The organism is Clostridium sp. KNHs216 (genome assembly GCF_006714885.1).
GTDB lineage: Bacteria > Bacillota > Clostridia > Oscillospirales > Acutalibacteraceae > Caproiciproducens.
In genome coordinates this window covers 3,052,057-3,109,727 of the sequence record NZ_VFMF01000001.1, presented here as the reverse complement: position 1 = coordinate 3,109,727, position 57,671 = coordinate 3,052,057, and the positions used below count along the sequence as shown (strand labels likewise).

The window sequence follows — 57,671 nt, the reverse complement described above, 5'->3', positions numbered from 1 at the left end:
ATATTTCAACACACCGGTCTATAACCTGATGGGCGGTTCCTGCAGAAAAAAAATGAAAGTGTATTCCTGGATCGGCGGAGACCGGCCCAGCGATGTTGCCAAGGCAGCCAAAGAAAGGCAGGAACAGGGCTTTTCCGCTGTTAAAATGAACGCTACCGAGGAGCTTCAATATATTGATTGCTATGAAAAAGTAGATAAAGTATTGGAAAGAGTGGCCGAAATCCGCAGGGTAACCGGAAAATATTTCGGCATAGCTCTTGATTTTCACGGCCGCGTACATAAGCCTATGGCAAAGATTCTGGCTAAAAAGCTGGAAGAATTTGATTTGATGTTTATTGAGGAGCCTGTACTGTGCGACAATATGGAAAGTTTTGCGGATATAGCTAGATGCTGTAATATTCCTATTGCCACAGGGGAAAGGCTTTTCTCCAGATGGGATTTCAAAAGGCTTTTGCAGCAGGGATATGTCGATATTATACAGCCTGATCTTTCCCACGCCGGGGGTATTACAGAAGTCAAAAAAATAGCGGCTATGGCGGAAGCCTACGATGTGGCGCTGGCCCCTCATTGCCCTCTTGGCCCCGTTGCTCTGGCCTCCTGCCTGCAGATAGACGCGACCTGTTACAATGCGGTCATTCAGGAACAAAGTATGGGTATCCATTATAATGTGGGCAGCAGTGTCTTAGAATATGTCCGGAACAAAGAAGACTTCCGGTTTATCGACGGATGTATTCCGCTCCTTTCTGCCCCCGGACTCGGTGTCGAAGTCAACAAAGACCTTGTCATCCAGGAAAATCAAACACCCCATTCCTGGAAAAACCCGGTTTGGCGGCATGAAGACGGTTCTATTGCGGAATGGTAACAATATCCATCTTCCGGTATCAAACTGAATAACCCGTTTCCAACACCCCTAATTTTAGTCCAGCCCCAGAAGGGCATAATACCGGCTGGCATCTCACGAGGCGCTTGAAAAGCCCGACATAAAGACTGCCGTCCAACCCTGATTGTAACTATTCGATTAGGCAGGTTGAAACCTTCATGGGCTTTCTCGTAACAAGCAAAAAGAAAAGCCAGGGATTCATGCTCTCTCTGATAAAGAGAGACGGAATCCCTGGCTTTTCTTTTGATATTATTTTACAGTTTGCCACCCGTCAAAGCTAAAAAGTTGTTTCCATAGGGAATATTCTTTAGGAACAAAGGTCAATGATTGCCTGTGTGAAAATTTTCGCTCCCATGATCAGTTCCTCAATGACTGCATATTCGTCTGCGCCATGCATACGGTTATCCGTTTCCGGCATGGAGCATCCAAAGCCGACGCCGTTTTTCAGGCGGTGTGCGTAAGTTCCCCCGCCAATTGCCAAGCATTCTCCCCTTCTGCCCGAATACTGCTCGTAGCACTTCAGCAGCGTCTGAATAAAAGGCGTATCCTTTGGAACATGGTGAGCCGGCGAAACACCCTTATCGTCCGGAGTCAAGCCGTGAGCCCTTGCTTTCTCACAAAAGACATCTTTCAAATTTTCATTGGTGGCGCAGACCGGAGTTCGGCCGTCGAAATAGCCTTTCAGTCCTGTAAGTTCATATTCAAACAAGTTCAGACTCATCGTCAGAGGGCCGGAGATCTCATCTTCCATGGCTACTCCGGGAGCTTTTCCAAGCCAGTCACCATGCGGGAAAAGCTGATTTACGGCGCAAAGCTTTTCAAATCCTTCCGATTTTGCAAATGGAATTCCGACTAATAAATCGATGAGCCCGGTAATGGCGTTATTTCCGTCTCCCGGCGAAGAAGCATGCGCACAGGCTCCATGTGCTTCCACGACAATCTTTCCGTTATTCTCCTTCGATTCAAACGAAACGCCGGTTCTGGCAGCAGCCGCGGCGGTGTAGGCGGAAAACTCCTGCGCAGGAAGCCCTTCCACCACAGCCTCGGCAGTGTCAGGAACCACATTGCTCTTCACGCCGCCGTGAACGGAAAGGATGCGCGGCAACGCAAGGTCTTCTTTCCAACCGGCCTTCACCCAGATGCTGTAACGTCCTTTTTCAATATTAACCACAGGGAACGCGGCATCCGGCGAAAAAGTCATGGGTGCTTCCGGTTCCTGTTCATAATAATGGGTAATGTCCGCGCTGCCGCATTCCTCATCGGTGCCGAGAACCAGGCGGGCGTTCTTCTTCAGCGGAACATTCAGGTCACGAACCGCTTTTAATGCGTACAGCGCAGCGATCGCCGGGCCTTTGTCATCCGCGGAACCTCTGCCGTATAATCTGCCGTCTTTTACAAGCGGCTCAAACGGCTGCGTCACCGTCCAGCCGTTTCCTGCGGGAACAACATCCAGGTGGGCCAGAATATCAAGCTGCCTTGGAAGGTCATTCAAATCGACAGCCGCCACATAGTTATCAACATTTTTTACTGAAAATCCCATGTCTTTCGCAATTTGCACGGCTGCGGCAAGCGCCTTTGCCGGATACTCCCCAAAAGGCATTCCTTCTTTGGGCTCCCCTTTTTCGCTCGGGATTCGAATCAGCGTACTCATATCGCGAAGCATCTCTTCCCGATGCGCCTCAAAATACTGTTCTATTGTTTTCTGATCCGTCATGATATGGCCTCCTATGTAATTTCAGCTCTGTGCTACAAATTTTTAAAAGAAACAGTGTCAGAAGGATTTTATAATATTTTCCTCCAGCGATTCGATCACCGCGCTTGCCAGCTTTACGGCGTTCTGTAAATCGGACAAAGCCGCAATGCCGTAATGCGTATGGATATAACGTACCGGAATCCCCATCACGATTACCGGAACTCCTGCGTTGGACAAATGAATCGGTGCTCCGTTGGTGGAGCCGCCTGTGCGGACCGATTCCTGCACCGGAATCCCAAGTTTTCTGCCCAAATCCAGAACATAACGCTGATAGCGGGGGTTAGTGATCATACGGGCATCAATATGACGAAGCATAGGCCCTTTTTTGATCGCCGTCTGAGTCATGTACTCCTCGGTAAACGTATCGTCCGCCGGGCATCCCTCAAAAACGATGGCAATGTCGGGATGGATGGTGTTGCTGGTTACATAAGCACCGCGCGTACCGACTTCTTCCTGAACGGCGAAGCCCGCGGTTACGTCCACATTCAGGTTTTTCCCCTGCAGCGTACGCATGGTCTCCAAAATGGCCGCACAGCCCAGACGGCAGTCAAAGGCTTTCCCAATCAGCAGGTCTTTCTGTTTCCTATATTCAAAATCAACATCCGGAACTACCGGTTCCCCAATGCGGATCTTAAAGTCGTTGACAGCTTCTTCCCGGGAAGTCGCACCAATGTCAATCACCATATTGGACACGTTAGCCGGTGCATTGCGCTCCGCTTCACTCATAAAATGCGGGGGCTTACTGGCAATAATACCGGGAATATAGTTCCCCTCCGCGTTGCGCACACGCACCTTATGCGCCGGAATGTTATTCGCGACCCAACCGCCGAGAGTAATAAACACCAGCGTTCCGTTCGGCTTAACCGCCTGCACCATAAACGATACTTCATCCGTATGGGCATCCAGTTGAACGACCGGACGACCGCCCCGGTTGCCTGCGCGTTTCAGATACAGGTTCCGCAGGGAATCTTCTGAAAAATCCCCCAGGCCTTCCCCTTGTTTACGCAGAACCTTTAATACATCGTCTTCAAATCCGGAAGCACCGTTCGCATTGGAAACCTCCCGGATCAATTGGAGTAATCTTTCCTCATTCAAAATAAATCCTCTTTTCTTCCTATAAAAATGATAATACAGCATTTCCATTTGATTCTGCAACACTGAAATGGAATTGCTACAGTGTTTCTATTTTTCAAAAATTCCTTTTTTAATAAGACTGCCGCTTTTCATCATGATAGCACCGCCGGCCATAACGGTATCAATATTCAGCCGGTCGTCGAGCAAAATCAGGTCGGCATCGTACCCTTCCGCAAGGAGGCCCTTTCGATCGGCAAGCCCAAGCGCCTTCGCAACGGTAGCCGTGCCGGTCAGTATCGCCTGAGAAAGCGGAACCCCGCAATCCTGTACAAGCGACTTCACGGTACGGTGGAGAGTTGTAATCTGCCCCACACCCATCCCGACGATTTCTTTATTCTCATTCCACTTCGGCATACTGCCGTTGGAATCCGTACTGAGCGTAATGCGTTCGGCAGGGGCCTGCTCAAAAGCTTTTACGATCATTTGAGCCGATTTCCTGCTTTCTTCCTCGGCGGTAAAATCGATATATCCGCCTAAATTGGCAAACCGCACCGCGTCGTCAAATACTCTTCCTACGTGAGTCGGGCGGAATATTTGAATCGGGATGTCTTCGGTTTCCAAAATATCAAATAATAAACCCAGTTTACGCTTCCCGGTGCCCACATGAATGTGAACCAGACCCGGTTTTCTGGAAAGAAGCCCGCCAAGCCTTGCTTCTGACGCAAGCCGAATCAAATCCTGCTTACACAGATTTGACGAACGGTGATCAGAAATCGCAATTTTAACGCCGATTACTTCCTCAATATACGCAATATCCTTTTTCACGGAACCGGTCAAAGTCGGGGAAGGATATTCATATGCTCCGGTCAGACAGTAGGCGGTTAACCCCTCGCTGCGCAGTGCCTTTGTTTTCGCCACCACATTTTCGACGCTGCGGGTGATCGAATCGGTTCCCAGCAAGCCGACCAGCGTGGTAACGCCGCCGCGAATACAGTCAGAAAGCTGAATTTCCGGTACGCGGCTGGAAAAACCGTCTTCTCCCCCGCCCCCCGTGATATGGACATGCTGATCAATATACCCCGGTATCGCTGTCTTGCCGTCCCCGTCAAGGACTTCAAGGTTCGCAAGCGCAGGTTCCAGTTTGCGGCCTATCGCCTGTATTTTGCCGCCCGCGATGAACACGTCTGCAACTTCGTTCGGATGATTCAAATTAACTCTTACATTTTTTATAAGCAGCATTGATACTCCAGTCTTCCACGCCGGATGGGGTGTGGCTGCCACATTTTACGTGTGTGGCCCACAATGATTATGAGAATGCCGGTTTTCGGCAGCTTATTCCAGATTATTCTTTTCATTAAAACAAGTTTAAGGTATAATCATTCATATGAACAAGTATGAAATGGGGGGCAGACAATGCCGGACGATTCTTTTCAGAAAATTAATAAAAATTATCATAACCTGACCAGAAAACAAAGGGAAATTCTGGACATACTTCTGTCCAATCCGGAGGATGTCTGCTATATCTCCCTGAAAGACCTCAGCCAACGCAGCAGCGTTTCCGAAGTGACCATCCTCCGCATGTGTAAGCGGCTCGGATTTGAAAACTTTATTGAACTGAAAAAAGCGTTTCGTTCGCATACGGAACGTCTGGTGAAAAATTTTATGGAAACCAGTTATTTTTCATTGGATCTTCCCGTGGTGGAACGCGGAAATCAAGAAATGGTCATACAGCAGATTATCAATAACGCACGCACGCAAAGCGCCGAATTTTATGATACAGTGCCGACAGAGCATATTTTAAAAACCGCACGGCTGATTCTTCAGGCCAAAACGGTACTGATTTGCGGGCAGGGCGTTTCGAGCGTCGTCTCCGAGTATTTTTACCGCCGAATTTCTCCTCTGATTCCCAACGCGATTCTGGTTCATCCGGAGGACCTGGACAATGTTCAGGCAAACCTGGTCAAGCTTCACCCCGGCGACCATGTGATTGCCATCTCGTTTCCCCGCTATTACGACGCGATGCGGAACATTGTGCAGTATGCAGAATATCGGGGTGCGGGCGTTACTTCGATTACAGACAATCTGGAGTCCCCCGTGGTAACCCAGAACAGCATTAATTATTTGTGCGATACCGCTACCAGAGTTTTTTATAACTCCTATTCACTGCCGATTGAACTGGTCAATTTAATTGCTTCCGGAATTGTGCTGGAAATGGGCGAAGCTTACGACAAGCTGGTTTCCGACGCGCATGAAGTCATTCACTTTATCAACGAATCCAGTTCTGAGAAAAATTCTTAAGGGCACACAAGGCCTGGGTATCTGACCAAAAAGCTCGTAAAACTGCGGGTGGTCCTTCGCTTCGGAATTTCCGAAGCCCAAGGAACCTACCCGCTTTTTGTTTGATATGAATCCGAATTATTCGGTCTCACCATCATATCTATAACATGCAACCCAATGGTCTTTTTCCACTTCCCGGAACACAGGACTCGACTGTTTGCAAATATCCATCGCGTATTTGCAGCGCGAACAAAATTTGCATCCATTCGGAATATTGACCGGGTTCGGTACAGTCCCTTCCAGTACAACACCGCTGCGATTTCTTTCTGCCCTTGGGTCAGGCAGGGGAATTGCTGAAAGAAGCGCCTGCGTATAGGGATGCATCGGTTTATCAAACATCGTTTCGCTTGCGGTCAATTCCACCAGACTGCCAAGGTACATGACACCGATTCGGTTGCTGATATATTTTACCATTGAAATATCATGCGCTATAAACAGGTAGGTCAGACCCAGTTCATTCTGCAATTTCTTCAGCAGGTTGACAACCTGTGCCTGAATGGAAACATCCAGCGCGGAAATCGGTTCGTCGGCCACAACGAATTCAGGATGGATGGCGAGAGCCCTGGCAATGCCGATACGCTGCCGCTGGCCGCCTGAAAACTCGTGCGGAAAACGGCCGATATGTTCTTTCTGAAGTCCTACCATCTCCATCAGCTGTATGACCGTTTTTTCACGCTCTTCCCTGCTCAGCGGGGTTTCCTGTGAATCCAGTCCTTCCGCAACAATGTCAACAACTTTCATGCGCTGGTCCAGAGAAGCATACGGATCCTGAAAAATCATCTGCATTTTACCGCAGCATTCTTTCGATTCCTCATTGGAAAGCGGTCCGCTGATTTTCTTTCCGTCATACAATATTTCACCGTCCGTTGGGTGATATAACCGCATAATGGTTCTGCCCAGCGTGGATTTCCCGCAGCCGGATTCCCCAACCAGGCCGAGTGTTTCTCCTTTATAAATCTGAAAGGAAACATTATCCACCGCTTTTAAAGTCTGTTTATTTCCAACCTGAAAGTATTTTTTAAGATTCTTCACTTCCAGCAATACTTCACTCATCACGGCTCTCCTTTCCGTTCGTATTCTCTGCCTGTTTTTTCACAAGGGGATGCTGCAGCCAGCAGGCAGAGCGGTGCGTAGAGGAAATCTGCGTGTATTCCGGCTGATACTGCTGACAGACCTTCCGCGCTTTTTCACAGCGCGGCGCAAACGGGCAGCCTTTCGGAGGGTCAATCAAGTCCGGTGGGGTACCGGGGATTGTTTTCAGTTCACTGGCGGTTTCATGAATTTTGGGAATGGAAGCAATCAAGCCGAGCGTATAAGGATGCTGCGCATGGTAGAATATTTCATCCACCAAGCCGCTCTCCACAATTTTGCCGCCGTACATAACCGCGACTTTATTCGCAATACTGGCAACCACGCCAAGATTGTGCGTAATCAGGATAATCGAGGTGTTTACCCTGCTTTGCAGCGACTTCATCAGATCAAGAATCTGAGCCTGAATCGTAACATCCAGCGCAGTTGTGGGTTCGTCTGCGACCAAAACTTTCGGGTTGCAGGCAAGTGCGATCGCAATCACCACACGCTGACGCATTCCGCCGGAAAGCTGATGCGGATACTGGCTGAATCGCTTTTCCGGGAAGGAAATTCCGACCAATCCCAGAAGCTCCAGCGCTCTTTCCTTCATTTGCTGGGAACTCATTTTCTTATGTTCACTTAATATTTCAATAATTTGTTTTCCGATTGTCATGGTTGGGTTCAGGGAAGTCATCGGATCCTGAAAAATCATCGAAATTTCCGAACCGTTCAGCTTTCTCATCTGGCGATCGTTTAAATTGGTAATATCTTTCCCGTCAAATGTTACCTGGCCGGCAACTCTGCCGGTTTTCGGCAACAGCTTCATGATCCCCTTCACCATCATGCTTTTTCCGGAGCCGGATTCCCCAACGATAGCCAACGTATCCTTTGGCTCCAGAGAAAGACTGACACCGCGAACAGCTTTCACGGTTCCGTTTTGCGTTAATAAGTTTATTTCTAAATTCTCAACTTCTAATAAACTACTCATTTTTCAGCCTCTTTTCTGCACTAAACACGCATTCTCGGATCGAATGCGTCACGGAGACCATCCCCCAGGATGCTGAAACACACCATAATCAAAACAATGATGACGGCGGGAATCAGCAGCAGGTATAACTGGCTGTTGATGACCTGAAAACCGCTGTTAATCAAAACACCCAGAGACGCTTTCGGTTCCTGAAGACCAATTCCGATAAAGCTGAGGAAAGCTTCCGTAAAAATAGCGGAGGGAATCGTAAACATCGTATTGATTACGATAACCCCAATCGTGTTGGGGATCAGATGCTTCAGAATAATCCGTTTATTGGAGGTACCGAGGATTCGGGCGGCAAGAATAAATTCCTGATCTTTCAGTTTCAGAATTTCCGCACGGACTAACCGGGCCATGTTCACCCAGCCGGAAATAGACATGGCAATAATCAGAGTTCCGATACCCGCGGGCATGACCATCATCAATAAGATAACAATGATTAAATTCGGAATTCCGATCAGCACTTCAATGATACGCTGCATAACGGAGTCCACTTTTCCGCCGAGCAAAGCGGAAATCGAACCGTAAGTTACGCCAACCACCAAATCGAGCGTTGCGGCAACAAACGCAATCAAAAGGGAAACGCGGGTACCGTACCACACGCGCGCCCATTGATCGCGGCCGAATTTATCCGTACCAAACCAGTGCTCTGCATTCGGCGCCTGAAGGATTGCATTATAATTCGTATCGTAGTAATTATTTTTCGTAAGTACCTGCCCTAAAAAGGCAAGAGCGACCAAAACAAGAAGAATCACCAGGGCGATCACCGACCCCCTGTTCTGCTTCAGACGAATCCAGCCGTCCTGAAAGGCCGACCTCGTTGGCCGTGATATTTTTTCCCGGTCACCCTCGTCCATTTCAGCAGGAGCCATCAAGTCTTCCGTAAGTTCTATGTTCTGCAATTGTATCACTCCTTTGACGGCGCGAGCCGGATTCTTGGGTCAATGACGCAGTATAGGATATCAACCAGAAGGATAACAACCACGTAAAATGCACTGTAAAAAAGCGTGAGCCCCAGTATTGTGGAATAATCGTTTGCTTTAATGGTATCCACAAACAGACTGCCAATACCCGGAACACTGTAAATGCTTTCCACAGCAAGAGAGCCGGTCAGGATATTGACGGTTATGGAACCAAGAATTGTAATGACAGGCAGCAGGGAATTCCGAAGTGCGTGGCGCAGAAGAATCTTTACCGGGCTGAGCCCCTTTGCTTTCGCCATTAAAATATAATCCTGCTGCAAAACCGTGAGCATTTCCGTACGTATAAAACGGGCGATCTGCGCAATGACGCCGAAGGACAGCGCAAGGGAAGGCAGGATGGAGCAGGCATAGCTCTCCCAGTAGGCAACCGGAAGCAGTCCCCATTTCAGTCCGAAAAAATATTGAAGCAAAGCCGCTACAACAAAGTTCGGGACGGAAATCCCCAGCACAGAGATGACCATCGTTAAATAGTCCATAGAAGTATTATGCCGGTAAGCAGCCACAATGCCAAGAATCAGTCCGATTACAAGGCCGACAAGGACGGCCTGAATTCCAACCAGAGCAGACGGCACAATGCGGGCTGCAAGGATACCTTGCACCGACTGTCCGGAATACAGGGTGGATGTACCCAGATCCCCCTGAAAGACGTTTCCAAGGTATTTAAAATACTGAACATAAACCGGCTGATCCAAACCGTAGCTGGCATAAACCTGCCGCTGCTGCTCCGCGCTCAGCTTGCTTATTTTATCTTCGTCAAACGGCGTACCGGGAAGACTGTGCATCAGAAAAAATGTTGCGGTGGTAATTACCAAAAGAGTGATCAAAAGGTAAACAAGCCGTTTGATAATATATTTTTGCAATTTACTTCCTCCCTTGGAGTTCGGATTGTGATTTTATAACAGGTAAGGCTGTTGCATGGCAACAGCCTTATCGGAATGCCTAAGCCGATTTTATTGTACAGTAACGTATTTCAATTCCAGAATACCGCTGTTGGGTTCAATCAGATTGGAAACGTTGGATTTAATAAGATAGGCGGAACCCATGTAATACAGAGGAGCAACGACCGCATTGTCTGTAATCAGGCTCTTTTCCGCCTGTACCAACAGATCGGCACGTTTTGCGTTATCCTTTTCGCCATGCGCACTCTGAATCAGTTTCGCGTAATCGTTCGCCGCATCCGTATCTTTAAAGTTTCCGCGGAACGCGTTCTTGTTTTCCGTCCAAATCTGCAGGTAGGTCATCGGGTCATTGTAGTCGGCGCCCCAGGCGTTGAGGCCCATTTGATAGGTGCCGGCCTTCATCAGATCTCTTCTGGCTTCCTTCGTTTTGGAATCCAGTTTTACATCGATGCCGAGTACGGATCTAAACTGGCTCTGCAGATAAGTGCCGACATCTTTGTTTTCGGTGTTATCATCCAGAACAAGAGTAAGCTGCGGAGCCTTTCCACCCAATTCGGCAACGCCCTTTGCCCAGTACTCTTTCGCCTTGGCTGCGTCATAAGACTTCAGAGTTCCCTGCATGGAGCCGAAGGTCTTTCCGGCCACGCCGCTGCTCATCGCCTTCGGCACAACGCCGTTTGCCGCTTCGGAACCGTTGTTCAGGATGGTGGACATAAGCGTGTCATTATCGATCGCAAGGCTGAGTGCTTTGCGGATGTTGAGATTTTTAGTTCCCTCAGCCGTAGTATTAAACTGTATGAAGTTGGTACGGAAAATTGAGTGCGTCTTGAATTCCTTGTTGTCCTTGTAAGCCGGAACATCGGTTGAGGCAAGCTGTACACGGCTCAGCTGACCGGCCTTGTAAAGATTGAGCGCCGTGCTTTGCTCTTTGATGATTTTAATACTGACCGTATCCACTTTAACATTTGCAGCATCCCAGTAGTTCGGATTTTTTACCAGTTCCACACCTGCAGCGGCGTCATACTGAGAAATCATGTAAGGGCCGGAATAAACCAAATTATCTTTTCCAACCGCATAATCTTTGCCCTGTCCGTCGAAGAAACTCATGTCGACCGCATAGTAAGGAACAAAGGTTGTAAGGGAGAGGAAGTAAGGCGTCGGCGCCTTCAGCTTTACAACCAGGGTCTTGTCGTCCGGGGTCTCGATTCCGATCTGGTCGGCTGTGGCCTTCTTTTCGGAATACTCCTGAGCATTTACAATATAGTCGGTCATAATAAATGCATAGTTGTTCGGAGTATCGGCAGCCATTTGCTTAATCCATGTGTCCTTAAAAGTTTTAGAGGTAATAGCGTCACCGTTGCTGAACTTTAAGCCATCGCGAAGCGTAAAGGTATAGGTAAGCTTATCGTCCGAGATTTTGCAGTCCTTTGCCATAGCCGGCTGCGGCTCATTGTTCATATCAAGCCGGTAAAGGCCTTCCGAAATATTATTCAAGACATTAAACGCAATATTATCGGAAGCGGCAAACTGGTTCAGGGTCGGGATCTCATTTTCCAGATAAATATTGACTGATGTTGACTTTGTCTCTCCGGAATTCGTTTGACTGGCTGCTGTACCGCCTGACTTGCCGGTAAACGAGCCGCAGCCCGCTGCTGCAGACAGGATGAGCGCAGCGGATAGGAGTGCTGCAATTAACTTTTTCATACTAATCACCTCATAAAAATTGATGCTGGACAAATATTTTCATAAACCAGCCGCCCCGTAACCGAACAATCGAGCAAACTGACTTAATGAAGATGAAAAGTTGTAAAAATCTTTGATGCAATCAAATATTTTAAAAACTTTCATTTTATAATATTTGAATAATAAATTAGCAAAAACGTCAAAATTGCTTGATAGCGATTTGACATCTTTGCCAAACTCAAATGAATTATTATAATTTAGATGTTACCACTTCAAAGCATTAAAGTCAATAAAAGCTTTACAAAATTTAAATATTTCTCTAATTTATTACAAATCCACTATACAATTTACAAAAAATGAATCAAAACTTAAAATCACGGATAGAAACTCAAGTTCATTCCTCCTTTATCGGTTCTTCTTTCTTTTCTGTGGAATTTTGAATAATTTTTATATTAAATTGCACAAAAGATGAGCTTTATCAATACGTTCTTTAATATAAATCGGGTTTGATTATAAAAGTTCAGCCTTCTAAATATGCAAAAAAACAAAAACGGAATCTATGAGAAATGTGAGCTTTCATCTTCCCATACTTGAAAATGTTTTGAACCCGGATTACAATAGAATTAATTGTATTGAGAACAGCTTTGACAAATTTGTCAAAGCAATCGGCAGCTCGAAAAAACAGGAGTGATCAGTTTTTAATGGATAATCCGCAGACACTGCTGAAACGTTATTTCGGCTATGATGCGTTCCGCCCCGGGCAACAGGAAATCATTGACAAAATACTGCGCGGAGAGGATGTAATGGCGGTTATGCCGACAGGCGCGGGAAAATCGGTGTGCTACCAGATTCCGTCGCTGCTTTTTCGCGGCATTACGATTGTAATATCTCCGCTTATTTCCCTCATGAAGGATCAGGTCGACGCTTTGTCGCAGGCAGGAATCCACGCGGCCTACATCAACAGCGCGCTTTCGTCCGGCCAGCAGTATGCGGTGTTCGAGAACGCAGAAAACGGAAAATACAAAATCGTCTATGTTGCTCCTGAAAGACTGGAAACCGAGAACTTTCGCGAACTGATTGAAAAGCTTAACGTTTCCATGATCGCCGTCGACGAAGCCCACTGCGTCTCGCAGTGGGGACATGATTTCAGGCCAAGTTATACAAAAATAGCGGAAATGATTGCCTTGCTGCCGTCCCGCCCAGTTGTTGCAGCCTTTACCGCGACGGCAACTCCGCAGGTCCGGGCGGACATCGTCCAATTTTTACAGCTGCGGCAGCCCTTTACGCTGACGACCGGATTTGACCGGGCAAACCTTTATTTTGAAGTGGAGAAGCCCCGGAACAAAACCGCCGCGCTTCTTGAGTTTCTTGACAAACACAAAAATAAATCTGGGATCATCTATGCTTCCACAAGAAAAACGGTGGATTCCCTGTGTCAAAGGCTCAAAAGCAGCGGGCATCCGGCCGTGAAATATCACGCCGGGATGCCGGAAGCAGAACGAACCGAAAATCAGGACGATTTCATCTACGACCGTGTAAATCTGATGGTTGCAACCAATGCGTTCGGCATGGGAATTGACAAATCGAACATTTCCTTTGTTATCCACTACAATATGCCGCAAAGCGTCGAAAACTATTATCAGGAAGCAGGAAGAGCAGGACGCGACGGCGAAAGAGCCGAATGTATTCTCTATTATTCCGTATCCGACATTGTCACGGTTAAATTTCTGATTGAAAACGGCGCAAATGACAGCGATAAGGCGATCCGTTTTCAAAAGCTGAATGATATGGTCGATTACTGCAACACTGATAAATGCCTGCGTTCTTACATACTGAAGTATTTTGGAGAGCTGGACGCAGAAAACAAATGTGAAAATTGCGGCAACTGCAACAGCCGGGTTGAGAGCACGGACATCACGGTGGAATCACAGAAAATCATGTCGTGCATTATCCGCATGGGCGAGCGGTTCGGGAGCGGGATGGTCACCGGCGTGCTGCGCGGCAGCAACACGCGAAAAATAAAGGAAATGGGCTTTGACAACCTCAGTACCTTCGGTATCATGAAGGAATATTCCCCGGAAACGATAAAGGAACTCCTGTCGTTTCTGGTTGCGGAAAGATATATCGGGCTTTGCGGGAATCAATATCCAATACTGAAGCTAACGCCCTCAGCCCGGGATGTCCTATGCGGCAGAACTGCCGTTTCTATAAGACGCGCCATCCGGAAGCAGGATTCCTCCCAAAGAAGCGCAGTTCATCCGGACGAGAAGCTTTTCGAAATTCTCCGCGGGATACGCGCCAGTCTTGCGCAAAAAGAGGGCGTTCCGCCTTTTGTCATTTTTTCGGACGCCACCTTAAGTGAAATGTGCGGAGCCTATCCTGTTGATCAGAAAAGCCTGCTTAGAATTTCCGGCGTGGGCAGCGTGAAACTGAAAAAATTCGGGAGCTGCTTTACGGAAGCCATTCAGACGTATGTCGAAGAAAACCATATTCAGGTTCCCCGGAATATTTCCGCGGACGCCCCAAAAAAGCAAGAGCGGAAAGCGCCGGAAGCCGTCAGCGATACAAAGGAAGAAAGCTACCGGCTTTATAAAGACGGCCTTGATATTGACGAAATCGCAAAGGAACGCGGGCTTACCCCAGATACTGTGGAAAAGCATCTGCTGAGCTGCCTTCAAAATGGGCAGGAAATTGACGCACGCCTGTTTGTAACCAAAGAAGAAGAACGGCTGATTACGGAAGCCGTAAAACGCTGCGGAGGCGACAGGTTAAAGCCCATCAAGGAAGCTCTGCCTGAAAAGATAAGCTACGGGGCTATCCGATACGTTCTATACAAAAGCAGACTGGATTGAACCGTCCCATTCCCTGTTTGTCAGACGTTTCCGCAACGAGCGCGCCGTCCCTTCTCCCTTTCGCATTTGTCCACACCGGACACGCAAAAGGGATTTCCGCAAAATAAACCGCCCCCATTTGTTTTCAGTATAGCATACTGTCTGACAAATGGGGGTGGTTCACTTTATAATTAAGGGCCCTAAAGTGGATTTTCAAGCATCTCTGTGCGTTTGGGAACTCCGGTAACAATCTTGCCCTGCAGGCTCTGGGAATCCACTCCGCCCTCGCCGCTGATTACGAAATCAGTGCCATCTGAAATCCCGTTGAACTGCACGGTGTCAGTACGATTTCAACACCCATCTGGAGTCTTGAGCCTTGACCTCCGCCCGTGTCCAACGGCTGAACCGGAGCAGTTCTTCCCTGAATCGTCCGACAAAGAACAAAATTCACAGGCGATAATTTCGTACCTTTTCAGAGATTTTTCTGGCAAAATTCCTTCAGCTTCGCACAATCACTCTGTTCGTCCTTACCCTCTATGTGAAAAGTAACGGTATCGTTCTGCTGCACGCAAAGGCTCATAATGGCGAAGAGCTTTTTTGCATCCATCTTTTTTTCCCCCAGTGAAATCCTGACGTCGGAACCGCAGCTCTGCGTACATTTTACAAGCAGGCCTGCCGGTCTTGCGTGCAGACCATCTTCATCTCTTACCTTGTATTGAAATGTTTGCATCATTTTAACCTCACTTGATGATTTTTATCAGCTTCATGGCGACCCGATTACTTTAAAAGCGCTTTTGCACATTCGGCGACATTTTCTCCGTAAATCCCATATTTTCTCTTTAAATCCGCTATTGCGCCCGATTCCGTAAAAACGTCCTGAATGCCAACCTGTGCGAATTTGACACTAATATCGGCATTCATCAGGACCTCGGCAACAGCGCCTCCCAGTCCCGCCATCACGGAGTGGTTTTCCACGGTAACAACGCCTTTGACAGTTTCCGCTACGGAGCATAAAGTATCTGTGTCGATGGGTTTCAAGCAGGAAATATTAATTAGTTTGCATTGAAAGCCTTCGCACTTTAACGTGCAGTACCCTTCAAACGCCGCCTTCATTGCGGTACCTTCATAAAAGATTGCGAGATCGTTTCCATCATCATAATTTACAATCGTTTTCCCTATTTTCACCGGTGTGTGCGGGATATCCAAAACGGGAACCGCATCACGCGCAACACGGATATAAAACGGGCCATCTGTGTTAATTGCAAGCGCAATGCTGTCCCGTAAATCTTCAACGCTTGCCGGAGTGAGTATGGTAATCCCGGGAAGAGCCCTGGTAAGTGCCAGGTCTTCATTTGCATGATGGCTGGCCCCATCCGGTCCGTCGTCCAGACCGGGGTGTGTTCCGATGACCTTCACATTTAAATTCGAGTAGCAGGCTTGTCTGAGCTGCGTCCATGCGGTCCCGGTTGTGAATAACGCAAAGCTTACGTAAAACGGGATTTCCCCCTCAATGACAAGGCCGGAAGCCACCGACATTGCACTTTGCTCCGAAATTCCCATTTCCAAAAAACGATTCGGATATTGGCTGCGGAATTCAGCGGTGGTCGTCGACTTTGCCAAATCGGTGTCCAAAACAAAAATGCGTTCGTCATTTCCGAATTCACACAAAATCCGACCCACTTTTTCTCTTAAGCTGATTAAATTTTCAGTCAAGGCGGATCCCCTCCTTCTCCCTTTGGATGTCCTTCATCGCGATCGTGTATTCTTCATCGGTCAATGCGGAGCTGTGCCATTTGGGATTATTCTCCATATAGGAAACTCCCTTGCCTTTGACTGTATTTGCAATAATGGCAATCGGTTTTCCGGTTCCTTTGCGTGCAATGCTCAGTACCTCTACAATCTGATCCATATTGTGTCCGTCAATTTCATATACGTCCCAGTTAAAAGCTCTGAATTTATCCGTGAGGGGATTCAGATTAATTACTTCGTTCACAGGTCCGCTGGATGAAAGCTTATTGTAATCGACAATCAGCACTAAATTGTCAGTCTTAAACTGAGGCGCTTCCAGTACTGCTTCCCATATTTGCCCTTCATGGAGCTCTCCGTCGCCCACGATAGCATAAACACGATGGCTATCATTGCTTGCTTTCTTAGCAACGGCAATCCCTACCGCAATGGAAAGGCCCTGTCCAAGCAATCCTGTGGTCGCGTCCGATTCGGGGATATCCACAATGTACGGATGGCCCTGCAGCCGCGAATTAACAGAACGGAACGTCCCCATTTCCTCATCCTTAATAAGCCCTTTTGCATTGAAAACCGCATATTGTGCCGGTACGGCATGGCCCTTTGAGAGTACTACCCTGCTGCGTTGTTTTGCAGTAAGGTCCACATCCATTTCATAAATTGCAGTAAGGATATCGATAATGGAAAGTGACCCACCCGGATGTCCGGCCTTTGCCTGATAAATCATTTTAATAATGCGTTCCCGATTTTCCATTGCCAAAAACGATAATTTTTGATTTGTTCCCATAATACCTCCAACTTCATATCAGACCTTCATAACTATGCCGCAAAAGCGAGCAAACTTTTGCGGCAATAATTTTCTTATAAAACAGCTAAATTTGCAGTATGTTTACGCTGTCAAGCCAAACAGCTTTCCTATGTTGTAGATGATCAGGCCGAGAGCATTGAAATCGGTTTCCGGGAAAGCCGTACCCGAAAGCCCGACGGATTGCATAACCGGATACATAAGTGCAGGACCAACGGCGATCAGAATGCCCGTCGCCACGCTTGCAAGCACCGCACCTTTCCATCCGCCCGTCGCGTTGCCGAACACAGCGGCGGTACCGCCGATGAAGAAATAAGGGATGGCAACCGGAATAATGACCGTCATGCCAACGGCTGAAAAGAAGAACATGCATACGATTCCCGCAAGATACGCGCAGATGAAACCAAGAACCGTTGCAGTCGGCGCATATGGAAATACGACCGGGCAATCCAAAGCAGGTTTGGAATTTGGAATAAATTTTTCGGAAACTCCGACAAATGCCGGAACAATTTCCGACAGGAACATCCTGACGCCTGTAATGATGACGTACAATCCGCCTGAAAACGCCAAAGCCTGCAAAAGCGGATACACCAGCCAGTGTACTCCCCCCGACAACGCTTCCACATTGGCTCTGCCCGCTGCTATTGCGGCGACATAATAGAAAATACCGATAGAAAGCGTAACGGAAACGATATAGTCCTTAAAGATGGAAAGCCAACCCGGCAGTTTTAAATTCTCAGTACTGTCTTCCGGTTTACCAACCTTGCTGCCAAGCCAGCCCGACAGCGCGTAGGCAATGGTGCAATAATGGCCGATTGCGATCTCATCATTGCCCGTAACTTTTCTCATGTAAGGCTGTGCCAGCGCAGGGAATATTGCCGCCGAAAATCCGAGGAGCACCGCGCCGGTAATAATAGTGGCCAAATCGTTGAAACCAAGGGCTTTAAACAAAATGGTCAACATAGCGGCAAGAAACAGATTATGCTGGCCGGTCAGGAAAATAAATTTGAATTTCGTGAATCTGGCAATCAGAAGGTTCAAAGCAAATCCGCACACCATTACCAGAGCAATGACCATGGGAAACTTCGTTTGCGCCTGTCCTGTTACGGCTTCGGCCAAAGGAAGGACTCCCTGTACGTGAAAGCCCTTGGTAAAAAGGGTTTGAAAAGAGGAAAGCGCCCCCTGTGCCGCTGTTGAACCAATGCCGAAAATCAGAAAGCCGACAATCGTTTTAACCGTGCCTGTAATTACCTGCACTGGCTTTTTCCTCTGTAGAATCAATCCCACAAGAGCCATAAGCCCGACTAAAATGGATGCCTGTGAAAGAAGATCAAAAACAATAAAGTTTAATATTCCCGTTATGACAGACATTAAAAAACCTCCCCTGTTCTCAAGTTATTTTATTAGCTTTTCTCCGCATTTTTCAAAGAACTTTCTTAGTTCCTGTTCCATATACTTGGTATCCATGATATCCTTGATTCCGATTACATACACATCCTTTCCTTCAAATTCCTCAGCCAGGTCATTCATAATGATCACGACATCGGGACGATGCATACCCACCCCGCTTAAAACATCGTGCTCCAACTCCAATGGAAAATGATTCTTCTCGATGACACTGTTAAGCTTAATACAAAGCATCATGGAGCTGCCCATGCCTGTTCTGCAGACAACCAATCCCTTTTTCATCATTCACGCTCCTTCTCCATTTCAAAATTTTTGATATAAGCTATAATATCTTCTGAAGTTTCAGCCTGGTCAAGAACCTGGAAAAACTCCGGATGATCAAATAATGACACCAAATCCTTTAAAGCAACCAAGTGCGAGGAAGAGTCTATCGTTGCCAAGGTGAAAATATATTTGACAGGATCATTCTCTTTGTTGCCGAAACAAACCGGTGTTTTTAACCGAACAAACGATATTGCGGTACTGTACACCCCGAATTTCTTACCCGCGTGCGGAATTGCCACTCCTTTTGTAAGCACAATATAAGGGCCTAAATCCATAACATTCTGAATTGCCGCCTCAATATACGACTTCGCAACCACTCCGTTACGGAAAAGAATTTCACCGCCTGCCCTTACAGCTTCCTTCCAATCCTCGGCCAGGACATCAAGTTCAATATAATCAATTTTTAATACATCGCTCAGCATCGGTTGTTTTTTCTCCTTTAAGTGTACGTTTTTTTGATCTTTTTTGTATTGATCTAATGTATTCTGAACCTGATCCGCCAATTGCAGTTCTTCCCCTGAATCATATTTTTTCAGCAAAAGCCGGATGCTGTCCGCTAAACTTGATTTCAAACAAAGTTTGGAATCACCCCCGGAGGATTCCGGGGCCTGATCAGAACTGATAAACCCCAAATTGATCATCATCTGATTGATTTTCTCAATATCCGGCCTGCGGATAATAGGGCTTACCAAGACAAAAGGCAAATCTGTTTTTAGTGGAATGGTGGTAATGGCAAAATCAAAAATCTGTTTTTTCTGCACCCTTGCCAACTGATGGGCGGCAAGCACATATTTAATGTCAAAGCTAAAGTATTGCTTTAATTCCTCAACTACCAGCTGTGCTGTGCCATGGCCCGTATTACAGAGCACCGCCACCGTCGGGTTCCGCTTTTTTAAAGCCTGGCCTGTACTTTCCATAGTGCTCGCAAAATAAATTAATAAATAGGAAAACTCATCATCTGAAATATCCATTCCAATAAATTGCCGTAACGGTCCGCTGCTTCTTTTAATGGCTTCAAAAAGCGCAGTGTTTTCTTGAATCAGCGTCTTTTTCAGCGGGTTATCCATGGTAATTCCATTTTTCACTGAACGTATTGCGGAACAAAGATGTTTTACAAGCCTGTTATAAAGCGTTTTATCACAATGAAAATCAAAATTCAGCGTTTTTCCTACACTTACAATCATTTGCTCCGCAATAATCTGAATGTACGGAAGCTTTGTTTCTTCATATTCTATCAGCGAGTGCAGGGCTTCGCCGTTGATGTGTTCTGACAGATAATCGACTGTATCCCGGGCCAACTCTGCATGAAGCCTTTGGTTGATCTGATCTACAATAAACTGCGCCATATCGTATTCCAACCGGCTCGATGGTATGGCATTTTTTGCCCTCTTTAAATGTAAAGGATGAGTTTTGTCCCTGATAATGGAAAATGCTATCTGAACGACCAGTTCTTCATATCCATCGTCTGAAAGAATATAGTTGAATTTTTCTTCAGCAATCAGTACGCTATCTTTGATAGCGGAGATATCGATGCCTTTAAACATCTTATGGTACAAATTCATTGCTTCCCAATGTCTGTCATCAAATCCGCCTATGTGCATGTGGTCGCTGATTAGCCCCGTTAAGATCTCACGTTTCTTTTTTTCGCTTTCTTCCATCCGGATGCCTTTGCTTTTGATAAATTGAATATTGATGTTATTGTTTTTGCACCATTGCTTAATCCGGAGCAGATCTGAATTGATCGTTCCCCGGCTGACATACAGCTGATTTGCCAGCTGATCTATCGTGATATAAGAATCGCTGCAGATCAGCTGGGCGATAATCATAAATACCCGTTCTTCTCCCGAAAGTTTGTAAAGATAATAATTATCAACGGCATCGTGCTGCCTGATCGTCATTTTAGAACCTTCGTCACCAATAAAAGCAACCATTCCATCGGAAATTTCAAAACACAATTGGTTATTCTGCTTTTTCATGTAATCATTGATCTCCTGAATATCATTGCGAATTGTCTTTTCGCTGACAAAAAAGCATTCCGCAAGTTCACTGAGGTCAACGCTGCCCATTTGATCAATTTTATCCAATAAGAGTTTTTGTCTCAGCTTCATTACCATTCCCCTGACTTTTATTATACTGATGATTCCCTGAATATAAAGTTCAAAAGCTTTCTGCCATTTTTCAATTTTTTATACTTATATACCATGATAGTTTAATCTGTTAATAATTAATGTAGCTTATAACTAAATCTTTAATCTGAAATAACCTTCCATCTTTAAATGGTTTCCAGGAAACAAACTGTCATCAAAGACAGTCTACCTGCTTTCAGCCTGTCTTTGATCTTCCATAAGCAATTGGAAAACTAGTACGCAAGGAAAGTCTTCCTTCCTGTTCTTTTTTTGCCGTTGTGTCGAAACGGCTTCTGCCAGTTCACCTATTTGCCAATCTCATCGAATTGGGAAATTTCCTGCCGCCCATTCTCATAAAATTGAATATGCTCCTCTTTTTCTCCCGGCGACGTCCTCCATAAAGAAATATCCTTTCATTAAGTTTCTTTTCATTCCCCCTCTTTGTACTAATTCTTCTTCTCAGAGCATAATTATTTACCAATCGGAATCGTTTGGAGGGTGGAACAGTGAAAGGTATTGTTGAGGAGCGCGCCGTAGAGCTCGGCGAGTACATAATCAAGAACAGAACCACCGTGCGCGGCGCAGCAAAAAAATTTGGTGTCAGCAAAAGTACCGTACATAAGGATGTGGCGCAGCGTTTGAAATATGTCGATCCCCAGTTATACAGACAGGTCAAGCAAATCCTTGAGATCAACAAAGCGCAGCGTCACATCCGCGGCGGAATGGCTACAAGGTTGAAATACAAAAAGACATAATAAAAACCCGCATGCATGGAATTAAATTCCGTGCACGCGGGTTTTTATTTAAAATCAGAGGAATCGCATAAATTTCTCATTATTACAAATAGTAACAAATGTATTGTTTTAGCCGGGAAGGTGAAAAAATGGAAAATAAAAACACGGAGCAAAAAGAAGAAAAAATTGCCTTTACCGGCAGGATCAGCGTCAACAAGGAACTGCTGCAGGGCATTTTTAAAAACGATGAAACGCTGACCTTCAGGCCGGTCGAAAATCCGGCGTTCCCATCCATAGGATTCTGCCTTGTTTATATTGACGGAATGGTCAACAACAAGCTGGTAAACGAGGACGTGATCAAGCCGCTGGTGGAGTACAGGCCAAGGCAGAAGGATGTTCTGTCACTGGATATCATTGCAAAGCAGGTAATGCTGTCCGACAGTGTGGAACGCACGTCGGATACAGACAAAATTCTTCAGGGGATCGTCTACGGAGACTGTGTCCTGATGATGGACGGTTTTTCCGACTTTCTGATTCTGAATACAAAGGGCTGGAACAGCCGCTCTATTTCCGAACCGGAAAATGAAAAAGTCCTGCGCGGCCCGCGAGAAGGATTCAACGAAGCGCTGATGATGAATCTTTCCATGCTTCGCAGAAAGCTGAGAACACCGGATCTGAAAATGGAGTTCCAGAGTTTTGGGACAAGGTCCAACACAAAGGCCTGCATCTGCTATCTGGACAAGGTCGTCAACAAGGATGTCCTTGCAGAACTAAAGAAAAGGCTTCAGACCTTTTCCATTGACGGCACGCTGGACTCAAACTATATCAATGAATTTATTAAAGACGCCCCGTTGTCTCCCTTCAAAACGGTGGGAAGCACGGAAAGGCCGGACGTCGTTGCGGCAAAGCTGCTGGAAGGGAGAATCGCCCTGTTTCTGGACGGAAGTCCCGTCGTGTTAACGGTGCCGTTCCTTTTCATCGAGAACTTTCAAAGCGACGAAGACTACTATCTGAACTATTTTTTCGCGTCCATCGGACGCATGCTGCGATTAATCGCCTTCTTTGTCGCCACCAGCATTCCGGCGATTTACGTCGCCCTCACTACCTTTCACGACGAGATGCTTCCCTTCGCCATGACAATGAGCATTTCGGAAGCGAGGCAAGGCGTTCCGTTTCCTACCGTACTGGAAGCGGTCTTAATGCTGGTGGTTTTTGAAATGCTTCGGGAATCCGGGTCCAGAATGCCCGGAATGATGGGACAGGCACTCAGCATTGTCGGTGCACTGGTCATAGGGCAGGCTGCCGTGGAAGCAAAGATCGTAAGCGCCCCTATGATTATCATCGTAGGAGTCACGGGAATCTCCGGCCTGATGATTCCCCGTATAAAAGGAGCGACCATTATACTGCGTTTTACCCTGCTTGCCATGGCGTCCATTCTTGGACTGTACGGTTATATGTTTGGCTCACTGGGACTGCTGATCCACCTCTTTAACCTTAATTCTTTTGGCATTCCCATTATGAACAGCGCTTACGCAAATACTCTACAGGATAAAAAGGATATTGCAGTCAGAGCCCCGTGGTGGTTTATGAAAAAAAGGCCCAAATACCTTTCCCCAAACGAAACGAGGGAAGCTTCGAGGAGCGAGAAATGAAAACCGGTAAACGACTTTGCGTCCTTCTATTAATCGTGAGCATGCTCCTTTTAAGCGGTTGTTGGAATTATCAGGAAATAGAACGATTTTCGATGGTCTCCGGCTTCGCAATCGACAGAGGAACAGAGGGGCATAAATATCATTTTACCTTTGAATTTCTGGACCTGTCCGGAAACAATCCGGATTCCAAGCTGCTGGAAACCGAAGGAGACACCGTGTTTGACGGAATCAGGAACGCAATCAGCAAAAGCCAGAAAAAACTGACGTTCAGCGAATGTAAATTGGTTGTGATCAGTAAAGACCTCGCTTCGGAAGGAATCACCCCTCTTCTGGACTTTGTTTCCCGTGACGCCGAGCCGAGGCTGACATTGGTTCCCATGATTTCAGAGGAAAAAACAGCCGGAGAAATCCTTCAGCAAAAACCGGTAACCGATCACCTGATCTGTCTGGAAATCGATCAAATGCTGGCACAAAACGTAGCCAGCCTCTCGAAAACGCCCAGAGTCAAACTGTACCAGGCCAACAATATGCTTGCCGGAGAGGGTACTTCCCTGGTCCTGCCTTCCATTAAAGTTGCAGAACAGCAGACGGCCACCACTGTAGAACTGGCCGGTACTGCCATTTTTAAAAAGGACAAGCTGATTGGTTTTCTGGATGCCGATCAGTCCCAGCTTATGCTGTTCGTCAAAAACCAGATAAAGGGGGGATTGCTGCTGACAAGCCCTGATTCCGACGGCAGGAACATTACTCTTGAGATAGAGGAAAGCACAACAAAAATCACCCCCCTCATTAGCCAAAATCCTCCGTCAGTCAAAATAGACATCAAAACCGTATGTGCGCTCGGCGAAAATCAGACTACCAAGAAGCACATCCCAACCGAAAGAATAAAGGATGTTGAAAAAAGTGCGAAAAGCGGTCTGGAGACCAGCGTGTCCAATCTGATAAAAACAGCCCAGAAACAATACAAATGCGATATTTTTGGATTTGGGAATCTGATTTATCAAAACGACCCCCAGCTATGGGAGCAGGACAAAGCAAAATGGGACGAAATTTTCACTGCGATGGATATCGCCGTAACAGCAGATATTAAAATCAATAACACAGCAAGAGTTGGTGACTGATATGAGCTCTATGATTGTTTTTCTTGTTCTTTATGCTGTCCTGATTGTCTTCGACCTGATTCCTGTTTTTAAAAAGAAAGACAAAAAGGCTCTTTGGTTTTCCGTTCCCGTCTACCTGATTACTCTGACGGTCAATATCATGACGAGCTTCGGCGTTGATATGATGAGCCCTAACAAAATCATCAGCCAGATCATTTCGTCTATTTTTCATTAGAGGTAAAAGATGAATCCTAAGATAACGGAAAAACAGATTCAGGCCACGATCATTATGTTCTGGCTGGGCAGCCTGGTGGTCATTGGTATCGACCCGCAGTCCAAACAGGACTCGTGGATTGCCAGCCTGCTCGCAGGGATCATGATACTTCCCCTCCTTTTTCTTTATATCCGGCTGACGTCCCTGTACCCCGGAAAAAATTTATTCGAAATCCTGATACAGATTTTCGGCAGGGTTTTCGGCCGGATTCTGATCTTTATTTATGTGTTTTTTTCCATCCATCTCGGAGGTATCATATTAAAGGTCTTTTCCACCTTTATTCATATCCTGAATATGCCGGAAACGCCCGAACCGGCAATTCTGTTTTTCGTTATTCTTCTTTCCGTCTGGACCGTAAAAAGCGGGCCGGAAAATATCGGCAGAATGTCAAAGTACACCTTTCCGATTATCCTGGTATCCGTTATTGCCACTTTTATGGCCGGCGCCAAAGATATGGATATCGGCAATCTGAAGCCAATCATGAATACCGATCTGAAAACGCTGCTCCGAAGCGCTTTTTCCCTCTGCGTTCTGCCCCTGGGCGAGGCCTTTCTCTGCCTCTCTTTTTTCTCTTCGCTCTCCCCGCAGGCAAAACCCTACCGTTTTTTTTTCAAAGCCCTGATATGGACACTGGTAATCGTGATCGTTGTCAATCTCAGAAATATTCTGATCCTGGGCTTTCCCTCTGCGACCATGTTTTATTTCCCTTCCTACGAAACCGTCAGCATCATCTCCATAGGCGAGTTTTTTTCCCGTGCCGAGGTTCTGATCGGCATCAACCTGATGCTGGCGGGATTTATTAAGGTCGCCGTCTGCCTGTATTCCTCTTCTCTGGGCCTCGCCAAGCTGCTGAACGCAGCCGACCAAAAGCTCTATGTTGTTCCCTGCGCTCTGCTTATGGTGACTCTGGCAGGCATCCTTTATGATAACACAGTGGAATGGGTGGAATGGATCCCGATATACGAAATCTACGCGATTCCCTTCCAGATCATCTTCCCCATTATTATTCTGATCGGCGCGGAAATAAAGGCAAGAACACACCCGGAGACAAAAAATCCCCCCGCTGCAGACAAAGAAGCGGGAGGATCTTAAAAATATTTATTTTACGGCAGCTTCCCGTTTCAGCACCGTCTTTGCGCTGACCGGAATGTTGATCACATGGCTCAGCGGCTTCCACACAAACAGGGCGATCCCAAAATCGACCATGCTGTGAACAATGGTGCCGACCCCAACCAGCAGAATCACGGACATAAAGTATCCGTTGGCATAATAATTTTTCGGCATATTGTTTCCAAAATAAAACAGCGTAACGACGGTCACTTCACTGACCGCGTGAATCAGCGCCAGAAGAAGCCCAAACATCGTAGATTTTCCAACGGAAGCAAGCATATTCTCTTTTCTTTTCAGAATGAATGCGCCTGTCAGCGCAAAAAACAGATGGCTGAACGCGCGCAGCACAATCACGATCGGAAATCCGGCAAATAAAAAGCCAAACGAAGTTCCGATGGAAACCGCAACGGCCACCGGCGGGGAAATAAACAGGGCGATAAAAATCGGGACATGGCTGGCAAGGGTAAAGGACGCCGGTTCCAAAATAATTTTAGGGGCGAACATCGGAATGACGATCCCAATGGCGCAAAGCAGCGCCGCAATGACCATACTGATTAATTTTGTTTCACGATTCCTCATAATATCCCTCTCTGACAATCCTCGTATTTATCTTTACATATGTCTTGACACCTGTAATTAGTATTGTAAAGAAGATTTTCGGATTTGTCAAGAGGATTTACCGGGAAAACAAAATTCCCTTTTCCTCCAAAGCGGTGAGAACCCTTTGATACGCGTCCTCCGACCGGCAGGAAATCGTGTGCAGATGCACTCCGCCCGTCAGGTCGCACAAGGGCGACGCGTGATCCTTCGACAGCTTTTCCAGAAAACAGTCGGCGTCGTAGCGGGAAAAAATATGCAGCTGGCCGGAAATCTGGCCGTAAACCGCATGCTCCACGATCACGTCGATCAGGCCGCAGCCATTGTCCACAATCGTATACAGCTCTTCCGCAAGGTTTTCCCTGCTGTGCCTGCAGGCGATTGTCCGGATGATCTGGTTCTTGTCACAGGCGCCGTCCGTCAGGATATATCCCCGCGGCGTGGCGGAAATAGCGACGTTCGCCGCCCGCAGGAGCGCGATGTCTCCTACAATGACCTGCCGACTCACCTGGAACTGTCTGGCAATGGTACTGGCGCTGACAGGCTGTGCGCTTTTTTTCAGAATTTCAAGAATCTCCCGGCGCCTCTGCGCTGCATCCATCAGTATCCCCCTTCCTGCCGTTTTTCAGTATTGTATCATTTTATCCGGCGGTTTTCCACCGTTTCTTTATTTTGTCCGGAGCGTTTCCCGCTTACGCTTCTTGCCAGAATCCTGTTTTTCAGTTTTACATAGACAAACAGCCCGCCCGCCAAAAACAGACACGCCAGTATTTTCTGCTGGGTGAAAATTTCGCCGTCGGAGAATATTCCCGGCATCAACAGAGGCAGGACCTGCAGCAGAGCCAAAAACAGCAAAATATGGTTCAGGTGGGAAGAATCCCGTCTGTCCAGAAGGTCGCGCTGGGTATCGAACACGCGCTGGAGCTGATTCTGGTTTCGCTCCAGACGCTGCAGCTGCTCGTTGATGCGGAACGCGTCGCGCAGCATGGCCAGCGATTTTTTGGAGGATGGGTAATTGACCTGAATATCCCAGAATTCTATCGTCCGGGAGTATTCATCGAAAATCTGATGTGTTCTGAAAAGGACCTCGTTCGGCGTAGGATCGCAGCCGGGCGAAAGGAATTCCACAATTTTTTCATTGGTCGAAACGATGGCGGATTCCTCAAACATCAGAAGCTCGATATAGAACTGGGTAATGGATTCAAACTCGATGCGGTCCGTAATTTCAAACGGAAACGTGTCCGATATCTGAACGAAAATATTGGAATAAGCGTATCCGTGGGCGTATTCATACTGCGCCATTCCATGCTCGTTCTCTACGATTTCCACAACGTCCCGGTCTATGACCCTGCCCATGTTTTCTCCCTGCTGATAAATAGTCTCCATAAACAGCAGGGAAGCAAGCTCGTTGTTTTTGATCTGACTGCGCCGATTGGGGATGGTGACAAACGCCTTCGGCGTCCCCCTTTTGAGGACCTGATACCCGCGCTCAAGATATTCGTAAAAATTCTCAGTATCCCCGTTGTCCGTCTTAACCGTAAACTGGTTCCGGACAACGCTGTCCAGAAAATGGCTGAGCAGGAAAGGACAGGAGAGGGACACCACCGACACAACGCCGCAGCTGCTCTGGCGGTCGACGGAAAGGATCAGGTCCACATAAGCAGGGCAGCCGATTTCGCCGCCACCGGTCAGGTAGGTATCCGGCGTCGTCTCACAGGTGACGACGATCTTGATCTTCCCAAGGTAGTACCGCCGAATGCGTTCCTTAAAACTGCCGCTGTTTTTAGGGGAATCGTTCTGCTTCGGAACTCCCGACTCGAAATGCGTGCGGAAATCGAGCAGATCCAAAAGCTGCGCCATGGTTTTATCGTATTTCCCCTGCCCCGCGTTTTCCAAAACGGAGAGATCACAGTACTCAATCGGAAAGCTCACATACACATCCGGAACGATGCTCCACTCCGACTGTCTGGAAGGGAGCATTTCCCCGAGCAGACCATTATACAGGACCGGGCCGTCATAGGGATGGGTTCTGTAATAAATAAAATAGTCCGTATCGCCTTCAGTGCGAGATTCCTCCGTATTGTTGGCAAGGCAGATATATTTCTGATAGGAAAACAGCTGCTCCCGGGTCACCTGCGCGATGACCGCCCGGCAGCGCTCCGAGGGCTTTTTGATAAAGCTGTAAACGGCGCTGTTTTTCTCTATCCGAAAGCCCTGTATTTCCGCCGCACGGTGTGGAACCTGCTTTTCGCCGAACACAGTTGAAAGCGTTTCTTCATTGGGAACCGCCAGATAAAGCTTTTCCGCATTTTCCGAGCCGAAGCTTTCCGTCAGCGGACTTCCCTTGACCAGATAATAATTCCCGCTGATCCTGTCAATGCGAAACCCCAGCTTTTTGTAAATGCCGAGGGATTCCGGATTGGAGATATCGCTCAGCAGGGAATGGTTCGGGAAGCTTTCGCGCACAAACTGAACCAGGCGGGTAGCCAGACCCGCACGCCTGTGTGCTTCGTCGACGCCCAGCGAAAGAAGATAGGTAGTGCGGACTCCGCATTCCTCCGCCTTCAGCTGAATAAATTTGCGGTCCGACATGGTGGACGGATGAGTCAGCTGGAAACGGGACCTTCCGCTCGCCTCATACCCGAAAAACCGGGACATCTGCCGCGGATTGGATTTGTTCAGCCGGTCGTAATCGAAAAAAAGGACGAAAGCGATCAGGCATCCGTTTTCCCGGATGCCGTACGCCCCATCCTCCGCGCCGCAGTAAGAAACGGCGTCCAGAAAATTTTTCTTCAGCTCCGATTTTCTTTCCTGTTCCTCCGGGATCATCTTTTGAAAATATAAATCATTGATAAAACAGGAAACCGCCAGATCGGCGGCCTGTTCCCGGTCGGATTCGGAAATTTCGGCTATTTCCATGCGGATTCCTCCACTGTCACGAAATACTTTTCCAGTATGTGAACGGGGTGATAGGACAGCTTGGAGGTTCTGAGCCCCAGGTCGCCGATATCCTCCTCGCGGTTAATATAGATCACTCTCTCATCCGCCTCATGTACGGCAAATTCCTTTACCATTACCTGATAGGAGCCTTCGTATTCCTTCAGCGCTTTTTCAATATGGACAAACAGGGTATCCCCCACGATTTCCCCCACGGAGAAGGCAACGATTTTCCCCTCCACCTCGACAAAACCGCCGCACAGCCCAAACTGCTCAAAATACGGGAGAATTTCCTTTGCCCGGAAGGATTCTTCTTTGGCGATGGGGTTGTCCTTGACGTGCTCTTCCGCATAGCTACCGAAAAATTCGACCACTCTGTCTATATTTCCGTTTTCAATGGGAACATAGCGGTAATCGGGATAAAGCTTTTTAAACTTATTGATATGGTTGCGCTGGCCGCTGAACCTTCTTCCGGCAAACGTCTGCATGTCGGAACACAGGTACAGATAGTCGAACCAGTCGCGGTTTTCCGTGTGGGTAATTCTGCCGCCGTACCTTTTTTCCAGTACGTCAAGCGCGTTCAGCGGCACCGTGCAAAAATAAAGGGGGATGTCCTTTTCCCTTGCGTAATTTTCCAGCTGCGTCAGCGCACCGTCAACGGAACCGGGGCCGACCGGGAAAGTAAACGCGACCGCCCCGTTCAGATATGTAACTTTGAAAAGCAACATATTTTCATAGATATCATACTCGCTGTAAAAAAATTTCCTCCACATAAAGATTCCTGCGATAGAATAGTCGCAGGTCCTGTACTGCTGGTACTCGAAATACTTGGATAAAGCCAAAATATTATCGGCTTCGATTGGTTTGAATGAAAGCATACATTCTCCTTAAATTATCTCTTACTTTTGAGGATCATTCCTATTATACCACAAAACTCAAAATTTCAGCCCAAGGGCAGCAAATTTTTTGCAGGGCAAAAATTCCGCTTCGGCAAACAAAAAGAAAACGGAAAGAGCATATGCGGAAACCGCCCGTTTCGCGGGCTTTTCCGGATATGCTCCCTGATTTTGAAATCGGCCTTTCTACGCCGCCGCGACTTTAATACGGCTACGCCGCCGCAATCAGTCTGGCGCTCACGCCGTGCGGCTTGGCGCCGTTTTCCACAGTGATCTGTGCCTGTACCGACTGGCCGCCGACAATTTCAAAAATAACGGCTCCGACCCCGGTCTGCCTGCCGGTCACCACATACAGGTCCAGCCCGCTTTTATTTTTTCCGGCGTAATCGACCGAGGTGCAGGCGTTCTGGGAATGGACATTGAGGTTCTTGCGGTCGATCCCGCCGATTTTAACGCCGATATAGTATTTTCCGCCCGGGTTCAGGGTGTAAGAAGAGGTATCCACCACAATGCTGCCCGCGGCGATGGACGTAATCATTTTTTGCCCGCCGATATCGATGGTCACTCCGCCCTTTGCCACGCCGGTAACAGGATACACCCAACCGGTTTTTCCGTTTTTATTATACGCGGCGGCCGCTCCCACTTTTGCCACGGAGGAATTGTAGGACATGGCGACCGGCGGCGTTTTGGAATCCGTAACGGCCAGAACCCAGTAGGTGTCGCCCGCCCCGATGGTGACGGCATAGGTATCCAGCGTCAGCCCGGAGTCGGAGGGCTGCGACGACTGCGTACCGTAGGTCAGAATACAGGAGTCGGACCGGTAATCCGCCAGCCTGTCACCCCTTTGATCTACAAGGTAAGCCACCAGCGTCGCCTTATAGGACTCGGACGACGAACCCTTTGCGGACACCTGGCAGGAAAGCCCGCTTTGGCTGATTGTGAAACCGCTGGTTTCCCCGTGCAGCTCCCAGACGACCTTGGTTCCATCCGCAAACTTCGAGAAGGAAGGCTTTACGCTCGCCACGACCGTGACCGGGTTTTTGCCGTCCAGCGCAACGGAGGATTTGCTCAGGGTAATTCCTTCTTTCAGATTGCTGTCCAATACAAATTCATCCATATCGCCGTCGTCCGACGTTTCTCTTTCCAAAGCAAAGTCATATAGGACGACTTCGTCTTCGCCCACTCTGCCTCTGTCGGCTTTAAAGGCCGTCTGGCCGTCTCTGGCGGAATTGTTGAAATTCAGTAACGGCTTACCCGATATCCCGTCGTGAATCGTCAGCTTTCCTGTATTGAAGGAAAGTGTCCCGGGTCCCGTCAGCGTATCCAGTTCCAGCCACGAGGTGGTGACAAATTCCCCCTTCTGGGCAATCGTTAAATTGCCCGCATACACACTGCCGTTTGCCGTCACCGTGCTGCTGGCGTCCACCACAATGGAGTCCATATCCGTAATGTAGGGCAGCTTTCCGCTGTAACCCTTCAGATTGAGCGTCGCCGTATCCTGTCCGTCCAGTTCTTTGATCTTCAGTCCGTTTCCGGTCAAAGTAATGGTGCCGTCGGCCTGAATGGAACCCGAAACCGTACTGCCCGTGCTGCCGGAAGCCGCCACTTCATTGCCGATGACGGATCCGCCGACGGTAACTTTCCCGCTGATCGTCACCTTCTGGTAAGACCGGGCGTCGCGCTTAACGGTGCCGCCCCTGAGCGTCATATCCCCGTTTGCCTCCAAAGAGCCGACGGTTCCGTCCGAAAGCTGCACCGATCCATCACAGTCGACGTCACCCACGGTGCCGCCGGAAATGGTCACCTTACTGCTGCTGCCGGACACCGTGACGTCCTTGACTTCTCCCGCCTTGATGGTCAGGTTGCCGCTGGCGATCACGTTGGAATTGGTCACTTCCGTAAAATTGTCCTCATTCCATGTAGTGCCCCACGCAGAAGTAGTTCCCTGGTAGGTTTTTGCACCGTGTTTATCGATAATTTCGTCACTGGACGCCGCCTGTACAGCTACCGGGGCCGACAAAACGATCACCGCCAGCGACAATAAAACGGAAAGTATCTTTTTCAATCAAATTCCTCCTTCTGTGAGCAAAGAAAACCCGTTTCGGCTTCTGTCTTTCCTTATTATAGAATATATCGTCCCTTTTCCCGATTAATGAAGAGCGTTTCCGCTGACCCCGGGCAATGTGGGGATATTTTCCATATTCCCTATTATAATGAATCAACGCAAAAACCGCAAGCTTAAAACAAACTTATAAGAAGCTTTCGTTTTTACGCGGAATATCCCGCAGCCGGGCAAAGCACGCTTTCCGTAACGATGGGCTAAGCCAGCAGATGCCGGACGGCGGCCCAGAGCAGCGGCACCGCTTTCTCAAAAGAGTACGAAAGGCACAGCCTCTCCGTAAATTGATGCGCGTCCCTGCCGTGGGGCCCGATGTTCAGAAACGGGATGTTGAGCTGTGCGATCGTTTCCAAAGGGATTTGGTACCCGGAACCCCATACGGGAAAATCCTTTGTCAGGCCGAAAATGTCAATCCGGGCGGACAATCCCAGATAGCTCATGTCGGACAGGCCGGGGAAAAACGGTTCCGTCAGCAGGGTTTCCCCGTACTGCGTCCGGGCCGTCTCCACAAGATATCCCGCCGTTTCCACCGCTCTGCTGTCCGGAGACGGAAGGTCGGAATGCGGATAGAACGGAGGCGCATAGAAAACGATCACCATCGGCCCCCGGTACGGGTAAAAGGTATGGGCTTCCCTGACAGCCGCGACCGACAGCTCCCGCAGGTCCTCGCCGGGATTTTCCGCCTGCAGTTTACGAATATATTCCTTCATATGCCGGTCAAATTCCTGCCCGTGCGCTTTCAGGCAGCAATCGTACAGCTCCTGAAAGGAAACTACTTTTGGTTCCACGGAAGGCAGCAGGGCGGGGTTCCCGGTGATCCGCGCGTATTTTCCGGCGTTATTCCGAATATCTTCCAGAGCCGCGGAAAAAGCGTCCTCCGCCGCGTGAATCATGCGCTCCATCACCTGTGCGGGCGTCTGCGTCAGGGTCATGTAGTTGAAATACGCATACGCTGCAGTCGGCGTCTGTACGGAATAGGCCGTTTTGACATCCGCCTGCTTTAAGCAAACCGGCGGCGGAACATGTGTCCCCCCGGCAAAATCGCACAGCTCCGGGTTCGAGTCCACCCTTTCGATGATTTTGGAGGTCAGAAGGTTGGGGTTCAAGCCCGCGAACGGCTCACAGGCGTGCGTTTCCCTTCCGACGCAGTAGAATGCCGGAAGCAGCTTTCCCACCGTCCCGGTATAAAGATACTTTCCCCCATCCCCCGGATATTTGGGAAAGTGGGGCTCGGATACGAGGCAGCAGCGGTAATCCAGCCGTTTTTCCTTTTTCATGGACAACAGCAGCTCCACCGCGGCCAGCATACCGGCTGAATTTGCCTCTTCATCCGGGACGGAAAGGAACAGCAGGTTTCCCTCAAAATCAGGCAGGTGCTCCCCGGCCCTTCTCAGCATTTCCAGATCGGCCGCAATGCCGAACTTCATGTCCATGGTTCCCCTGCCGAATAGATAATCGCCGGATTCCAGGTCCCTCTTCGCTTCTTCGGGCAGCCGCACCTCGGGATGGGTCCTTAAATAATGCGTATAAGCCACCGGGTCAAAGGCAAGTCCCTTGAGCACCCCGAATTCTTCAACGCCCACCACATCAAAATGGCTGAGCAGGACCACCGTTTTTTCGCTCTTTATCCCACCTTCCAGAAGCGCGCACACAAAGCTTCTGCGGCAGGGGTCGCCCGGCACCGGGCAAAGCCGCACCTGGTGCGGACGGGAATGAAAATACGGAATTTCTTTCAGCATCGCAGCGATTTTTTCAGCCATCTTCCATTCGCCGTCGGTTTCCGAAACGCTCGGCACCCCGCATAATTCCAAAAAATTTCGATAAATTGTCTCATTCAGCATGAAATATCCCCATGGTCTTTCTTCCATTTTATTTTGTCTGTACTTTTCATTATATTCTCGGCCGCCGATGTTTTCAACGGCGGAATGGACGGATTTCAAAAGATATCCGGAACAAAACCGCCCCGCCGGAAGCTCTGCCGGCGGGGCGGTTTTCTATGTAAACTAGAGATTAACAGGAAAATAATGGAAGTCAATGAATCAATCTCATAAATTTGTTTCATGTTTTATATCGTCACATTTCATGAATTAATTAATCTAATCCGACAAAAATCGACTTAAAATTGTACCAAAGAGTAAAGCTCGTCCTTCTGGTCCTGGCTGACCCCGATATAACGCAGCGTTACATTCTGAGAGCTGTGATTGAACATTTCCATAATCAATCCAATATTGTATTTGGAAGCCTTATAGGTCCAGTATCCCCATGTCTTTCTCATACTGTGCGTCCCGAAATTTTCAACATTGCAGACGGTCGCCGCCTCCTTCAGCACTTTGTAGGCCTGCACACGCTGAATATGACCGCCGCTCTTTTTGCTGTAAAACAGGTAAGAATTACCGGAAAGCCTGTATTCCCTCACATACTCGTAAAGCATTTTGCGGATTGCGTTATTCAACTTGATCTTTTTTACCTTGCTGGTTTTTTTCTCCCTGATGACAAGATACTCTCTGAACTTTCCGCTTTCATTAAAAATATCATCTACTTTCAGCGGCAGGATATCGCTGATTCTCAGCCCTGTATTAAGGCCGTATTTAAACAGGAGTCCATATTTTCGATCTCTCCCGTTCAAATAATAAAACATCTTCTTGATATTCTCTTTGTCCCGGATCGGTTCCACCGTCATTTTTTTCACCCTGTTCCTAAAATTTTCATTCAAGCAATCAAATATAGAATTTATGAAGAAAAAGTTTCCTCTGTATTATGGCATTTTTGAAAATGAAATAAAGGAATGAAAAGAAATATCCCGATATAAAGCCAAATTTTATCAGCCCAAGATGAAACAAATTTATGAGATTGATTCATTGGTTTTCTATCGAAACTGAAATCGAATAACGAAAATGATCAATGAAAAAAGCAAACCCGCCAAAAGACGGGGACGCAAAGCTTCGGGTCTAAGGCTTTTGCTAAGACAGCCGGGTTGCCATGCTGAATTGCCGTGGTACATTGTGCCACGGCTTTTTATAGCGCCCAAAACTTGCAGAAAGGAGAAAGATGGATGAAGGAAACGCTCACAAAGATCATACAGGAGGAACAGGATACACAGCACGGAAAATTCCTCACCTTTGCACTCGATGAGGAACTGTACGGAATTGAGATCTGTTATGTCACGGAAATCGTCGGAGTGCAAAAAATCAGCGTCCTTCCCGGAGCGCCGCCCTATATCAAAGGGGTGATCAATCTGAGAGGAAGAATCATACCGGTCGCGGACATGCGGCTGCGGTTCAGAAAGGAGGTCGTCCCCTACACCTCCCGAACCTGCATCATCGTTGTGGAAATCGGGGACTGCACGGTGGGCCTGATCGTCGACGAGGTCCGGGAAGTCGCTATGATTCCGGACGAATGCGTCGCCCCGCCCCCCGACATGAAAATCGGCTATCGGAACCGGTTTATCAAAGGGATCGGGAAAGCGGGAGACACGGTTCAGCTTTTGCTGGACTGCGAACAGCTTTTTAAAGAGGACGAGGTCCGGGTGTTGGACCAAATTGAAGCATAAGGAGTTAGAAAGATGGAAAAAAACAGCGAAAACAGCCATACACAAAGATGGAAAAAAGCAGTCATGAGATTGAACGTTTCCTCCAATCTCGTAATCGCCGCCGCGGCGTGCATCCTGCTCGGTATTTCCACACGGGAAAGCACGGGAGGATTTTCCGGCATTTTTTACTTATCCGTCACCGCCATGATCGTTTTGGTTCTGGTGTGCGCGGGGTATGCATCCCGGAAAATCACCGCGCTTTCCCACAGTGTCGGCAATCCGATCAGCGCGCTCACCCGGACAGTCGCCGCCCTTGCCGAGGGGAACTTCAGCGCCGAAGCTCCCGAAATCCCCGATGAGACAATGAACGGCCTGACCCAAGCGCTTCAGGAGCTGACGATTTCCCTGCGCCGGCTAAAAAAAGACACCGCCCTGTATACGGATTCCGTGTCGGCGGGGCAGTTTGATGCCAGGGCGGATTTGAGCCTGTATCAGGGCGACTGGCGGGAAATTCTTGCGGGGATCGACCGTCTGTCGGACTCCGTCAGAGAGCCCGTCGACCTCTCCTGCGCTTTTGCGGCCCGGCTGGCAAACGGCGAGCATCAGGAGGATATGCAGAACCATTATCAGGGCAGATACTCCGTGCTCATCGACAACCTGAACAGCGTGCGCCGTTCGGTGGCTTCTCTTGCCGGGGAGACCCGGCGGGTGGCCGCTTCGGTTGCCGAGGGAAACCTTTCCGAACGCGGAAGCCACGGCGATATGGAAGGGCTGTTTGCCGACGTGATCGGCCAGTTCAACAATATGCTCGATTCCATTGCCGTTCCTCTGAATGTTGCTTCCGCATACATTGACAAAATGTCGCGGGGAGAAGAACTGGAAATACTGGACAATTCCTATAAGGGATATTTCGCCCAGCTGATCGACCACCTGAGCGCTGTGAGGACCTCGCTGTACGCTCTGCTCGGCGAAGCCGGAAAACTGGTGGAAGCGGGAACCAACGGCGATCTGACCGTAAGAGGAGACGTAAACAAAGTTCAGGGCGGCTACGCAGAAATTATCGAAGGATTCAACCGGACGCTGGAGACCATTACCGTCCCGCTGAACGAAGCGGGTCTGATGCTGGGAAAAATGGCGGTAAACGATTATTCGCTGAAAATGTCCGACGATTACAAGGGCATGATGAACGATTTCGCCAAATCCGTCAACCGGGTGCGGGAAAGCCTGATAAACGTTCAGGATACCTTTGTCCTGCTTGCAAAGGGCGATATCAGCCCGCTTGAAACCTACCGGAAAATCGGCAAACGGTCGGAAAACGACCAGCTTCTACCCTCCGCACTGGCCATGATGCAGGCCCTCCACGATCTGATCGGGGAATCCAATACCCTCGCCGAAGCAGCGCTCGCAGGGAATCTGGACGCGCGCGGCGATGAAACGGAGTTTGAAGGCGGCTACCGCGAGATCATTTCCGGCATGAACAAGACGATGGAGGCCTTCTCCGTTCCGATCGGGGAATCCGTAGACGTCCTGTCCCAGCTGGCGCAGGGCAACCTGACGGTGGAGGTGACCCGGGAGTATCAGGGAAAATACAACGAAATCAAGAGCTCCCTCAATCACACGATCCAGTCGTTCAACGAGCTGCTCAGCGAAATCAACAACGCCGCCGACCAGGTCTCGGTAGGCTCCAAGCAGGTCTCCGACGCGAGCCAGTCGCTGGCGCAGGGCGCCACGGAGCAGGCAAGCTCGGTGGAGGAGCTGACCTCCTCCATCATGGAAATTGCCGCCCAGACAAAAGAAAACGCCGCCAACGCGATGCAGGCGAATACTCTTTGCTCCCAGGTGAAGGAACAGGCCGCGGAGGGCAACCATCAGATGTCCCAGATGCTGGACTCCATGCAGCAGATCAACGAGTCCTCGGCCAACATCTCCAAGATCATCAAGGTTATTGACGACATTGCTTTCCAGACGAATATTCTCGCCCTGAACGCCGCGGTGGAAGCCGCAAGGGCGGGCCAGTACGGCAAGGGCTTCGCCGTGGTCGCGGACGAAGTGCGCAACCTTGCCGCAAAGAGCGCCAACGCGGCAAAAGAGACGACCGCGCTGATCGAGGGCTCCACAAGCAAGGTCGAGTTGGGTACAAAGTTTGCGAACCAGACGGCCGAAAAGCTCGAAGTCATCGCGCAGAATGTAGAGAAATCCGCGGCGATCGTCAGCGAAATCGCAGCCGCTTCCGAAGCGCAGGCCGCGGCGATTGCGCAGATCGACCAGGGGCTGGAGCAGGTTTCCTGCGTGGTACAGACAAACTCCGCCACAGCGGAGGAAAGCGCCGCGTCCAGCGAAGAACTTTCCGGACAGGCGGACATGCTTACGCAGATGGTGGGCAAGTTCCTCCTCAGGGACAGCCAGGGACTTACCTCCCAGGCACTCACCTCCCAGAGACCCGCTGCCAAGACGGGAAAAGCGGCCCAGCCAAAAACAGCCGTGGCTGCCGAAACGGGAAAGTACTGATTTTTCCTCCCAGCACAAAAAAGGATTCACGGCAATCTGCCGCGAATCCTTTTTATTATGTACGTTTTTATTTCTTTTCCAGTGAAAGGTAGATGCCGAGTAAAAATCCCCCCGCCAGCATTTCAAGGCAGGCGGCCTGTTTCAGGCTCGTATCCGCCGTAAAATCTCCGTGTATCAGCGTCGGTGTGGAGATGTCGGCGCGGATTCCCTTCTCGGACAGATCCGTACAGGCCGTCGCGGCGAGCATATTGCTGAGCTCTGACACCGCGCTCTGCACCATTTCATCGAACTGGGAAACCTCCATCCCGCCCATCATGGCGGATGCGATCGAATTCGCGCAGTCCTCCTGCATGGTAAAATACACGTTCCCGTGGAGGTCGCCCGTGATGCCAACTACCACTACGACTCCGGGCGAACGGATCAAACGGCCGCATTCCGTTTCTCCTTTGTACTGAACGTCCGGTATCCCGAGCTGTGGCATTACATTTAGAAAAGCAGTGGAAAACGATTCTATATAATCTTTATTCATCAGTTCACGCCCCTGTTAAACCCTACATTGAAATAGACTTCCCCGAAATCGGTCGCCGCCTTTGCGGAAGAAACCGTATCCAGCACCGATTTGGATATTTTAATACATTCGCCGTAAACAATCGTCGGGGGCGCTACGCGCAGCCCGAAAAGCGAATTGTTTTGATTCATCAGCGAACAGGCGTTGCCGGCTATAATATTGGAAAGCTCCCCCATTACATTGATGATCTGCTCCTTGGTCGGCTCCTCTTTTTTCAGCAGAAATTTCGCTATCTTCCCGGCGGTTAACTCGGACATATCCAGAATCATCCTGCCGCCGTACTTGCCGATAATCCCCATGACGACCGACATGCCCCTTGAAACCTGCTCTTCTCTGGTGGTTTGCTTTTCCTGAAAGTCGGGAACGGATTTGAAAAACTTATTGAACGTATCGGACAGCGCTTCCTGAAACACATTGTAATACAGGCCGTCAAGCTGTACGAACAGTTCGTCGTCGGACACCGCCCTCTGAACCGCCAGACAAAGCTCCTCTTCATCCACGGGCTTCTGCACATAACCGGATATTTTCGCCTTTTGCGCCCGGCGCACAATTTCGTCGTCCATCATGGAGCTTACAATGATTACTTTTACATCGGGGTCAATCGCGCGGATCGCCTGCGTACATTCAATCCCATCCGCGCCCGGCATCGTCATGTCCATCGTAACAAGGTCCGGTTTCAGCCTGGAAACCGCCTCTACGGCTTCCTCCAGGGTATTGGCGCTTCCTTCGACAAGAAATCCCCTGGAAGTAAGGGTGTTGGTCAGCATAGCAACCGAGAAGGGAGAGTCGTCAACCACTACAATTCTGATTTTTTTCACATTCATCCCAGCTTTTTATATGATTTAGTTGATGGGGGGCTTTCAGAAATTGGAAATCATCTGTCACAAATTTTGTCATATAAATGAGTATAAGGTATTTTTTTGCAATTATCAATCTGGAATTTAACCATTCTTTTTCCTGTTCCCACCACAAATTCTAAAACAAAAGCACAGAGACCGGTGCCCCTTGTTGGTCGTGTCTCTCTGCGAGCCTGCTTGCCGGTCAGCGCTCCGTCCCGGAAAGGTATCCGCATTGTGTGCTTTTCCGTAAAGTCTTACAGCAATTCCATTTCCGTTTGCGAAGAAAACGTGTTCCTCCCCCGCCAAAGGCGGAGGAGGAACGCAACCTTGTTGCAGAATCAGCTGGAAATGCTGTAAAAAAATGATTATTTTTTTGCTTCAGGTACTTGCAATCGGAAGAAAAAGGGTGTATATTAATAGCAGTAAAACAATAACAGTTATTATTATTAAATTATATTATTGGGAGGACAATCAAATGCCAGCTTTTGCAAATCCCTTTCAGGGGAATGTCGAACGGAAATTGACAAAGGAGGAGCTGATTCAGGCAATCCGGCTGGATATCGCCGGTGAACTGGAAGCGATCTACCTTTACGACGCACATGTTCAGGCCACGGACAATGTAATGGCCAAGGAAGTGATCGGCGATATACGCGACGAGGAAAAAGCGCACGTCGGGGAATTGATGACGCTGCTGCGGAACCTGGACCCGAAAGATGCCGAATGGTTCGCTTCCGGGGAATCGGAGGTAAAAGAAATGCTGGAGGGACTCGGCCTTTCCGGTCCGCCCGCACAACAGAACGCCGAAACACACGCAGAGCTTACCGTAGGCGGCCTGCTTAACCAATAGAATATAGGAGGTATCATCATGAGTTACTTATCCAGAGAAAATGCTCCGATCGGATCGGAGCTATGGAAAAAAATCGACTCCGAGGTAATCAGTGCGGCACGCTCCGCGCTGACGGGAAGAAAATTTCTGCATATCTACGGCCCGCTGGGAATCGGAGCGGAAAGCATCCGGGTGGACGATTCCAAATCGGCTGACGAAGCCGAGGCGGACGGCCTGATTACCACGAAGGGCAGAAGCTACGTTCAAATCCCCACGCTGTACGAGGACTTTACCCTTTTAGCGAAGGACTTGGAAAGCGACGGCAAAACCGGTTACCCGACCGACCTTTCCGGCGCGGCTTATGCCGCGGAAACCTGCGCAAGGAAGGAAGACCGCCTGATCTTTTTCGGCAGCGAAGCGAACGGATACGAAGGGCTGCTGACGGCGTCCGGAATTCACAGGATTAAACGGTCGGACTGGGCTGCTGATGAAAACGCGTTTTCCGACCTCGCCGCCGGCCTGGAATGGTTCACGGCAAACGGCATCTACGGCGCCTACGCGCTGATCGTCAGCCCCGACCTCTATCTGAAGCTGCAGCGGATTCAGCCGGGAACCGGTCTGCTGGAAATTGAACGGATCAGTCGGCTGCTAAAGGGCAATGTGTTCACCTCGCCGGTGCTCGGCGCTGAAAAAGCGGTTCTCGTCTGCTCCGAACCCAGATACATGGACCTGGTCATCGGACAGGATCTGGCGACCGCCTATCTGGAGCAAAAGGACCTGAATCATCGTTTCCGCATTCTTGAGACGGTGCTGCCGCGCATCAGGCGCAAAGAAGCCGTTGTGGCTTTTGAATAAATCCACTGTGAAATCTCTGCAGGTCGGACCTGTATGATCAATTAGGATTATAAATGGATGAATGAAGGAGAAATGTAAAATGTCTGAAGTTGCTTTCTATCGTTGTGAATTATGCGGAAATATGGTGGCCCTGATCAAGAAAGGCGGCGGAACGCTTACCTGCTGCGGTCAGGAAATGACCAAGCTGGAAGCCAACACCACCGACGCCGCACAGGAAAAGCATGTGCCGGCCGTCACGCGCGAGGGCGGAAAAATCAAGGTATCCGTCGGTTCGGTGCTGCACCCGATGCTTCCCGAGCACCACATTGAGTGGATTGCCCTTGTCACGGACGACAGGGTGGAAATTGCCTATCTGAAACCCGGCATGGAGCCAAAAGCGGAATTCAACGAGGTCGCCTCTGGCACCGTCTACGAATACTGCAACCTGCACGGCCTGTGGAAAGCGGATTTTTAACGCTTTCCGGGCTTTCACATACAACCTCAATCGGAAAAGAGCCTTGCGGTTTCGCAAGGTTCTTTTCCTTTTTGCACGAAACAGACGCTGTTACAAGGTCCCGTCATCCGGTTGCAAAGAGTAAGAAGCGGTGATACAATGAAGGTATCAAGTTAGCAATGCCTAACCAACAAACGGAAAGAGGGAGCCAGCCATGGAATACGTTATATTGACAGCTGCTTTATTAACGCTTGCAGGAAGCGGCTATTATTGGTATCAAGACAAAGACGACAGCGAAAGTGTGAGGATCTATCGAACAATTTTCATTATTTCTCTTATCATAGCCGTGTTCAGCGGCATTTCAATCGTCCCTGAAGATTTTATGGAAGCCCACGCAAAATGGTTTCATGTCATCGCGGATACCGTAATGGCATGCGGTATTGCGGGCATGCTGATAAAAGTGTTCCGGCAAAAAAAGCCCGGTAAGAAAGCTGCTGTCGCCTTTTCCGCTGTGGTTTTGGCAATGGCGTTATCTCTGACCGTATTCTCTTTTTACAGACATATCACAGCCGATCAACCGTCCTCGGAAGGGATGCAGGAAGCCACCAACCGGGCCAACGCCGCACTGCAGTACGCGGAACAGAATTTGGTTCAGGGACACGGGATCGCACAGGACTCCGTAAACGGCCGCTTCTACGGATTCGTTACCGCCGACCCGGTTTATTATATCGTCGGATTCACATACACCCTGCCCGGAACCGATACCGAAAAATCCTATGGCTATCATATTTCAGTAGACGACAATTACCATTTTGAAATTCTGGAACAGAGCGAAGAGATCGGAAAACAGATGATTTCAACAGAGGAAAGCAAATAACTTGAATTTTCCCTCTTCGCGGGAAAATCCGGATGCTGACCACACCCTCTGAAAAAACGGCGATGGACTGCCTCTTTTGGCAGCCATCGCCGTCTTTCTTCAGATTTGGAATTTTTACAGATGCAGTATCCCTGCACGGCAAGGAAAAATCAGGTGTATTTGTAGAATATATACAAATTATTCTTAAATTATTACTGCAATTTTTCTCAGAAAACACTTGCAATGTTGAGTAATAAAGAGTATATTATAAACAATAAAAATAATAACAATTACTATTATTAATTTTAGGAGGGTTTTCTCATGACAAACAATTTCAGTATCACCAATATGAACGGTATCTCGAACAAGGACGAAGTTCGTTTCGGCATCACCAACATAAACGCACTTACGGACAGGGATGACATTTCCTTCCGCTACGACAATCAAAACGGCGTATCCGAGCTGGACTCCGTCGTCTACCACATCAACAACATGAACGGCGTCTCGTCCACATCCGCGCATTCTTCCCCGGCGCTGACCCTGTTCAGAATTTTAAGCTCTGTGGCAAAGGGAGATTCTTACCGCCGTCGCCTGCAGCCCGCAGAGGCCAAGTAACGAACCGCATATTTTAAGAATTATCAAAATTAAGGAGGAACAAAGCAATGCCTGTAAAAAATGCAATGACTTTCGATTTTCTTCATTCCGCGTACGGCGGGGAAAGCATGGCTCACATGAGATATCTGATCTGGGCGGAGGTGGCCCGCAAAGAGGGCTTTCCAAACATTGGAAAGCTGTTTGAGGCAATCGCCTATGCCGAAAGAGTACACGCGGGCAACCATTTCCGCGAAATCGGCGGCAGCACTGCGGACGCCACAGTGACCGCCGGAGCAGTTTTCGGAACCGGCAAAACAGTGGAGAACCTTCAGGGCGCGATCAACGGCGAGCTTCACGAAGTGAAGCAGATGTATCCCGTTTACCTGAACGCCGCAGAATTTCAGAAGGAATCCGGCGCGCAGCGTTCCTTCCACTTTGCGCTTGAGGCGGAGAAGATTCACGCCGCACTGTTCCAGAAAGCACAGAACGCCGCAAAGGAAGGGAAAGATGTCGAACTGAAATCCGTTTATGTCTGCCCGGTCTGCGGCCACACGATTCTGGACGGCGCACCCGACAGCTGCCCGATCTGCGGAGCAAAAAAAGAACTGTACGTAAAGTTCTGACTGTAAATACCACACCGAAAATTTGATCCGAAAACAGAACAGCCGCTCCGATGAAAGGAGGATGCCTTATTGTAAGACATCCTCCTTTTTTCGTCAATGCGCGGTTCCGCCCCGCTGCGGGGAATACTGACGGAAAAACGGAAGTATGGTATAATAGCCACAAAGCGGCTATTATACCGGCAGGTTGCAGACAAACTGCCAGATTGCGACAAATCGTGCAAGTCAAGGCGGCAAGCTCCGCAAGAGCGCCGCGCGCCTGTGGTATAACAGCTCCCCCGCCGGTGGGAACGGCCGGCGGGAAAGAAGGGATTATGAAATGAAAAACAATTTGACCGCAGCCATCTGCGTTTTAAACTCCAAATATATTCATTCCTCCCTCGCTCCGTGGTGCCTTTCGGCGGGCGTGGACGCTTACTGCGGACCGGAAATCTCCGCTGAGGTTGTGGAGGGCACGATCAACGAACGGCTGGAGGACGTCGCACAGCGCATTCTGGCGCTGAACCCTCGGGTGATCGGCTTCAGCTGCTACATCTGGAATATCTCCGCTACAAAGGAGCTGATACGGCTTGTGAAGAGCCGCCTGCCCGGCGCCGTCGTCGTGCTGGGCGGCCCGGAGGTAAGCTACTGCGCGGAAAAGCTGCTGTGCGGGGAGCCGGAGGTGCAGTACGTTCTCTCCGGGGAAGGCGAAAAGCCTTTTGCCCTTCTGCTGAACACAATCAGCCGTGGGGAAACACCCGAAAACATTCCCGGAGTCTGTTACCGCCGTGGCGGACAGGCGGTGACCGTTCCTCCCTACACCCCGGAGGAAGACCCGCCTTCGCCGTACACCTCAAAATATCTGAACGCGCTGAAGGGGCGCATCGCGTACCTGGAAACCAGCCGCGGATGCCCCTATTCCTGCGCGTTCTGCCTTTCCGGGCGGTGCGGCAGCGCACGCTTCTTCGACTTGGACAAGGCCAAAAGGGAATTGCTGCTGCTGGCCCGCAGCGGCGCAAAAACGGTAAAGCTGGTCGACCGCACTTTTAACGCGAACCGCAGACGGGCCATCGAGCTGTTCCGCTTCATTATCGAGAACTACGGAACCGAAATTCCCGCCGGAGTGTGCTTTCATTTTGAAATCGCGGGCGATCTTCTGGATGAGGAAACACTGAGCCTTCTGGCGCAGGCCCCCGTCGGCGCCATGCAGCTGGAAATCGGGCTGCAGAGCTTCAACCCCAAAACGCTTGCCGCCATCAACCGGAAAACGGACGTGGAGCGGCTGAAGGAAAACATCCGTCGGCTGATTGCCAACGCGAATATGCATATTCACATCGACCTGATCGCGGGCCTGCCCTATGAGGATTTCGCCAGCTTCGCCGAAAGCTTCAATACCGCGTATTCTCTGGGACCCAACATGCTGCAGCTGGGCTTTCTAAAGCTGCTGTACGGCGCGCCCATGCGGGAAAATCCGGAGGAATTCCCCTGCCGGTATGACAATCAGCCGCCGTATGAGGTAACACGGACTCCCTGGCTTTCCGAAGAAGAGCTGCTGCGGCTGCATCATACGGAAGACGCTCTGGAGCGCCTGTACAACAGCGGCCGCTTTCGCAGGACCCTCCCCTATCTTCTGGAAAAGAGCGGAACGACGCCGTTCGGGCTGTTTGACCGGTTCGGCGAATTCGCCGCCCGAAAGGGAACGGATAAAATTTCGCTGGACGACTACACGGCCCTGCTTTTCTCCTTTTTCAGCGGGCAGAGCGGCATCGACAGGGAGGCTCTGCGCGACAGGCTGGTCTGCGACCGGCTGTCCACCAACGCTTCGGGCAGGCTCCCGCCCGTCCTGCGCGTTCGCGATCCCGCGCTGGGAAGGGCAATCCGCGAGCTTGAGGATACAAACCGTCCCTCAAAAGGGATAAAGAGAGGCTACGCCCTGCTGTACGCCGGACACCGCCTGGTTTATGCGGATTATCAAAACCGAAATCCTGTCAGCGGGGAATATCCTCTCTTTGAATTCCGGCCCGAATTCTGGAAAGATTCCACTCGGTCCGCCGAACGTTAACACCGTCCGGCGGACCGTTTTTTATTCGTTATATACAATTGAATTCCCTGCTGTTTTTAAAATAATTCTTACAACAGCCTTATAGTCACAAAATTGCTCTTTCAATTTTTCCATAATCTGCACTTTTTTAAATTTACATAAAATCCATTCCAAAATCCGGAGAAAAAGGGTAAATATTGACCTTGCACATCTGAGAAATTTTGATTATCATAGGAATGCTTCTGTTATAAATGCAACATTTATTTGCCACACAGGGGAAAAGTGTTGTGGAATTGGTGTAGAACAGAAAAGTTAACATGGAGAAATGGTGGTTTTATTGCAATGATAGTTACTCTCATAATCTTTCCTTTTATTGCAGCTCTGATTCTATCCATGGTCAAACCAGGAAAACTGCGGGATATGATTGTATTTTCAAGCTGTGCCGTCCTCGTCGTGATGGTGGTCGCTTTTTCCGTAAGTTCCCTGCTTGGCGGGGCGAACCAGTCTTACCTTGCGGAAACCCAGCTGCTCGACAAGGCGATGCTTTTGGCGGAATTCGGGCTGATGGGTCTTGTGTTTTACTATTCCTTCCGGTATAAGCAGTATTACTGTGCCCTGCTTTCGGCGGCGCAGACTCTGCCCGTTGCATGGATGGAGCTTACCGGTCGTTCTGCGGAAGGCGGAAACCATATTATTGTAGACGACCTCACGATTATCATGTGCATGGTGGTCGGTATCGTGGGGTGCCTGATCTGCGTATACGCAGTGGGATACATCAGGGAATACCACAAACATCACACCGAGTACAAAGACAGGTCGCCCTTTTTCTTCGCCATGCTTTTTGTGTTTCTGGGCGCGATGTTCGGACTGGTCTTTTCCAGCAATCTCACCTGGATTTATTTCTTCTGGGAAATCACCAGCATTTGTTCGTTCCTCCTGATCGGCTATAATCAGACTCCGGAGGCTATTCGGAACTCTTTCCGCGCGCTCTGGATGAACCTTTTGGGCGGTCTCGGCTTTGCGGGGGCCATCCTGTACTGTTCCCTCCGGCTGGATATCGCCAATCTTCAGGATCTGGTCACTTTGGGCACAGGGAACCAGGCAGCACTCATCCCGGTCATTCTGCTGGCTTTCGCGGCGCTGACCAAAAGCGCGCAGATGCCGTTTTCCCGTTGGCTGCTGGGGGCTATGGTCGCGCCGACGCCTACCTCCGCCCTGCTGCATTCCGCAACGATGGTCAAGGCCGGCGTCTACCTTTTGATCCGCCTTTCCCCCGCGCTCAGCGGCAACCTGGCGGGAATCATGGTCACCACCATCGGCGGGTTTACCTTCTTTGCCGCTTCCCTGCTCGCTATTTCGCAGAGCGACGGCAAAAAAGTGCTTGCGTACTCCACCATTTCCAATCTGGGCCTGATTACCGCGTGCGCGGGCGTCGGCCTGCATGAAGCGGTGTGGGCGGGCATCCTGCTCCTGGTGTTCCACGCGGTTTCCAAATCGCTGCTGTTCCTTTCGGTCGGCGCGGTGGAAAACAGCACCGGCAGCCGCAATATCGAAGATATGCACGGACTGATCATCAAGCTGCCGAAGCTGGCTTTCGTGATGATCGTGGGAATTTGCGGGATGTTCCTCGCGCCCTTCGGCATGCTGATTTCCAAATGGGCGGCGCTCAAGGCGTTTGTGGATTCCAAAAGTGTCTGGTTGGTGCTCTTTCTGGTGTTCGGAAGTGCCAGCACCCTGTTCTACTGGGGAAAATGGCTGGGCAAGCTTGTCGCGGTGATCCACCGCTCCGAACGGCTGCCCGACAAGCTGGAAAAAAGCGACTGGTTTTCCATTTACACGCTGGCGATTCTGGTCATTGCCCTGTGCGTCTCCTTCCCGCTGCTGTCCACTTATCTGGTGCAGCCCTTCCTGATTCAGACGTTCCATGAGCCTTTAATGACGCTCATCAGCAGCAGCGACCTCAAAATCATGCTTCTGATGTTCTGCACCATTCTGGTTCTGCCCGTTATGGTGCGTCTGCTGACCTTCGGCAAAAGGAATAAAATCGTCATCTCCTATATGAGCGGCGCCAACAGCGGCGACGACCGTCATTTTACGGATTCCTTCGGGCACGAATCGTCCATGTATCTTGCGAACTGGTATATGGAGGATCTTTTCGGGGAAAAGAAGATATTGAAGCCCTCGCTGGTTCTCGCCTCCGCCGGCTTGATCGTCCTGATGGTCGTTGCAATCGGAGGTGTGATTTAAGATGCAGATTTTACTGAAAATTATATTGTTCCTGATTCTGGCTCCCTTCCTGGGCGGTCTGCTCTCCGGGATCGATCGAAAAATCGGCGCCCGGTTTCAGGGCCGTCAGGGTCCGCCGCTGTTACAGCCCTTTTACGATCTGCACAAGCTTTTTTCCAAACAGTCCGTCGTGGTAAACGGCGTACAGGATTTTCTGGTCGGCGGTTTCTTTGTATTCGTCGTATTTACGGGATGCATTTTCTTCGCGGGCGGCGACCTTCTGCTCGTCTTTTTCGCGCTGACGCTGGCAGAGGTGTTTTTGATCCTGTCCGCGACCTCGGCGAATTCCCCCTACAGCGCCATGGGCGCACAGAGGGAACTGGTACAGATGATGGCCTATGAGCCGATGATGCTTCTGGCGGCGATCGGGTTTTATATTGCCGACGGCAGCTTTAACGTAAGCGATATCGTACATACCGGATCCTCCGCCATTGCCGTTCTTCCGGGTATGTTTTTAGGATTCCTGTATATTCTGACGATCAAGCTGCGCAAGTCGCCGTTCGACATCAGCACCTCGCACCACGCCCATCAGGAGATGGTAAAGGGCCTTACGACGGAGCTGTCCGGCAACGTTCTGGGGCTGGTGGAGCTTGCGGGCTGGTATGAAGACGTGCTTCTGCTCGGTTTCATCGGACTGTTTATCATCAACCTGCAGTGGTGGAGCATCCTCGCCGCGGTGCTGGTATGTGCTCTGTCCTTTGTTCTTGAAACTTTTATCGACAATCTTTTCCCCCGTGTCAAATGGGATAAAATGCTCGGTTCCACCTGGCTGGTCACACTGGTCGCAGGCGGCATTAACCTGCTGATCCTGACGCTCATTCATTAAGGAAGGTGCTTTAGCGAATGATGAAGATATCAAAATCCCCCTGGCTTCTGCATTACGACGGCTCCAGCTGCAACGGCTGCGACATCGAGGTGCTGGCCTGCCTGACGCCCGTTTACGATATTGAACGCTTCGGCGTCGTCAACACCGGCAACCCCAAACACGCCGATATCCTTCTGATTACCGGCGGCATCAACCACCAGAACGAGCTGGTGGTAAAACAGATTTACTCCCAGATGCCGGAAATCAAGGTGGTCGTCGCGGTCGGCATCTGCGCCTGTGACGGCGGGATTTTCAAGGAGTGCTACAATATCCTGGGCGGCGTGGACAAGGTGATCCCCGTGGACATTTACGTTCCCGGCTGCGCCGCAAGACCGGAAGCGATCATTGACGGCGTGGTCAAGGCGGTCGCGCTTCTGGACAGAAAACGCGAGCTGAAAAAATTCGGCGCGGCGGCGCTGCACAAGGAGGCTTAATCATGCCGGAAAATATTATTATCCCCATTTCTTCCGAGGTCCTGCTGGAAGAGGTCCTGAAAATGAAAGGCAGTAGCTGCCGCCTGGTGCAGATCTGCGCCACAAGAATCCCCGACGGCTACGAGCTTTCCTATTCGTTCGGAAAGGATTTCGATCTGTACACCCTGCGCTTCAATATCGGCGAAGAGGTCGAAATTCCCAGCATCAGCGGCATTTATCCCGCGTCCTTCTTATATGAAAACGAAATCCACGATCTTTTCGGCGTACCGATCAAGATGATTTCTCTCGACTATAAAGGTACCCTGTACCGCACCGAGAAGAAAACGCCTTTTAAATAAATCTAGGAGTGATACCAGATGTCTAAACGCAGCATTGTACCGTTCGGTCCTCAGCATCCGGTCCTTCCGGAACCGATTCATCTTGACTTGGTGCTGGAAGACGAAAAGGTGGTAGAGGCGATCCCTTCCATCGGCTTTGTGCACAGGGGTCTTGAAAAGCTGGTGGAGAAAAAAGACTTTAACGAATATGTTTATGTTGCAGAGCGAATCTGCGGAATCTGCAGCTTTATGCACGGAATGGGTTACTGTGAATCGGTGGAAAATATCATGGAAGTGGAAATTCCGCCCCGCGCCAAATACCTGCGCACCATCTGGTGTGAGATGTCACGGATTCACAGCCATCTTTTATGGCTCGGCCTGCTGGCCGATGCGTTTGGCTTTGAAAGCCTGTTCATGGAAACCTGGAGAATGCGTGAAAAGGTGCTGGATATGTTTGAGTATTCCACCGGCGGCCGCGTGATTTTCTCGGTCAATAAGATCGGTGGCCAGCGCAAGGATATGGACAACGACATGATCCGGGAGTTTCTGGGTGTCTTCGCCGACATGGAACGCGATCTAAAGGAGCTTGTCAAAACCTTTCTGAATAATTCCGCGGTCAACAGCCGCCTGCGGGACGTCGGTTTCCTATCGAAGCAGCAGGCGTTCGACCTCGGCGCCGTGGGACCGTTTATGCGTTCCAGCGGCATCAGCCGCGACACCCGCAAGCTCGGCTACGCCGCGTACCCCTTCCTCGATTTCGAGCCGATCACGAGCGACGTGGGCGACTGCTACGCACGGACCGACGTGCGTATCCGGGAAATCTTCCAGTCCATCGACATCATCCGCCAGGCGGCGGCAAAAATTCCGAACGGCGAGGTTTCCGTCCCGGTCAAGGGCTTCCCGCAGGGGGAATATTTCATGCGGGTGGAGCAGCCGCGCGGCGAGGCGATTTACTATGTGAAGGCAAACGGAACCAAGTTTTTGGACCGGATGCGGGTGCGCACCCCTACGTTTGCCAATCTGCCGGGAATGCTGGAAACCATGAAGGGCTGTCAGCTTGCCGACGTCCCCATTTTAATATTGACGATCGATCCCTGCATCAGCTGTACCGAAAGGTGATGAAATAATGAGTTTACTGACTTTTGCAAAAATCGAACTGCATAATCTATTTTCAAAACCGGCCACCCGGCCTTATCCGGAGCAGCCGAGAGAATATCCTCAGCGCACAAGGGGCCATATTGAAAACGACGTGGACGCCTGTGTTTTCTGCGGACTTTGTTCCAAAAAATGCCCGACCGGCGCCATTCAGGTGAACCGGGGAGAAAAAAGCTGGTCTATTCAGCGCTTCAGCTGCATCCAGTGCGGCTACTGTGTGGAAAGCTGCCCCAAGAAATGCCTTTCCATGCATCAGAGCTACACCGAGCCCGCTCAGCGCAAGACCATCGATACCGTTTGCCAGACCCCCGTGGAGAATCAGAACGCGTCCTAAAAACCATTAAGAACAAAAAGGAGCCGTTATCATGCACGATTATCATAAAGCCGCCGATTTTTTGAAGGAAGCCACCGAAAAAGCGGAAGCGGCGGGAAAAAAGAAGGTCACAGTCATCAACATTGCGGTAGGGGAGGATTCCGGGTACTCGGGAGAAAGCATCCAGATGTACTTCGAGGATTTATCCAAGGGCACCGTCTGCGAAGGCGCGCAGATGAATGTCCGTTCCGTCAAATCGAAGCTGCGCTGCCCCAAATGCAACGAGCTGTTTGAACGCAAGCGCTTTGATTTTTCCTGCCCCACGTGCGGCACTCAGGGAGAGCCGAGCGAAGTGGGCAGAGAAGTAAAGATAGAGAGCATTGAAATGGAATGAATGTTTTCATTACCGTTTCCGGCATCGTACAGGGTGTGGGATACCGTCCCTTTGTAGCCGGGCTGGCGCACAGGCTGGATATTTCCGGCAACGTGCGCAACAGCGGCGGGATTGTTGAAATCGCCGCCTCCGGGGAAAAACAGCGGGTGGAGGAATTTCTGCATTCCCTTCGCACCGAAACACCCAACGGCGCGCTGGTGACGGAAATCAGGACAGAGCCGATGCCGGAACAGCGCTTTGACGGCTTTTCCATTCTGAAAAGCGGCAAGGCCGCGCAAAACGAGGCCGGCACGCCGATGATTCCGCCGGATCTGCCGATGTGCGACGAATGCAAAAAAGAGCTGTATTCGCCTGAAAACCGGCGCCGGGGATATCCGTTTATCAGCTGCGCTTCCTGCGGGCCGAGGTTCAGCATTATGAACGCCCTGCCTTACGACCGTGAAACCACCACCATGAAGGACTTTGCCATGTGCCCCGACTGCGAGCGCGAATATGCATCCGGGCGCAGACGCCACGCGCAGACGATCTCCTGTCACCGCTGCGGACCTCAGCTGCAGCTGCTTACCGGCGGAATCACGCTGGAAAAGCAGGAAGCTCTGGAACGGGCGGTTACCCTACTGAAAAACGGGGCTGTGCTCGCCGTAAAAGGTGTGGGCGGATATCAGTTTGTCTGTTCCCCCTGCCTTGAAGACGCGGTGGAGCGCCTTCGTCTTTTAAAGGGACGGGAAAAGAAGCCCTTCGCCGTTCTATTTCCCGATCTGGAAAGCATCCGCAAAATGTGCGTTGTGAATCAGGAAGAAGAAGCCATGCTGCTGTCCGCGGCCCGCCCCATTGTCCTGCTGAACAACCCGTCGGACGGGTTTTGTTCCGGTGTCTGCGGGGAAAGCCGTTTCCTCGGCGCGTTTCTGCCCTGTACCGGCCTGCACCAGCTTTTGACGGACGCCTGCGGCCCCTTAATTGTCACGAGCGGGAATTTTACCTCTGAGCCGATAATTTATAAGGACGACGAACTGCTTCGGTCAGACATTCCCTATCTTGCGGGAATCCTGTACAATACCCGCCGGATCGTGACCCCGCTGGACGACTCCGTCGGGCGGGTCGCGTGCTCGCTACCCCAGATTCTCCGCCGCAGCCGGGGGTATGTTCCCCTGCCCGTTTTGCTGGAGCAGCGGACGGAGCATCCGGTTCTGGCCATGGGCGGAGACCTGAAAAGCTGTTTTTGCCTGCTCAGCGGCGACCGCGCCTATCTGAGCCAGTATTTCGGGGACATTGAAAATTACAAGGTCTATGAGAATTACAAAATCGGCCTGAAGCGGATGGAACAGCTCCTGCGGATTTCCCCGCAGAGGATTGCGTGCGACCTGCATCCCGGCTATCAGTCCCACGCGCTCGCGCAGAGGATTGCGCGGGACTTCGGTCTGGAAAGCCCCATCCTCATTCAGCACCATCACGCTCACGCCGCCTCCGTCATGGCGGAGCATCGTCTTGACGGCTGTATCGGCGTGGTTTTCGACGGCACCGGCTACGGCACGGACAAAACGGTCTGGGGCGGGGAATTTTTGCTTTGCCGCGGCGCGGACTTTGCGCGCCGGGCGCATCTGAGCCCTGTTCGGCTCTGCGGCGGCGACGCGGCGGCGAAAAACGCCGTGCTGACCTCCGACTGCTACCGGTTCGCCGCGGGCGAGGAATCCGGCAGCGAGCGCTTCCCGTTCGTCAAGGCCGCCCTCCGGCATCAGGTCAATACACAGGAAAGCTCCAGCGCGGGGCGGCTGTTCGACGCGGTCTGCGCTATACTGGGCATTAAAGAAGAGAATTCCTACGAAGGGGAATGTGCCATCGCGCTGGAAAACGCGGCTTCTGCGGCAAAAGAAGCCGGAGAAGAACCGGTGCCGTTCCACTTCACCCTCAGCCGGAATCCCGCCGGGGAACTGGAAGCAGATCAGGCCGATTTTATCCGCCAACTTCTGCAAGCGGCTGCAAAAGGGGAAAACAGGAACCGCATTGCGCTTGGGTTTCACCGGGCGCTTGCCGAAATGATTCTGACGGTCTGCCGGAGCATCCGGGAAGAAAGCGGCGAAAGCCGCGTAGCCCTGAGCGGGGGCGTTTTCGCAAACCTTCTGCTTCTTGGGGACTGCCATGACCGGCTGACCGCGGACGGTTTTCAGGTCTATTTCAATTCCGCCGTACCGTCCAATGACGGCGGAATCTGTCTGGGGCAGGCGTGGCTCTGCGCGCAGGCAGAGGGCGTTCGCAAATAAGCCACCGACGATTCGGAAGATTCCAACCAAAAGGAGATTGCTATGTGTGTTGCACTGCCCGGCAGGGTTGTTAAAGTAAACGGTAGAAAAGCGACGGTGGATTTCAGCGGAAATACGCTGGAAGCAGAGGCCGGCCTGGTGAAAATCAAACCGGGCGACAGCGTTCTGGTTCACGCAGGATGCATCCTGCAGGTGCTGACGGAACAGGACCGCGACGCGCTGGAGGAGCTTCTGAAGGAAATGGAAGAGCTATGACGGACATCCAATCGTATCTGAAAGCCTACGACGGGCCGCCCCTGCGGCTGATGGAGGTCTGCGGGACCCACACGGCGCAGATTTCCCGCTGCGGCATTACCGGAATGCTCTCCCCCGCCGTCCGGATGATCTCCGGACCCGGATGCCCCGTCTGCGTCACGGTCACCGCCTATATCGACAAGCTTGTCGCACTTAGCATGAAACCGGACAACGTGGTCGTCACGTTCGGCGACATGCTGCGAGTACCGGGCGGCAGCCGGAGCCTGAACGACGCGAAAGCCGCGGGCGGCCATGTGCAGATGGTCTATTCCCCGCTGGATACGCTGAAGCTGGCGGCGGACGACCCCGCCCGCACCTACATTTTCGCGGCGGTCGGATTTGAAACCACCGCCCCGGTGTACACCATGCTGCTTGAGGAAGCGATTTCAAACGGCATCTCCAATGTAAAGATTCTGACCTCCCTAAAAACCATGCCCCCGGTGATCGATTGGATCTGCAAAAACCAGGGCGGCGTAGACGGCTTTCTCGCGCCCGGCCACGTCAGCGTCATTACCGGCAGCCGTATTTTTGAGCCTTTGTCCGAAAAATACGGCATTCCGTTCGCGGTCGCGGGCTTTGAAGGGCCGCAGATTCTGGCGGCGATCTACGCGCTCGTCCGAAAAAGCGGCAAAGCCGGGGTCATGAACCTGTACCCCGGCGCGGTAACGGAGGAAGGCAACCGGACCGCGCAGAAAATGGTGGACAAGTATTTTGCACCCTGTGACGCCGCATGGCGCGGGATGGGCAGCATCCCGGATTCAGGCTTGCTTCTGCGGGAAGAATACGCCCGCTTCGACGCGGGCAGCACGGGTCTGAACGACGACCGCGGCGCCAACGCCCACTGTCGCTGTGCACAGGTGCTGACCGGAGCGGTCTCCCCGAACGAATGCCCCCTGTTCGGTTCCTCCTGTACCCCACAGACGCCGCAGGGCGCTTGTATGGTGTCGATGGAAGGCAGTTGCTACAATTATTTTACAAATATGAGGAAACGGTAATGAAAATAACCATGGCGCACGGCAGCGGCGGAAAAGCCACCGCCGAGCTGATCGAAGATATTTTTGAAAAAAGCTTTCACAATCCCGTTTTAGCCAAAATGGAGGATTCCGCCGTTGTTCCCGGAGCGGAAAAAATCGCCGTGACGACGGACAGCTTCGTGGTAACGCCCCTGTTTTTCCCGGGCGGCGATATCGGCAGGCTGTCCGTCTGCGGGACGGTGAACGACCTTCTGATGAGCGGGGCAAAGCCCCGCTACCTTACCTGCGGATTTATTCTGGAGGAAGGAGCCGACACGGAGGAGCTTAAAAAAATAGCAGCCTCCATGGCGGAAACCGCCTCGGAAGCCGGAGTCAATATTGTGGCGGGCGACACCAAGGTCGTGGAAGGCAAGGGCGGCATCTACATCAACACCGCCGGTGTGGGCTTTGTGCCGCCGGACGTCTCGCTCAGCGCGTCCTCCTGCGAAGAGGGCGACGTGATCCTTCTTTCGGGCAATCTGGGCGACCATCACGCGGCCATTCTGAGCGAACGGATGAATATCCGGAATACCATTCAAAGCGACTGCGCCCCCCTGAACGAAATGGTGAACGCGCTTCTGGAAAGCGGTGTAAAGGTAAAAGCCATGCGTGACGTTACCCGCGGCGGCCTGGGAACAGTGCTGAACGAATTTGCCGGCGCCTCTTCCTGCTGTATGGAGCTTGAGGAAACAGCGATTCCCGTTTCCGCACAGGTGCGCGGCTTCTGTGAAATATTGGGCCTTGACCCCCTTTATATGGGCAACGAGGGTAAAATGACCGCCGTCGTAGCCGCCGGGGACGCACAGAAAGCCCTTGCCTGCATGAAAAAAAGCCGGTACGGGGAAAACGCGGCCATTATTGGAAGGGTCGTTTCCGGCGAGCCCGGCACCGTCCTGCTGCGCACCCCCATCGGGGGCACCCGTATTGTCACCGTTCTTTACGGCGAGGGATTGCCTAGAATCTGTTAAGGGCTTTATAAATGATAGGAAAGGCAGCCGCTGAGCGGCTGCCTTTTTGATTTACGGTGATTCTTCTGCGTTTTGCTCCGCAATCCGGTCGGCCAGCTCGTTCAGGTATACCCAGCGTTCGGTTTTGGCGTCAAGCTCGGCTTCCAGCGCTTCCTTTTCCGCAATCAGTTCGGAAAGCAGGACGTAGTTGCTGGACTGCTGTGCAATTTCCCGTTGTGCGGCGGCAATTTTTTCCTCCAGCCCGGCGATAACCGAATCGATTTCCCCGTATTCCCGCTCCTCCTTAAAGGAGAATTTCAGCTTGGCCGGTTTTTCCCGGTAAGCGGCTTTCGGTCTGCTTTCCTTTGCCTTCGGCGTTTCCTCCGCCTCGGGCTTTTTCTGTTCCAGATAGTCGGAATAGCCGCCGGTATAATCGTGGATTTCCCCATTTTCAAACGCAAAAATATGCTCCGCGACCTTATCCAGGAAATAACGGTCGTGGGACACGACGACAACGGCGCCCGAAAAATTCTGGAGATAATCCTCCAGAATGGTCAACGTTTGGATGTCAAGGTCGTTTGTGGGCTCGTCGAAAAGCAAAACGTTCGGCGCCTGCATCAGAATGCCGAGCAGGCAGAGCCTGCGGCGTTCCCCTCCCGACAGCCTGCCGATCACCGAATACTGCAGATCAGACGTGAACAGAAACTTTTCCATCAGCTGGGAAGCGGTCAGCGTCCCTTCCGGGGTCATGACCTCCGCAGAAATATTCTTAATATAGTCGATTGCGCGCAGACCGGGGTCCATATCCTCGCATTCCTGCAAAAAGCAGCCGATCCGTACGGTTTCCCCCACGGTGACCGTGCCGCTGTCCGGCGCAACCTGTCCGGTAATGATTTTCAGCAGCGTTGATTTTCCACAGCCGTTTGCGCCGATAATGCCGATACGGTCCCCGCGCAGCAGGTTGTAGGAAAAATTCCGAATGAGCCGCCGGTCGCTGTAGCGCTTTTCAATCCCGTCGATTTCAATGATTTTTCTGCCGAGCCGCGTGCTCACGGAGCTCATTGCCAGCTTTTCCTGCTCCGTTTTGACCTCCTGCGCGCTCAGCTGCGCAAACCGTTCCACCCGGAAGCGCTGCTTTGTGCTGCGCGCCCGCGCGCCGCGCTGAATCCACTCCAGCTCCTTTCGGAGCAGGCTTTGGCGCTTGCGCTCACTCGCGGCCTCCATGCTTTCCCGCTCCGCTTTCAGTTCCAGATATTTCGTGTAATTTGCCTGATAGCTGTACAGATTCCCGTCCTGCAGCTCAACGATCCGGTTGGTGACGCGGTCAAGGAAATAACGGTCGTGCGTCACCATGAGCAGCGCGCCCGGGTAACGGGCAAGGT

At 50.4% G+C, this 57,671-nt stretch carries 53 protein-coding genes and 1 riboswitch (2 of these 54 only partly in view); of the genes, 29 read left to right on the top strand and 24 right to left on the bottom strand.

Annotation, left to right across the window (positions count from 1 at the left end; translation table 11 throughout):
* Nucleotides 1-862 carry the 3' portion of a galactonate dehydratase gene (dgoD, locus tag LY85_RS14965; protein WP_141827283.1) on the top strand. Its footprint begins 287 nt before the window's first position, so the window shows 862 of its 1,149 coding nt (coding positions 288-1,149); its start codon lies off the left edge, out of view; the stop codon is at nt 860-862.
* 325 nt (nt 863-1,187) lie between these two features.
* Here the strand turns inward: dgoD and LY85_RS14960 are convergent, their stop codons facing one another.
* From LY85_RS14960 to iadA, 3 genes are all read right to left on the bottom strand, one after another.
* Nucleotides 1,188-2,594 carry a Sapep family Mn(2+)-dependent dipeptidase gene (locus tag LY85_RS14960; protein WP_141827282.1) on the bottom strand — a complete coding sequence of 469 codons (1,407 nt, stop codon included), beginning with the start codon at nt 2,592-2,594 and terminating at the stop codon, nt 1,188-1,190.
* 57 nt (nt 2,595-2,651) lie between these two features.
* Nucleotides 2,652-3,728 (bottom strand): M42 family metallopeptidase, encoded by a 1,077-nt coding sequence (locus LY85_RS14955; RefSeq protein WP_141827281.1) that lies wholly within the window; start codon nt 3,726-3,728, stop codon nt 2,652-2,654.
* An 87-nt stretch (nt 3,729-3,815) separates the two neighbouring features.
* Nucleotides 3,816-4,946 carry a beta-aspartyl-peptidase gene (gene iadA / locus LY85_RS14950; protein ID WP_141827280.1) on the bottom strand — a complete coding sequence of 377 codons (1,131 nt, stop codon included), beginning with the start codon at nt 4,944-4,946 and terminating at the stop codon, nt 3,816-3,818.
* A 174-nt stretch (nt 4,947-5,120) separates the two neighbouring features.
* On the opposite strand from iadA, the gene LY85_RS14945 reads away from it, so the two are divergent.
* Complete coding sequence (locus LY85_RS14945; RefSeq protein WP_141827279.1) at nt 5,121-6,005, top strand: MurR/RpiR family transcriptional regulator; 885 nt, start codon at nt 5,121-5,123, stop codon at nt 6,003-6,005.
* A gap of 117 nt (nt 6,006-6,122) precedes the next feature.
* On the opposite strand, the gene LY85_RS14940 is transcribed toward LY85_RS14945, so the two are convergent.
* The 5 genes from LY85_RS14940 to LY85_RS14920 form a co-directional block, all read right to left on the bottom strand.
* Nucleotides 6,123-7,100 carry an ABC transporter ATP-binding protein gene (locus LY85_RS14940; protein WP_279231002.1) on the bottom strand — a complete coding sequence of 326 codons (978 nt, stop codon included), beginning with the start codon at nt 7,098-7,100 and terminating at the stop codon, nt 6,123-6,125.
* Nucleotides 7,090-8,103 (bottom strand): ABC transporter ATP-binding protein, encoded by a 1,014-nt coding sequence (locus tag LY85_RS14935; protein ID WP_141827277.1) that lies wholly within the window; start codon nt 8,101-8,103, stop codon nt 7,090-7,092. Before LY85_RS14935 ends, LY85_RS14940 begins: the two co-directional genes overlap by 11 nt.
* A gap of 20 nt (nt 8,104-8,123) precedes the next feature.
* Nucleotides 8,124-9,047: an ABC transporter permease gene (locus tag LY85_RS14930; RefSeq protein WP_243122579.1), complete on the bottom strand. Its 924-nt coding sequence runs from the start codon at nt 9,045-9,047 to the stop codon at nt 8,124-8,126.
* A gap of 5 nt (nt 9,048-9,052) precedes the next feature.
* On the bottom strand, nt 9,053-9,988 hold the full coding sequence (locus tag LY85_RS14925) for an ABC transporter permease (protein ID WP_038322795.1): 936 nt from the start codon (nt 9,986-9,988) through the stop codon (nt 9,053-9,055).
* 90 nt (nt 9,989-10,078) lie between these two features.
* Nucleotides 10,079-11,731 carry a peptide ABC transporter substrate-binding protein gene (locus LY85_RS14920; RefSeq protein WP_141827276.1) on the bottom strand — a complete coding sequence of 551 codons (1,653 nt, stop codon included), beginning with the start codon at nt 11,729-11,731 and terminating at the stop codon, nt 10,079-10,081.
* A 680-nt stretch (nt 11,732-12,411) separates the two neighbouring features.
* Here LY85_RS14920 and recQ point away from each other — a divergent pair.
* Nucleotides 12,412-14,562: a DNA helicase RecQ gene (gene recQ, locus LY85_RS14915; RefSeq protein WP_141827275.1), complete on the top strand. Its 2,151-nt coding sequence runs from the start codon at nt 12,412-12,414 to the stop codon at nt 14,560-14,562.
* A gap of 451 nt (nt 14,563-15,013) precedes the next feature.
* Here the strand turns inward: recQ and LY85_RS14905 are convergent, their stop codons facing one another.
* The 6 genes from LY85_RS14905 to LY85_RS14880 all read right to left on the bottom strand — a co-directional run bounded on the left by LY85_RS14905 (nt 15,014) and on the right by LY85_RS14880 (nt 20,928).
* Nucleotides 15,014-15,274: an HPr family phosphocarrier protein gene (locus tag LY85_RS14905; RefSeq protein WP_243122578.1), complete on the bottom strand. Its 261-nt coding sequence runs from the start codon at nt 15,272-15,274 to the stop codon at nt 15,014-15,016.
* A gap of 44 nt (nt 15,275-15,318) precedes the next feature.
* Nucleotides 15,319-16,254, bottom strand: coding sequence for a transketolase C-terminal domain-containing protein (locus LY85_RS14900; RefSeq protein WP_141827273.1), 936 nt, complete (start codon nt 16,252-16,254; stop codon nt 15,319-15,321).
* Entirely contained in the window at nt 16,247-17,071 is an 825-nt protein-coding gene (locus LY85_RS14895) for a transketolase (RefSeq protein WP_141827272.1), read from the bottom strand. Before LY85_RS14895 ends, LY85_RS14900 begins: the two co-directional genes overlap by 8 nt.
* A 102-nt stretch (nt 17,072-17,173) precedes the next feature.
* Nucleotides 17,174-18,460, bottom strand: coding sequence for a PTS ascorbate transporter subunit IIC (locus tag LY85_RS14890; protein WP_141827271.1), 1,287 nt, complete (start codon nt 18,458-18,460; stop codon nt 17,174-17,176).
* A gap of 24 nt (nt 18,461-18,484) precedes the next feature.
* Nucleotides 18,485-18,781: a PTS sugar transporter subunit IIB gene (locus tag LY85_RS14885; protein WP_038322732.1), complete on the bottom strand. Its 297-nt coding sequence runs from the start codon at nt 18,779-18,781 to the stop codon at nt 18,485-18,487.
* Complete coding sequence (locus LY85_RS14880; RefSeq protein ID WP_185741232.1) at nt 18,778-20,928, bottom strand: PTS sugar transporter subunit IIA; 2,151 nt, start codon at nt 20,926-20,928, stop codon at nt 18,778-18,780. Before LY85_RS14880 ends, LY85_RS14885 begins: the two co-directional genes overlap by 4 nt.
* A gap of 524 nt (nt 20,929-21,452) precedes the next feature.
* On the opposite strand from LY85_RS14880, the gene spoIIID reads away from it, so the two are divergent.
* The 5 genes from spoIIID to LY85_RS14855 all read left to right on the top strand — a co-directional run bounded on the left by spoIIID (nt 21,453) and on the right by LY85_RS14855 (nt 25,798).
* The gene (gene spoIIID, locus LY85_RS14875) at nt 21,453-21,701 is read left to right on the top strand and encodes a sporulation transcriptional regulator SpoIIID (RefSeq protein WP_038322728.1); all 249 of its coding nucleotides are present in this window, start codon (nt 21,453-21,455) and stop codon (nt 21,699-21,701) included.
* Nucleotides 21,702-21,829: 128 nt separating this feature from the next.
* Entirely contained in the window at nt 21,830-23,332 is a 1,503-nt protein-coding gene (locus LY85_RS14870) for a spore germination protein (RefSeq protein ID WP_141827269.1), read from the top strand.
* The gene (locus LY85_RS14865; RefSeq protein WP_141827268.1) at nt 23,329-24,453 is read left to right on the top strand and encodes a Ger(x)C family spore germination protein; all 1,125 of its coding nucleotides are present in this window, start codon (nt 23,329-23,331) and stop codon (nt 24,451-24,453) included. The genes LY85_RS14870 and LY85_RS14865 overlap by 4 nt, the downstream gene beginning before the upstream one ends.
* A 1-nt stretch (nt 24,454) precedes the next feature.
* Nucleotides 24,455-24,667 (top strand): hypothetical protein, encoded by a 213-nt coding sequence (locus LY85_RS14860; RefSeq protein WP_141827267.1) that lies wholly within the window; start codon nt 24,455-24,457, stop codon nt 24,665-24,667.
* Nucleotides 24,668-24,676: 9 nt separating this feature from the next.
* Nucleotides 24,677-25,798, top strand: coding sequence for an endospore germination permease (locus LY85_RS14855; RefSeq protein ID WP_141827266.1), 1,122 nt, complete (start codon nt 24,677-24,679; stop codon nt 25,796-25,798).
* A gap of 6 nt (nt 25,799-25,804) precedes the next feature.
* On the opposite strand, the gene LY85_RS14850 is transcribed toward LY85_RS14855, so the two are convergent.
* The 7 genes from LY85_RS14850 to LY85_RS14820 form a co-directional block, all read right to left on the bottom strand.
* A complete protein-coding gene (locus tag LY85_RS14850; protein WP_038322725.1) occupies nt 25,805-26,395 on the bottom strand; it encodes a hypothetical protein in 591 nt (196 codons plus the stop codon).
* A 97-nt stretch (nt 26,396-26,492) separates the two neighbouring features.
* Nucleotides 26,493-27,014 carry a transcription repressor NadR gene (locus LY85_RS14845; RefSeq protein ID WP_038322724.1) on the bottom strand — a complete coding sequence of 174 codons (522 nt, stop codon included), beginning with the start codon at nt 27,012-27,014 and terminating at the stop codon, nt 26,493-26,495.
* Between the two features lie 35 nt (nt 27,015-27,049).
* Nucleotides 27,050-29,332, bottom strand: a complete 2,283-nt coding sequence (locus LY85_RS14840; RefSeq protein ID WP_141827265.1) for a GNAT family N-acetyltransferase — start codon at nt 29,330-29,332, stop codon at nt 27,050-27,052.
* Nucleotides 29,323-30,228 carry a phosphatidylglycerol lysyltransferase domain-containing protein gene (locus tag LY85_RS14835; RefSeq protein ID WP_141827264.1) on the bottom strand — a complete coding sequence of 302 codons (906 nt, stop codon included), beginning with the start codon at nt 30,226-30,228 and terminating at the stop codon, nt 29,323-29,325. Before LY85_RS14835 ends, LY85_RS14840 begins: the two co-directional genes overlap by 10 nt.
* A gap of 229 nt (nt 30,229-30,457) precedes the next feature.
* Nucleotides 30,458-32,311, bottom strand: coding sequence for a hypothetical protein (locus LY85_RS14830; protein ID WP_141827263.1), 1,854 nt, complete (start codon nt 32,309-32,311; stop codon nt 30,458-30,460).
* Nucleotides 32,312-32,565: 254 nt separating this feature from the next.
* Nucleotides 32,566-34,206: a M20/M25/M40 family metallo-hydrolase gene (locus tag LY85_RS14825; protein ID WP_185741231.1), complete on the bottom strand. Its 1,641-nt coding sequence runs from the start codon at nt 34,204-34,206 to the stop codon at nt 32,566-32,568.
* 275 nt (nt 34,207-34,481) lie between these two features.
* A complete protein-coding gene (locus tag LY85_RS14820; RefSeq protein ID WP_038322910.1) occupies nt 34,482-35,045 on the bottom strand; it encodes a tyrosine-type recombinase/integrase in 564 nt (187 codons plus the stop codon).
* A gap of 219 nt (nt 35,046-35,264) precedes the next feature.
* Nucleotides 35,265-35,347, top strand: a riboswitch (cyclic di-GMP riboswitch).
* Between the two features lie 70 nt (nt 35,348-35,417).
* On the opposite strand from LY85_RS14820, the gene LY85_RS14815 reads away from it, so the two are divergent.
* Both LY85_RS14815 and LY85_RS14810 read left to right on the top strand, forming a co-directional pair.
* Nucleotides 35,418-35,915 (top strand): chemotaxis protein CheW, encoded by a 498-nt coding sequence (locus LY85_RS14815; protein WP_141827261.1) that lies wholly within the window; start codon nt 35,418-35,420, stop codon nt 35,913-35,915.
* Nucleotides 35,916-35,927: 12 nt separating this feature from the next.
* The gene (locus LY85_RS14810; RefSeq protein WP_141827260.1) at nt 35,928-38,402 is read left to right on the top strand and encodes a methyl-accepting chemotaxis protein; all 2,475 of its coding nucleotides are present in this window, start codon (nt 35,928-35,930) and stop codon (nt 38,400-38,402) included.
* 67 nt (nt 38,403-38,469) lie between these two features.
* On the opposite strand, the gene LY85_RS14805 is transcribed toward LY85_RS14810, so the two are convergent.
* Together LY85_RS14805 and LY85_RS14800 are read right to left on the bottom strand one after the other, a co-directional pair.
* On the bottom strand, nt 38,470-38,931 hold the full coding sequence (locus LY85_RS14805; RefSeq protein ID WP_141827259.1) for a chemotaxis protein CheX: 462 nt from the start codon (nt 38,929-38,931) through the stop codon (nt 38,470-38,472).
* Nucleotides 38,931-39,794 (bottom strand): response regulator, encoded by an 864-nt coding sequence (locus LY85_RS14800; RefSeq protein WP_347562441.1) that lies wholly within the window; start codon nt 39,792-39,794, stop codon nt 38,931-38,933. The genes LY85_RS14805 and LY85_RS14800 overlap by 1 nt, the downstream gene beginning before the upstream one ends.
* Before the next feature lie 490 nt (nt 39,795-40,284).
* Between LY85_RS14800 and LY85_RS14795 the strand changes: the two genes are divergently transcribed.
* From LY85_RS14795 to hypE, 19 genes are all read left to right on the top strand, one after another.
* On the top strand, nt 40,285-40,656 hold the full coding sequence (locus tag LY85_RS14795; RefSeq protein WP_141827257.1) for a demethoxyubiquinone hydroxylase family protein: 372 nt from the start codon (nt 40,285-40,287) through the stop codon (nt 40,654-40,656).
* Nucleotides 40,657-40,674: 18 nt separating this feature from the next.
* Nucleotides 40,675-41,490, top strand: a complete 816-nt coding sequence (locus LY85_RS14790) for a family 1 encapsulin nanocompartment shell protein (protein ID WP_141827256.1) — start codon at nt 40,675-40,677, stop codon at nt 41,488-41,490.
* A 79-nt stretch (nt 41,491-41,569) separates the two neighbouring features.
* The gene (locus LY85_RS14785) at nt 41,570-41,944 is read left to right on the top strand and encodes a desulfoferrodoxin (protein ID WP_038322714.1); all 375 of its coding nucleotides are present in this window, start codon (nt 41,570-41,572) and stop codon (nt 41,942-41,944) included.
* Between the two features lie 193 nt (nt 41,945-42,137).
* Nucleotides 42,138-42,800 (top strand): hypothetical protein, encoded by a 663-nt coding sequence (locus tag LY85_RS14780; protein WP_141827255.1) that lies wholly within the window; start codon nt 42,138-42,140, stop codon nt 42,798-42,800.
* Between the two features lie 32 nt (nt 42,801-42,832).
* Nucleotides 42,833-43,033 (top strand): hypothetical protein, encoded by a 201-nt coding sequence (locus tag LY85_RS14775; protein WP_141827254.1) that lies wholly within the window; start codon nt 42,833-42,835, stop codon nt 43,031-43,033.
* A 67-nt stretch (nt 43,034-43,100) separates the two neighbouring features.
* Entirely contained in the window at nt 43,101-43,394 is a 294-nt protein-coding gene (locus LY85_RS14770; protein ID WP_141827253.1) for a hypothetical protein, read from the top strand.
* A gap of 47 nt (nt 43,395-43,441) precedes the next feature.
* Nucleotides 43,442-43,996, top strand: a complete 555-nt coding sequence (locus tag LY85_RS14765) for a rubrerythrin family protein (protein ID WP_141827252.1) — start codon at nt 43,442-43,444, stop codon at nt 43,994-43,996.
* A gap of 316 nt (nt 43,997-44,312) precedes the next feature.
* Entirely contained in the window at nt 44,313-46,034 is a 1,722-nt protein-coding gene (locus tag LY85_RS14760) for a B12-binding domain-containing radical SAM protein (protein WP_141827251.1), read from the top strand.
* A 399-nt stretch (nt 46,035-46,433) separates the two neighbouring features.
* Entirely contained in the window at nt 46,434-48,260 is a 1,827-nt protein-coding gene (locus tag LY85_RS14755) for a proton-conducting transporter membrane subunit (protein ID WP_243122577.1), read from the top strand.
* Between the two features lies 1 nt (nt 48,261).
* On the top strand, nt 48,262-49,125 hold the full coding sequence (locus tag LY85_RS14750) for a complex I subunit 1 family protein (RefSeq protein ID WP_038322708.1): 864 nt from the start codon (nt 48,262-48,264) through the stop codon (nt 49,123-49,125).
* Nucleotides 49,126-49,142: 17 nt separating this feature from the next.
* Nucleotides 49,143-49,598, top strand: coding sequence for an NADH-quinone oxidoreductase subunit NuoB (nuoB, locus tag LY85_RS14745; protein WP_038322707.1), 456 nt, complete (start codon nt 49,143-49,145; stop codon nt 49,596-49,598).
* 2 nt (nt 49,599-49,600) lie between these two features.
* Nucleotides 49,601-49,936: an NADH-quinone oxidoreductase subunit C gene (locus LY85_RS14740; protein WP_038322705.1), complete on the top strand. Its 336-nt coding sequence runs from the start codon at nt 49,601-49,603 to the stop codon at nt 49,934-49,936.
* A gap of 18 nt (nt 49,937-49,954) precedes the next feature.
* Nucleotides 49,955-51,034 (top strand): nickel-dependent hydrogenase large subunit, encoded by a 1,080-nt coding sequence (locus LY85_RS14735; RefSeq protein WP_038322703.1) that lies wholly within the window; start codon nt 49,955-49,957, stop codon nt 51,032-51,034.
* A gap of 7 nt (nt 51,035-51,041) precedes the next feature.
* Nucleotides 51,042-51,404: a 4Fe-4S binding protein gene (locus LY85_RS14730; protein ID WP_038322701.1), complete on the top strand. Its 363-nt coding sequence runs from the start codon at nt 51,042-51,044 to the stop codon at nt 51,402-51,404.
* A 31-nt stretch (nt 51,405-51,435) separates the two neighbouring features.
* Nucleotides 51,436-51,777, top strand: coding sequence for a hydrogenase maturation nickel metallochaperone HypA (locus LY85_RS14725; protein WP_141827250.1), 342 nt, complete (start codon nt 51,436-51,438; stop codon nt 51,775-51,777).
* On the top strand, nt 51,774-54,035 hold the full coding sequence (gene hypF, locus LY85_RS14720; RefSeq protein WP_141827249.1) for a carbamoyltransferase HypF: 2,262 nt from the start codon (nt 51,774-51,776) through the stop codon (nt 54,033-54,035). Before LY85_RS14725 ends, hypF begins: the two co-directional genes overlap by 4 nt.
* 42 nt (nt 54,036-54,077) lie before the next feature.
* On the top strand, nt 54,078-54,290 hold the full coding sequence (locus tag LY85_RS14715) for a HypC/HybG/HupF family hydrogenase formation chaperone (RefSeq protein ID WP_038322697.1): 213 nt from the start codon (nt 54,078-54,080) through the stop codon (nt 54,288-54,290).
* A complete protein-coding gene (gene hypD / locus LY85_RS14710; protein ID WP_141827248.1) occupies nt 54,287-55,324 on the top strand; it encodes a hydrogenase formation protein HypD in 1,038 nt (345 codons plus the stop codon). The genes LY85_RS14715 and hypD overlap by 4 nt, the downstream gene beginning before the upstream one ends.
* Nucleotides 55,324-56,310 (top strand): hydrogenase expression/formation protein HypE, encoded by a 987-nt coding sequence (gene hypE, locus LY85_RS14705; RefSeq protein ID WP_141827247.1) that lies wholly within the window; start codon nt 55,324-55,326, stop codon nt 56,308-56,310. The genes hypD and hypE overlap by 1 nt, the downstream gene beginning before the upstream one ends.
* A gap of 51 nt (nt 56,311-56,361) precedes the next feature.
* Here the strand turns inward: hypE and LY85_RS14700 are convergent, their stop codons facing one another.
* On the bottom strand, nt 56,362-57,671 hold the 3' portion of the coding sequence (locus LY85_RS14700; RefSeq protein WP_141828135.1) for an ABC-F family ATP-binding cassette domain-containing protein. The gene runs 487 nt beyond the window's last position; 1,310 of the gene's 1,797 nt are visible here — the last part of the coding sequence; the start codon falls outside the window, past its right edge; its stop codon occupies nt 56,362-56,364.

What these genes read in the sequence shown, in the direction of transcription:
- LY85_RS14960 (WP_141827282.1), bottom strand. Translation starts at nt 2,594, where the DNA reads ATGACGGATCAGAAAACAATAGAACAGTATTTTGAGGCGCATCGGGAA.
- iadA (WP_141827280.1), bottom strand. Translation starts at nt 4,946, where the DNA reads ATGCTGCTTATAAAAAATGTAAGAGTTAATTTGAATCATCCGAACGAA.
- LY85_RS14945 (WP_141827279.1), top strand. Translation starts at nt 5,121, where the DNA reads ATGCCGGACGATTCTTTTCAGAAAATTAATAAAAATTATCATAACCTG.
- LY85_RS14935 (WP_141827277.1), bottom strand. Translation starts at nt 8,103, where the DNA reads ATGAGTAGTTTATTAGAAGTTGAGAATTTAGAAATAAACTTATTAACG.
- LY85_RS14920 (WP_141827276.1), bottom strand. Translation starts at nt 11,731, where the DNA reads ATGAAAAAGTTAATTGCAGCACTCCTATCCGCTGCGCTCATCCTGTCT.
- recQ (WP_141827275.1), top strand. Translation starts at nt 12,412, where the DNA reads ATGGATAATCCGCAGACACTGCTGAAACGTTATTTCGGCTATGATGCG.
- LY85_RS14905 (WP_243122578.1), bottom strand. Translation starts at nt 15,274, where the DNA reads ATGATGCAAACATTTCAATACAAGGTAAGAGATGAAGATGGTCTGCAC.
- LY85_RS14895 (WP_141827272.1), bottom strand. Translation starts at nt 17,071, where the DNA reads ATGGGAACAAATCAAAAATTATCGTTTTTGGCAATGGAAAATCGGGAA.
- LY85_RS14890 (WP_141827271.1), bottom strand. Translation starts at nt 18,460, where the DNA reads ATGTCTGTCATAACGGGAATATTAAACTTTATTGTTTTTGATCTTCTT.
- LY85_RS14885 (WP_038322732.1), bottom strand. Translation starts at nt 18,781, where the DNA reads ATGATGAAAAAGGGATTGGTTGTCTGCAGAACAGGCATGGGCAGCTCC.
- LY85_RS14880 (WP_185741232.1), bottom strand. Translation starts at nt 20,928, where the DNA reads ATGAAGCTGAGACAAAAACTCTTATTGGATAAAATTGATCAAATGGGC.
- LY85_RS14870 (WP_141827269.1), top strand. Translation starts at nt 21,830, where the DNA reads ATGGAAAATAAAAACACGGAGCAAAAAGAAGAAAAAATTGCCTTTACC.
- LY85_RS14865 (WP_141827268.1), top strand. Translation starts at nt 23,329, where the DNA reads ATGAAAACCGGTAAACGACTTTGCGTCCTTCTATTAATCGTGAGCATG.
- LY85_RS14860 (WP_141827267.1), top strand. Translation starts at nt 24,455, where the DNA reads ATGAGCTCTATGATTGTTTTTCTTGTTCTTTATGCTGTCCTGATTGTC.
- LY85_RS14855 (WP_141827266.1), top strand. Translation starts at nt 24,677, where the DNA reads ATGAATCCTAAGATAACGGAAAAACAGATTCAGGCCACGATCATTATG.
- LY85_RS14850 (WP_038322725.1), bottom strand. Translation starts at nt 26,395, where the DNA reads ATGAGGAATCGTGAAACAAAATTAATCAGTATGGTCATTGCGGCGCTG.
- LY85_RS14845 (WP_038322724.1), bottom strand. Translation starts at nt 27,014, where the DNA reads ATGGATGCAGCGCAGAGGCGCCGGGAGATTCTTGAAATTCTGAAAAAA.
- LY85_RS14840 (WP_141827265.1), bottom strand. Translation starts at nt 29,332, where the DNA reads ATGGAAATAGCCGAAATTTCCGAATCCGACCGGGAACAGGCCGCCGAT.
- LY85_RS14835 (WP_141827264.1), bottom strand. Translation starts at nt 30,228, where the DNA reads ATGCTTTCATTCAAACCAATCGAAGCCGATAATATTTTGGCTTTATCC.
- LY85_RS14825 (WP_185741231.1), bottom strand. Translation starts at nt 34,206, where the DNA reads ATGCTGAATGAGACAATTTATCGAAATTTTTTGGAATTATGCGGGGTG.
- LY85_RS14820 (WP_038322910.1), bottom strand. Translation starts at nt 35,045, where the DNA reads ATGACGGTGGAACCGATCCGGGACAAAGAGAATATCAAGAAGATGTTT.
- LY85_RS14815 (WP_141827261.1), top strand. Translation starts at nt 35,418, where the DNA reads ATGAAGGAAACGCTCACAAAGATCATACAGGAGGAACAGGATACACAG.
- LY85_RS14810 (WP_141827260.1), top strand. Translation starts at nt 35,928, where the DNA reads ATGGAAAAAAACAGCGAAAACAGCCATACACAAAGATGGAAAAAAGCA.
- LY85_RS14805 (WP_141827259.1), bottom strand. Translation starts at nt 38,931, where the DNA reads ATGAATAAAGATTATATAGAATCGTTTTCCACTGCTTTTCTAAATGTA.
- LY85_RS14800 (WP_347562441.1), bottom strand. Translation starts at nt 39,794, where the DNA reads ATGAATGTGAAAAAAATCAGAATTGTAGTGGTTGACGACTCTCCCTTC.
- LY85_RS14795 (WP_141827257.1), top strand. Translation starts at nt 40,285, where the DNA reads ATGCCAGCTTTTGCAAATCCCTTTCAGGGGAATGTCGAACGGAAATTG.
- LY85_RS14790 (WP_141827256.1), top strand. Translation starts at nt 40,675, where the DNA reads ATGAGTTACTTATCCAGAGAAAATGCTCCGATCGGATCGGAGCTATGG.
- LY85_RS14785 (WP_038322714.1), top strand. Translation starts at nt 41,570, where the DNA reads ATGTCTGAAGTTGCTTTCTATCGTTGTGAATTATGCGGAAATATGGTG.
- LY85_RS14780 (WP_141827255.1), top strand. Translation starts at nt 42,138, where the DNA reads ATGGAATACGTTATATTGACAGCTGCTTTATTAACGCTTGCAGGAAGC.
- LY85_RS14775 (WP_141827254.1), top strand. Translation starts at nt 42,833, where the DNA reads ATGCTGACCACACCCTCTGAAAAAACGGCGATGGACTGCCTCTTTTGG.
- LY85_RS14770 (WP_141827253.1), top strand. Translation starts at nt 43,101, where the DNA reads ATGACAAACAATTTCAGTATCACCAATATGAACGGTATCTCGAACAAG.
- LY85_RS14765 (WP_141827252.1), top strand. Translation starts at nt 43,442, where the DNA reads ATGCCTGTAAAAAATGCAATGACTTTCGATTTTCTTCATTCCGCGTAC.
- LY85_RS14760 (WP_141827251.1), top strand. Translation starts at nt 44,313, where the DNA reads ATGAAAAACAATTTGACCGCAGCCATCTGCGTTTTAAACTCCAAATAT.
- LY85_RS14755 (WP_243122577.1), top strand. Translation starts at nt 46,434, where the DNA reads ATGATTGTATTTTCAAGCTGTGCCGTCCTCGTCGTGATGGTGGTCGCT.
- LY85_RS14750 (WP_038322708.1), top strand. Translation starts at nt 48,262, where the DNA reads ATGCAGATTTTACTGAAAATTATATTGTTCCTGATTCTGGCTCCCTTC.
- nuoB (WP_038322707.1), top strand. Translation starts at nt 49,143, where the DNA reads ATGATGAAGATATCAAAATCCCCCTGGCTTCTGCATTACGACGGCTCC.
- LY85_RS14740 (WP_038322705.1), top strand. Translation starts at nt 49,601, where the DNA reads ATGCCGGAAAATATTATTATCCCCATTTCTTCCGAGGTCCTGCTGGAA.
- LY85_RS14735 (WP_038322703.1), top strand. Translation starts at nt 49,955, where the DNA reads ATGTCTAAACGCAGCATTGTACCGTTCGGTCCTCAGCATCCGGTCCTT.
- LY85_RS14730 (WP_038322701.1), top strand. Translation starts at nt 51,042, where the DNA reads ATGAGTTTACTGACTTTTGCAAAAATCGAACTGCATAATCTATTTTCA.
- LY85_RS14725 (WP_141827250.1), top strand. Translation starts at nt 51,436, where the DNA reads ATGCACGATTATCATAAAGCCGCCGATTTTTTGAAGGAAGCCACCGAA.
- hypF (WP_141827249.1), top strand. Translation starts at nt 51,774, where the DNA reads ATGAATGTTTTCATTACCGTTTCCGGCATCGTACAGGGTGTGGGATAC.
- LY85_RS14715 (WP_038322697.1), top strand. Translation starts at nt 54,078, where the DNA reads ATGTGTGTTGCACTGCCCGGCAGGGTTGTTAAAGTAAACGGTAGAAAA.
- hypD (WP_141827248.1), top strand. Translation starts at nt 54,287, where the DNA reads ATGACGGACATCCAATCGTATCTGAAAGCCTACGACGGGCCGCCCCTG.
- hypE (WP_141827247.1), top strand. Translation starts at nt 55,324, where the DNA reads ATGAAAATAACCATGGCGCACGGCAGCGGCGGAAAAGCCACCGCCGAG.